The sequence below is a fragment of the Zobellia galactanivorans genome (assembly GCF_000973105.1).
GTDB lineage: Bacteria > Bacteroidota > Bacteroidia > Flavobacteriales > Flavobacteriaceae > Zobellia > Zobellia galactanivorans.
This window is the reverse complement of record NC_015844.1, coordinates 1,342,969-1,400,639: the sequence shown is the minus strand read 5'-3', so window position 1 is coordinate 1,400,639 and position 57,671 is coordinate 1,342,969. Positions and strand designations below refer to the sequence as shown.

General features: G+C 44.7%; 46 protein-coding genes and 1 tRNA gene (2 of these 47 only partly in view). 28 read left to right on the top strand and 19 right to left on the bottom strand.

Annotated elements, in window-relative coordinates; genetic code table 11:
- The 5 genes from mreC to ZOBGAL_RS05505 all read right to left on the bottom strand — a co-directional run.
- Positions 1-318, bottom strand: the 5' portion of a protein-coding gene (mreC, locus tag ZOBGAL_RS05525; RefSeq protein ID WP_013992539.1) for a rod shape-determining protein MreC. Its footprint begins 504 nt before the window's first position; only the first 318 of its 822 coding nucleotides appear in the window; its start codon is at positions 316-318; its stop codon lies beyond the left edge, outside the window.
- 86 nt (positions 319-404) lie between these two features.
- Positions 405-1,433 carry a rod shape-determining protein gene (locus ZOBGAL_RS05520; protein ID WP_013992538.1) on the bottom strand — a complete coding sequence of 343 codons (1,029 nt, stop codon included), beginning with the start codon at positions 1,431-1,433 and terminating at the stop codon, positions 405-407.
- Positions 1,434-1,500: 67 nt separating this feature from the next.
- On the bottom strand, positions 1,501-3,030 hold the full coding sequence (gene purH / locus ZOBGAL_RS05515) for a bifunctional phosphoribosylaminoimidazolecarboxamide formyltransferase/IMP cyclohydrolase (RefSeq protein ID WP_013992537.1): 1,530 nt from the start codon (positions 3,028-3,030) through the stop codon (positions 1,501-1,503).
- Positions 3,031-3,203: 173 nt separating this feature from the next.
- A complete protein-coding gene (locus ZOBGAL_RS05510; protein ID WP_013992536.1) occupies positions 3,204-3,662 on the bottom strand; it encodes a GAF domain-containing protein in 459 nt (152 codons plus the stop codon).
- A gap of 101 nt (positions 3,663-3,763) precedes the next feature.
- Positions 3,764-4,840 (bottom strand): hypothetical protein, encoded by a 1,077-nt coding sequence (locus tag ZOBGAL_RS05505; protein ID WP_013992535.1) that lies wholly within the window; start codon positions 4,838-4,840, stop codon positions 3,764-3,766.
- A gap of 237 nt (positions 4,841-5,077) precedes the next feature.
- On the opposite strand from ZOBGAL_RS05505, the gene ZOBGAL_RS05500 reads away from it, so the two are divergent.
- The 5 genes from ZOBGAL_RS05500 (at position 5,078) to ZOBGAL_RS05480 (ending at position 11,360) form a co-directional block, all read left to right on the top strand.
- Positions 5,078-5,491 carry an HYC_CC_PP family protein gene (locus ZOBGAL_RS05500; protein WP_013992534.1) on the top strand — a complete coding sequence of 138 codons (414 nt, stop codon included), beginning with the start codon at positions 5,078-5,080 and terminating at the stop codon, positions 5,489-5,491.
- Positions 5,492-5,588: 97 nt separating this feature from the next.
- Positions 5,589-6,155 (top strand): AraC family transcriptional regulator, encoded by a 567-nt coding sequence (locus ZOBGAL_RS05495; protein WP_046287366.1) that lies wholly within the window; start codon positions 5,589-5,591, stop codon positions 6,153-6,155.
- A gap of 73 nt (positions 6,156-6,228) precedes the next feature.
- Positions 6,229-8,724, top strand: coding sequence for a heavy metal translocating P-type ATPase (locus ZOBGAL_RS05490; protein WP_013992532.1), 2,496 nt, complete (start codon positions 6,229-6,231; stop codon positions 8,722-8,724).
- Between the two features lie 17 nt (positions 8,725-8,741).
- Positions 8,742-10,979, top strand: coding sequence for a TonB-dependent receptor (locus tag ZOBGAL_RS05485; protein ID WP_013992531.1), 2,238 nt, complete (start codon positions 8,742-8,744; stop codon positions 10,977-10,979).
- Positions 10,980-11,003: 24 nt separating this feature from the next.
- Positions 11,004-11,360 carry a heavy-metal-associated domain-containing protein gene (locus ZOBGAL_RS05480; protein WP_013992530.1) on the top strand — a complete coding sequence of 119 codons (357 nt, stop codon included), beginning with the start codon at positions 11,004-11,006 and terminating at the stop codon, positions 11,358-11,360.
- 418 nt (positions 11,361-11,778) lie between these two features.
- On the opposite strand, the gene groL is transcribed toward ZOBGAL_RS05480, so the two are convergent.
- From groL to miaB, 7 genes are all read right to left on the bottom strand, one after another.
- Positions 11,779-13,410, bottom strand: a complete 1,632-nt coding sequence (gene groL, locus ZOBGAL_RS05470; RefSeq protein WP_013992528.1) for a chaperonin GroEL — start codon at positions 13,408-13,410, stop codon at positions 11,779-11,781.
- A gap of 106 nt (positions 13,411-13,516) precedes the next feature.
- Positions 13,517-13,795, bottom strand: coding sequence for a co-chaperone GroES (locus ZOBGAL_RS05465; protein WP_013992527.1), 279 nt, complete (start codon positions 13,793-13,795; stop codon positions 13,517-13,519).
- 145 nt (positions 13,796-13,940) lie between these two features.
- On the bottom strand, positions 13,941-14,303 hold the full coding sequence (secG, locus tag ZOBGAL_RS05460) for a preprotein translocase subunit SecG (protein ID WP_013992526.1): 363 nt from the start codon (positions 14,301-14,303) through the stop codon (positions 13,941-13,943).
- 7 nt (positions 14,304-14,310) lie between these two features.
- The gene (locus ZOBGAL_RS05455) at positions 14,311-15,231 is read right to left on the bottom strand and encodes a hypothetical protein (RefSeq protein WP_013992525.1); all 921 of its coding nucleotides are present in this window, start codon (positions 15,229-15,231) and stop codon (positions 14,311-14,313) included.
- 55 nt (positions 15,232-15,286) lie between these two features.
- Positions 15,287-15,805, bottom strand: a complete 519-nt coding sequence (locus tag ZOBGAL_RS05450) for an LptE family protein (protein WP_013992524.1) — start codon at positions 15,803-15,805, stop codon at positions 15,287-15,289.
- Between the two features lie 46 nt (positions 15,806-15,851).
- A complete protein-coding gene (locus ZOBGAL_RS05445) occupies positions 15,852-17,120 on the bottom strand; it encodes a sigma 54-interacting transcriptional regulator (RefSeq protein ID WP_013992523.1) in 1,269 nt (422 codons plus the stop codon).
- 29 nt (positions 17,121-17,149) lie between these two features.
- Positions 17,150-18,595 carry a tRNA (N6-isopentenyl adenosine(37)-C2)-methylthiotransferase MiaB gene (gene miaB / locus ZOBGAL_RS05440; protein ID WP_013992522.1) on the bottom strand — a complete coding sequence of 482 codons (1,446 nt, stop codon included), beginning with the start codon at positions 18,593-18,595 and terminating at the stop codon, positions 17,150-17,152.
- A gap of 142 nt (positions 18,596-18,737) precedes the next feature.
- Here miaB and ZOBGAL_RS05435 point away from each other — a divergent pair, with 142 nt between their 5' ends.
- From ZOBGAL_RS05435 to ZOBGAL_RS05395, 9 genes are all read left to right on the top strand, one after another.
- Positions 18,738-19,469: a hypothetical protein gene (locus ZOBGAL_RS05435; RefSeq protein WP_013992521.1), complete on the top strand. Its 732-nt coding sequence runs from the start codon at positions 18,738-18,740 to the stop codon at positions 19,467-19,469.
- Positions 19,470-19,582: 113 nt separating this feature from the next.
- Positions 19,583-20,857 (top strand): LVIVD repeat-containing protein, encoded by a 1,275-nt coding sequence (locus tag ZOBGAL_RS05430; protein WP_013992520.1) that lies wholly within the window; start codon positions 19,583-19,585, stop codon positions 20,855-20,857.
- A 121-nt stretch (positions 20,858-20,978) separates the two neighbouring features.
- A complete protein-coding gene (gene topA, locus ZOBGAL_RS05425; RefSeq protein WP_013992519.1) occupies positions 20,979-23,471 on the top strand; it encodes a type I DNA topoisomerase in 2,493 nt (830 codons plus the stop codon).
- A 112-nt stretch (positions 23,472-23,583) separates the two neighbouring features.
- Entirely contained in the window at positions 23,584-24,741 is a 1,158-nt protein-coding gene (locus tag ZOBGAL_RS05420; protein ID WP_013992518.1) for a formimidoylglutamase, read from the top strand.
- 123 nt (positions 24,742-24,864) lie between these two features.
- Positions 24,865-26,220: a T9SS ring complex lipoprotein PorK/GldK gene (porK, locus tag ZOBGAL_RS05415; RefSeq protein WP_013992517.1), complete on the top strand. Its 1,356-nt coding sequence runs from the start codon at positions 24,865-24,867 to the stop codon at positions 26,218-26,220.
- A gap of 139 nt (positions 26,221-26,359) precedes the next feature.
- Positions 26,360-27,016, top strand: a complete 657-nt coding sequence (gene porL / locus ZOBGAL_RS05410; protein WP_013992516.1) for a type IX secretion system motor protein PorL/GldL — start codon at positions 26,360-26,362, stop codon at positions 27,014-27,016.
- Between the two features lie 56 nt (positions 27,017-27,072).
- Entirely contained in the window at positions 27,073-28,632 is a 1,560-nt protein-coding gene (gene porM, locus ZOBGAL_RS05405) for a type IX secretion system motor protein PorM/GldM (RefSeq protein ID WP_013992515.1), read from the top strand.
- Positions 28,633-28,691: 59 nt separating this feature from the next.
- Entirely contained in the window at positions 28,692-29,594 is a 903-nt protein-coding gene (gene porN, locus ZOBGAL_RS05400) for a type IX secretion system ring subunit PorN/GldN (RefSeq protein WP_013992514.1), read from the top strand.
- A gap of 91 nt (positions 29,595-29,685) precedes the next feature.
- Positions 29,686-30,738, top strand: coding sequence for an NAD(P)/FAD-dependent oxidoreductase (locus ZOBGAL_RS05395; protein ID WP_013992513.1), 1,053 nt, complete (start codon positions 29,686-29,688; stop codon positions 30,736-30,738).
- Here the strand turns inward: ZOBGAL_RS05395 and ZOBGAL_RS05390 are convergent.
- The gene (locus ZOBGAL_RS05390; protein WP_013992512.1) at positions 30,716-31,132 is read right to left on the bottom strand and encodes a DUF983 domain-containing protein; all 417 of its coding nucleotides are present in this window, start codon (positions 31,130-31,132) and stop codon (positions 30,716-30,718) included. The genes ZOBGAL_RS05395 and ZOBGAL_RS05390 overlap by 23 nt on opposite strands.
- Before the next feature lie 137 nt (positions 31,133-31,269).
- Between ZOBGAL_RS05390 and ZOBGAL_RS05385 the strand changes: the two genes are divergently transcribed.
- From ZOBGAL_RS05385 to ZOBGAL_RS05355, 7 genes are all read left to right on the top strand, one after another.
- Positions 31,270-33,180, top strand: coding sequence for an ABC-F family ATP-binding cassette domain-containing protein (locus ZOBGAL_RS05385; protein WP_013992511.1), 1,911 nt, complete (start codon positions 31,270-31,272; stop codon positions 33,178-33,180).
- Positions 33,181-33,354: 174 nt separating this feature from the next.
- Positions 33,355-34,227 carry a leucine-rich repeat domain-containing protein gene (locus ZOBGAL_RS05380; protein ID WP_013992510.1) on the top strand — a complete coding sequence of 291 codons (873 nt, stop codon included), beginning with the start codon at positions 33,355-33,357 and terminating at the stop codon, positions 34,225-34,227.
- 174 nt (positions 34,228-34,401) lie between these two features.
- Complete coding sequence (locus ZOBGAL_RS05375) at positions 34,402-35,538, top strand: efflux RND transporter periplasmic adaptor subunit (protein ID WP_013992509.1); 1,137 nt, start codon at positions 34,402-34,404, stop codon at positions 35,536-35,538.
- The gene (locus ZOBGAL_RS05370; protein ID WP_013992508.1) at positions 35,538-38,849 is read left to right on the top strand and encodes an efflux RND transporter permease subunit; all 3,312 of its coding nucleotides are present in this window, start codon (positions 35,538-35,540) and stop codon (positions 38,847-38,849) included. Before ZOBGAL_RS05375 ends, ZOBGAL_RS05370 begins: the two co-directional genes overlap by 1 nt.
- On the top strand, positions 38,846-40,210 hold the full coding sequence (locus tag ZOBGAL_RS05365; protein WP_013992507.1) for a TolC family protein: 1,365 nt from the start codon (positions 38,846-38,848) through the stop codon (positions 40,208-40,210). Before ZOBGAL_RS05370 ends, ZOBGAL_RS05365 begins: the two co-directional genes overlap by 4 nt.
- Before the next feature lie 69 nt (positions 40,211-40,279).
- Complete coding sequence (locus tag ZOBGAL_RS05360; protein WP_013992506.1) at positions 40,280-41,299, top strand: Gfo/Idh/MocA family protein; 1,020 nt, start codon at positions 40,280-40,282, stop codon at positions 41,297-41,299.
- 10 nt (positions 41,300-41,309) lie between these two features.
- The gene (locus ZOBGAL_RS05355; protein ID WP_046287365.1) at positions 41,310-41,492 is read left to right on the top strand and encodes a CPXCG motif-containing cysteine-rich protein; all 183 of its coding nucleotides are present in this window, start codon (positions 41,310-41,312) and stop codon (positions 41,490-41,492) included.
- 2 nt (positions 41,493-41,494) lie between these two features.
- Here the strand turns inward: ZOBGAL_RS05355 and ZOBGAL_RS05350 are convergent, their stop codons facing one another.
- Positions 41,495-42,175 (bottom strand): head GIN domain-containing protein, encoded by a 681-nt coding sequence (locus ZOBGAL_RS05350; protein WP_046287364.1) that lies wholly within the window; start codon positions 42,173-42,175, stop codon positions 41,495-41,497.
- Between the two features lie 218 nt (positions 42,176-42,393).
- On the opposite strand from ZOBGAL_RS05350, the gene ZOBGAL_RS05345 reads away from it, so the two are divergent.
- From ZOBGAL_RS05345 to ZOBGAL_RS05320, 6 genes are all read left to right on the top strand, one after another.
- On the top strand, positions 42,394-43,440 hold the full coding sequence (locus ZOBGAL_RS05345) for a formylglycine-generating enzyme family protein (protein WP_013992503.1): 1,047 nt from the start codon (positions 42,394-42,396) through the stop codon (positions 43,438-43,440).
- 70 nt (positions 43,441-43,510) lie between these two features.
- Positions 43,511-44,044: a YceI family protein gene (locus tag ZOBGAL_RS05340; RefSeq protein WP_046287363.1), complete on the top strand. Its 534-nt coding sequence runs from the start codon at positions 43,511-43,513 to the stop codon at positions 44,042-44,044.
- A gap of 36 nt (positions 44,045-44,080) precedes the next feature.
- Positions 44,081-45,268 (top strand): M20 metallopeptidase family protein, encoded by a 1,188-nt coding sequence (locus ZOBGAL_RS05335; protein ID WP_013992501.1) that lies wholly within the window; start codon positions 44,081-44,083, stop codon positions 45,266-45,268.
- A 197-nt stretch (positions 45,269-45,465) separates the two neighbouring features.
- Positions 45,466-47,799 (top strand): PSD1 and planctomycete cytochrome C domain-containing protein, encoded by a 2,334-nt coding sequence (locus ZOBGAL_RS05330; protein WP_013992499.1) that lies wholly within the window; start codon positions 45,466-45,468, stop codon positions 47,797-47,799.
- A 3-nt stretch (positions 47,800-47,802) separates the two neighbouring features.
- The gene (locus ZOBGAL_RS05325; protein ID WP_013992498.1) at positions 47,803-49,263 is read left to right on the top strand and encodes a DUF1501 domain-containing protein; all 1,461 of its coding nucleotides are present in this window, start codon (positions 47,803-47,805) and stop codon (positions 49,261-49,263) included.
- 3 nt (positions 49,264-49,266) lie between these two features.
- Positions 49,267-50,700, top strand: a complete 1,434-nt coding sequence (locus ZOBGAL_RS05320; RefSeq protein ID WP_013992497.1) for a c-type cytochrome domain-containing protein — start codon at positions 49,267-49,269, stop codon at positions 50,698-50,700.
- A 492-nt stretch (positions 50,701-51,192) separates the two neighbouring features.
- Here the strand turns inward: ZOBGAL_RS05320 and ZOBGAL_RS05310 are convergent.
- The 5 genes from ZOBGAL_RS05310 to ZOBGAL_RS05290 all read right to left on the bottom strand — a co-directional run bounded on the left by ZOBGAL_RS05310 (position 51,193) and on the right by ZOBGAL_RS05290 (position 57,146).
- A tRNA-Arg gene (locus ZOBGAL_RS05310) sits at positions 51,193-51,266 on the bottom strand.
- A gap of 162 nt (positions 51,267-51,428) precedes the next feature.
- On the bottom strand, positions 51,429-51,824 hold the full coding sequence (locus tag ZOBGAL_RS05305) for a response regulator (protein ID WP_013992495.1): 396 nt from the start codon (positions 51,822-51,824) through the stop codon (positions 51,429-51,431).
- 4 nt (positions 51,825-51,828) lie between these two features.
- On the bottom strand, positions 51,829-53,394 hold the full coding sequence (locus ZOBGAL_RS22615; RefSeq protein ID WP_013992494.1) for a sensor histidine kinase: 1,566 nt from the start codon (positions 53,392-53,394) through the stop codon (positions 51,829-51,831).
- 263 nt (positions 53,395-53,657) lie between these two features.
- Positions 53,658-55,748: a methylmalonyl-CoA mutase gene (gene scpA / locus ZOBGAL_RS05295; RefSeq protein WP_013992493.1), complete on the bottom strand. Its 2,091-nt coding sequence runs from the start codon at positions 55,746-55,748 to the stop codon at positions 53,658-53,660.
- A gap of 12 nt (positions 55,749-55,760) precedes the next feature.
- Entirely contained in the window at positions 55,761-57,146 is a 1,386-nt protein-coding gene (locus ZOBGAL_RS05290) for a methylmalonyl-CoA mutase subunit beta (RefSeq protein ID WP_013992492.1), read from the bottom strand.
- 217 nt (positions 57,147-57,363) lie between these two features.
- Between ZOBGAL_RS05290 and ZOBGAL_RS05285 the strand changes: the two genes are divergently transcribed.
- On the top strand, positions 57,364-57,671 hold the 5' portion of the coding sequence (locus ZOBGAL_RS05285) for a T9SS type A sorting domain-containing protein (protein WP_013992491.1). 196 nt of this gene lie beyond the right edge of the window; 308 of the gene's 504 nt are visible here — the first part of the coding sequence; its start codon is at positions 57,364-57,366; the stop codon falls past the right edge of the window.

Below are 57,671 nucleotides of genomic sequence, written 5' to 3'. Positions count from 1 at the left end.
GACCTTGGCGGTAGTAATGGTATAGGTTTGTTGAACCGAATCAAGCACGGTCGTATCGATTTGCGTTCTGTTGAACAGCAATTTTCGGAGATAGGTGTTCTCCTCCATGAGTTTTTGGTTCTCTTGGTCAAGGCCGAAATACGTAGAAACGTTATTCGATGTTCTTAATATGTTTCCGGTAATCCAGTTTGATGAATTAAAGAACCGCGATTGGTGGTACGAATGTGATTGAATAGTGAAACCCAGGGAAACAATCATCAAAAAGACATAAAGAAGGAAATTCTTATATCGAATGATAAAATTGATGATCTGCTGCATTCACTTGTTGTTTGGTGAAAACTGCGAAGCAATTCCGAACGGAAATAAAATTAAAACCCTTGAAATCGCCCCGAAATCTTTAGGTTTTATTTGATAAGGATACTTTTGTAACGCTCTAGGTTCTTGAGTGCAATACCTGTGCCCCTAACTACGGCCCTTAGGGGGTCTTCTGCAATGTATACGGGTAAATCCGTTTTTTGCGATAACCTTCTGTCAAGTCCGCGTAACATAGAACCACCACCGGCGAGATAGATACCGGTATTGTAAATATCGGCAGCTAATTCTGGAGGGGTTTGCGAAAGCGTTTCCATTACCGCATCTTCTACACGAAGAATCGATTTGTCCAAAGCCTTGGCGATCTCACGGTATGAAATCTGAACTTGTTTGGGCTTACCGGTCAACAGATCTCGACCTTGTACGGATTTTTCGTCCGGAGGGGTCTGAAGGTCTTCGGTAGCCGAACCTATTTCGATTTTTATATTTTCTGCGGTAGCCTCGCCCACATAAAGGTTGTGTTGGGTACGCATGTAGTATATGATATCATTGGTGAAAACATCACCTGCAATCTTTACTGATTTGTCGCAAACAATACCACCTAAGGCAATTACGGCAATCTCGGTAGTACCACCCCCTATATCGACGATCATATTTCCTTTGGGCTGCATAATGTCAAGACCGATACCGATGGCGGCTGCCATGGGTTCGTGTATCAAATAGACTTCCTTGCCGTTCACACGTTCGGCCGATTCCTTTACCGCACGCATTTCTACCTCTGTAATGCCCGAAGGAATACAGATGACCATGCGCAATGCAGGTGGAAACCACTTTTTCTTTAGGGCAGGTATGTTTTTGATAAACATATTGATCATCTTTTCAGATGCATCAAAATCTGCGATAACCCCATCTTTTAGCGGACGGATCGTCTTAATGTTTTCGTGGGTCTTGCCCTGCATCATATTCGCCTCTTTCCCTACGGCAATAATTTTGCCTGATATTCGGTCGCGGGCGACAATGGACGGACTGTCAACAACTACTTTGTCCATGTGAATGATTAGGGTGTTCGCCGTACCTAAATCGATGGCGATTTCCTCTGTCAAGAAATCAAAAAATCCCATTTGTAATCTTCTTTGGTTATGTTACTAGCTTGATAAGGGGTGTATTTCATCGGTAAAAGTAGTGAAATTAATGCTTGAAATGACGTGTTCCCGTCATTACCATAGATACATTGTTTTCATTACAATAATCGATACTTAATTGGTCTTTTATAGACCCGCCCGGCTGTATAACGCTAGAAATACCACTTTTATTGGCTATTTCTACACAATCTGGGAAAGGAAAGAACGCATCGCTCGCCATTACGGCCCCTTCAAGGTCGAAATTAAATGTTTTTGCCTTGTGAATCGCTTGGTTTAAGGCATCTACGCGAGAGGTCTGTCCAGTTCCGCTAGCACATAATTGTTTGTTTTTTGCAAGCACTATGGTGTTCGATTTGGTGTGCTTGCACAACTTTGAAGCAAAAAGAAGGTCTTCCAATTCGCGTTCCGATGGTTTTGAGTCGGTTACGTACTGTAATTCGTCAAGGGTGTCGGTCCTGTAATCTTTGTCTTGAACCAAATATCCGTTAAGGCATGTCCTGACCAAAGTCTCTGGCAAGGCCACGTCGTTTTGGATCAGAATGATCCTGTTCTTTTTACCTTTTAATATTTCAAGGGCTTCGGCAGAATAGCTCGGTGCGATGACCACTTCACAGAATAGGCCGTGGATTTCTTCGGCCGTAGCTTTGTCGATCTCTACATTGCTGATCAAGATGCCGCCAAAAGCCGATACCGGATCACCGGCCAAGGCATCTACATAGGCTTGGTGAATGGTTTCGCGTTGGGCAAGGCCACAAGCGTTGTTGTGTTTTAAAATGGCAAAGGTAGGGGCGTCGTTCTTGAATTCGCTCATGAGGTTGACGGCTGCATCAACATCTAAGAGGTTGTTGTACGAAAGTTCCTTTCCGTGCAATTTGTCGAACATAGAGTCGAAATCGCCAAAGAAAAACCCTTTTTGGTGGGGGTTTTCCCCATAACGCAATACCTGGCCTTTAGATTCGCTTATTTTAAGCGTAGCTTCTTGCTGCTCGCCGTTAAAGTAATTGTAAATGGCGGTATCGTAGTGGGAGGAAACATTGAACGACTTGGCTGCAAATCGTTTGCGGTCTTCAAGACTGGTACTTCCGTTGCCGTTCGAGATGACCTCTAGGAAGTCTGAATAGTCTTCCATGGAAGAAACGCAGAGTACGTCTTTGAAGTTTTTGGCGGCTGCGCGGATAAGCGAAATGCCACCTATGTCGATTTTTTCAATAATATCTTGTTCCGAAGCACCACTGGCAACGGTTTTTTCAAAAGGATAGAGGTCTACGATAACGATATCTATCTGGGGTATTTCAAACTCTTCCAACTGGGCAACATCACTTTCGTTGTCTTGTCGGTTCAAGATTCCCCCAAAAACTTTGGGGTGTAATGTTTTTACCCTACCCCCTAAAATGGAAGGGTAACTGGTTACATCTTCAACGGGTATTACATCAACGCCAAGCTCTTTTATGAATTTTTCCGTTCCCCCGGTGGAGTATATCGTAATACCGAGTTCTTGAAATTTTTTGATGATCGGTTCCAATCCATCTTTATGGAATACGGAAATAAGTGCGGAAGAAGCTTTTTTGATGCTCATTTTGATAGGATGTTGTTACTTGGTTAAAAGACACGCAAAAGTAATTTTTTTGAAAGAAAAAACAGGCGAGGTTATCAACAAAACTTCTAAAGTTTTGAACCGATAAGGCCGAAATTACGGGGTCTTTAGGCCTAATTGGGGCAATTTACCAAAAATGAGCTGGTTCAACAGGCCTATAAAGTGTAGATTTTGGCTACTTCGGCATTGATGAATTCCAGAAAGCGCTCGTCTTCTTCCGTAAATGGGTCAGGGGTGTTCGAGTCGATGTCGATCTGTCCCACATTCGCTCCGTCAATGAACAAGGGGACAACAATTTCGGCCTTGACCGTAATGCTGCAGGCAATATAATTGTCTTGGGCCTGTACGTCCGGAACCACGAAGTTCTGGTTTGAAACGGCAACTTGGCCACAAATTCCCTTGCCGAAAGGTATGATGGTGTGATCCGTAGGTGCGCCGGCATAGGGGCCGAGTTTTAGCTCTTCCTTGTCGCCGTTCTTAAAATAGAAGCCTACCCAATCATAGTGGGGTACGGTTTCCTTTAATAGCTCGCAAAGCTCTTGAAGGCGTTGGTCTACGGTTAGATCGGTAGTGTTGAGGATGGCGCTGGCCTTGGTGCGTAATTCGTTGAACATGCTATTTTTTGTGCAAAAATAAGCTTTTGGAAACAAAACTATGGGCAACAAAAAAAGGGATGTCGAATCAACGACATCCCTTTTCGATTGCTTTTAAAAGATTAAGGTTGGATCTTTACGTCAAAGACAATGTAGTCTTTAGTGCCGTATCCGGCTTTGATCTCTGTAATTTTAATCAGGCCTTTTTTGCCGTATTCATCAACAAATTCGATAACATCTCCAACGTTAAGGTTGGTTGTCTTTTCAAAATTAGGTTTGGCAATGTTGTTTAAGTCTCCTGAAGAGGTAATGGCGTCAAAATCGGCCGCAGTTTTGCTGGAGAGTTCCAAGTAAAAATTATTCAACGTTTCCGTTGCAGCGTTTTCTTCCGTTGCATCGGCCTCAAGTCCTTCAACGTCAAATGGGAATACATCGTTATACGTGGCGGTAGAGGCAAATGAGGCTTTGTCGTCAGCCGAATCCCCTGAGGCGCCATAGTAGTATCCGAAATCCCAAAAAGCTCTATATTCAGGTCCTTTGTCTATTCGGTATGCGGAACCGTTTAGAAGGGAGAAGAATGTTTCGGTAGAACCATCTTCAGCTGGGGCATATAGCTTGATATCTGTAAATTCACGTACGTTAGCGGTAGGGTTGGTTCCGTTACCAACTTTAACGGTAATCGTTCCTACGCCTAGGGCTTTTCTTTTGGTAGGATCCCTAAAATCTCCTTTTCCCGTTGTGGTCCAGAATTGGTAAACGATTTCCCCGTTGTCAATATCGGGCACAGGAAGTTCAAAAGTAAAGTCAATGGCTTTTTGGGTATCTCCATCCAAATCTACCGAACCATCGCCTTTAAGGGCTTTTTTAAGGTCTTTACCTTCAATGTTGAAGTTGTTGAAAGGCATTTCTCCGCTACCGGAGATGTTTTGCGTGATGTATAATCTCTTCTGGTTCTTTGTAGATGTGTAAATGATACGCCCAGGTACGGTCGTACCTACCTCGCCGGATGCTTCGGCGACCAAAATATCATTGGAACCATCGTTTTCGTTAATTACTAGGGTGGCTATTGAGGATTCATCCCCTGTATCTATTGGGGAGTCGAAAACAGAGCCTTCATCCGTGCTACAGCTTGTTGCTAGAAAGGCTAATGCAAATACTGCAAATCCTGATTTTACGACTGATCTTAATTTTTTTTTCATTTGTATTGCTTTACTTTTTTAATACTAATTGTTCGGGGAGTGAGTTTAATCCGTCATGCCATAACTCAAAAAACGGACTATAAGTATGTCAAGTGGTAAAAAAAATACGATGAGAGGCTATTTTGCGGCAATAATTAAATGTTTATGTCTTAGGATAGAGGTCGTGAAACCTCTAAATTTTAGTTAAAGCGAGCTATTTGGGCCGGGCTAGGTCGTTTATTTCATAAATTTGCGTTAATGAAAGAAAAACTACATCGTTGTCTTTCTTGCCTTATGGCAATTGTACTCTTGCTTTCTACCACTTCGTTCAAGGTAGAGAAGCACTATTGTATGGGGCATTTGGTAGATGTTGCTTTTTTTGTCGATGCCCAGGATTGTGGTATGGATATGCCATTGGGTGATGACATGCCCGCATCTGTTGAAAAATCGTCATGCTGTGCCAGCGAAGTAATCGCCATGGAAGGGCAGAACGATGTAAAACCTTCTTTTAACGACTTCCAGCTAGATCAAAAAGTGTTTTTGGTCGCTTATACATATTCTTATATTGGCTTGTTTGAACCTTTGACAAAAAGGAACCAGACCTATGCACAATATCATCCTCCTAAGATTGTCGAGAACATCCAGTTGCTCGACCAGGTTTTTCTGATCTGATTTATTTTTAGTTTCCTTTCCAATCTATTCTCGAAGTAAGTATGGCCAAGCTGCCTATGTGCTTCAAATTGTTTTGAATTTGCTAAAAATAGTTCTGATGAAAACAGTTTTTCATATTAAAAATATGGTCTGTGATCGGTGCAAAATGATTGTTTCGCAGTCGTTTGAGGCCTTGGGCGCGACACTTGTTGATGTTGAGCTGGGCGCGGTTACCGTTGCTTCCGACAAGGCCTTCGACCACGGGCGACTTCGCCAGGTCTTGGAAAATAAGGGCTTTGAATTGATGGCCGATAAAACCGATATTGTAATCGAACAGATCAAGGCCGCACTTATCGATTTTGTCGATTCCGAAAAGTCGGGCGACGAGATCAATGTTTCCGTTTTCCTATCGGGAAAGCTCAACCGCGAATACTCTTATTTAAGCAAGCTTTTTAGTAGAAGGGAAGGTATTTCCATAGAAAAGTATGTCATTCACCTGAAAACGGAAAAGGCCAAGGAATTGATCCAGATGAACGAATTGAGCTTTTCTGAAATTGCCTATGCCCTGGGCTATAAAAGTAGCAGCCATTTGGCCCGGCAGTTTAAGTCGGTTACGGGGTATTCAATGACGGAATACAAGAACATGGGGAATTGGGAGCGCAAATCCCTTGACCAAATTGTATAAGCCTTAACCATAACTAGTCAAAAGTACTCCGTATTTACGGTGTAATTTTGTGGTGTATTTAAAGATTGTAATAATGAAAGAGACCTATCATATACACGGAATGAGCTGTAATGGCTGTAGGGCCCACGTCGAGCAGACCTTGTCGAACGTCGAGGGGGTGGCCAAGGTGTCGGTCGATTTGAAAAAGGCCGAAGCGGTCGTGGAAATGGACGATCAATTGTCCTTGGCCGATTTACAAGTGGCTATGGAGAAGGATGGCGGACACTATTCCATTCACGAGCTAGGGGCGCACCACCATGAAGTTGAAAAAGCAAGGAAGGTGGAAAATGGCAATGGGGTTTTCTATTGCCCCATGCACTGTGAAGGCGATAAAACCTATACCGAACCCGGTGATTGTCCGGTTTGCGGAATGGATTTGGTGGAAGAGGTAAGTGCGGTGCCTAGCGGTGCCCAAGAATACACCTGCCCCATGCATCCTGAAATTGTACGTGACGCCCCGGGCGATTGCCCGATTTGTGGGATGGACTTGGTGCCTAAACAGGCCGATATATCCGCAGAGGAAAAGAGCTATAATAAATTGTTGCACAAGTTTAAGGTCGCCGTGGCCTTTACCTTGCCCATTTTTATCATTGCCATGTCCGATATGATACCGGGCAATCCGTTACAAGATGTCTTGGGACGGAAATATTGGAATTGGATCCAGTTCGGTCTTTCGCTTCCAGTGGTTTTTTATGCTACATGGATGTTTTTTGAACGGGCCTACCGATCGGTAAAAACATGGAACCTTAATATGTTCACCTTAATCGGTATCGGCGCAGGTGTGGCATGGTTGTTCAGTGTTTTTGCCATTTTGGTGCCCGATTTTTTTCCGCCCCAGTTCAAAACCGATCAAGGTACGGTACATGTGTATTTTGAGGCGGCCACGGTTATCTTGACCCTAGTTCTTTTTGGTCAGCTTTTAGAGGCCCGTGCCCATAGCAAAACCAACAGTGCGGTAAAAGAGTTGCTCAAATTGGCGCCCAATAAAGCTGTTCGTGTTGTTGATGGAAAAGAAGAGACCATTACCATCGATCAGATCGTAAAGGGCGATTTGCTTCGCGTAAAACCAGGGGATAAAATTCCTGTGGACGGAATTATTACGGAAGGTGAAAGTGTGGTGGACGAATCCATGATTACGGGTGAACCGGTACCTGTTCAAAAAGAGGAGGGCGCTACGGTGCATTCGGGAACCATAAACGGCAAGGGGTCTTTTATAATGAAGGCCGAAAAAGTGGGTGCGGAGACCTTGCTTTCACAGATTATCGATATGGTCAATAAGGCCAGTCGTAGTCAGGCCCCCATTCAGAAACTGGCCGATAAGATCTCGGGTTATTTTGTGCCTACGGTAGTCTTTGTTTCGGTGGTTACCTTTATTGTTTGGGTCATCTTTGGTCCCGAACCCGTCTATGTTTACGCCTTGGTAAATGCCATTGCCGTATTGATCATTGCCTGCCCTTGTGCTTTGGGTCTGGCTACGCCGATGTCGGTAATGGTAGGGGTTGGCAAAGGGGCGCAATCGGGCGTCTTGATAAAAAATGCCGAGGCCCTCGAGCGTATGGCCAAGATAGATACCCTGGTCATAGATAAGACAGGGACCATTACCGAGGGAAAACCTTCGGTGGAAGGGCTGTATGCAGTTGCCGACTTTGACAGCAACAAGGTGTTGCAATATATCGTTTCCTTGAACCAATACAGTGAGCACCCGCTGGCCGATGCTACCGTGCAATACGGTAAGGCCCAGGGCGTAGCTGTCTTAAAGGTGCTTGATTTTGATTCCGTTACCGGAAAAGGGGTGCGGGGGAAAATTGGTGATGAATCCGTGGTTTTGGGCAATGAGCAAATGATGGTCGGGTCTGAAGTCCCTATTTCCGAGGCCTTGAAATCCGAGGTCGAGGTATATCAAAAACAAGGTAAAACGGTGTCGTATCTGGCAGTAAACGATAAGGCGGCAGGATATGTGGTAATTGGCGACAAGATCAAGGAGACCAGTAAAAAGGCCATTCAAAAGCTGCAGGATTCGGGTATTGCCGTGGTTATGTTGACAGGTGATAACTGGAATACGGCGAAGGCTGTTGCCGATGCGTTGAACCTGGCCGATTTTAAGGCGGGTATGCTTCCGCAAGACAAACTTGCCGAGGTAGAGCGCTTACAGGCCCAAGGAAAAAAAGTGGCCGTGGCCGGAGATGGTATCAATGATGCTCCTGCATTGGCCAAGAGCGATGTGGGCATCGCCATGGGCACGGGTACCGATGTGGCTATCGAAAGTGCGGCGATTACCTTGGTAAAGGGCGATTTGCACGGTATTGTAAAAGCTTATGGGTTGAGCCGTGCGGTTATGGAAAATATCAAGCAGAATCTCTTTTTCGCCTTGATCTACAATACGGTGGGCATACCCATAGCCGCTGGGGTATTGTACCCGGTATTTGGCTTGTTGTTATCACCCATGATTGCGGCCTTGGCCATGAGCTTTAGCTCGGTTTCGGTCATAGCGAACGCCTTGCGTTTGCGGACCAAAAAAATAGATGAATAGTATTGAATAAAATATAAATGAATAAATATATAGTAGTATGGGTAGCGGCGCTGTTGCCGTGGTTGGCTTTTTCACAGGAAAAAGTTGAAGGAACAGTCATCGATTCGGGGGCGTCAAATGAACAGGGGCTTCCGGGTGCCAACGTGTATTGGATGAATTCCCAAATCGGGGTGGTAACCGATATTGACGGAAAATTTTCCATTCCTTATAAAAAAGAGTACAATAAGTTGATCGTGAGTTATGTCGGATATGAGTCCGATACCTTAGCGGTCAACGCCCCCAAGACGCTTCGGTTGCGGTTAAAGGCTTCCAATACCTTGGATGAGGTGGTAGTGCAGCAAAAACGGGACGATATTCAGAAAGCCTATTTTAGTCCGCAGAACGTGGTTACGGTAAACAGTGCCGAATTGTTGAAGGCGGCCTGTTGTAATTTGGCCGAAAGTTTTGAGACCAACCCCGCCATAGATGTGAACCTATCCGATGGTTTAACGGGTACCAAGCAAATTCAGATGTTGGGGTTGACGAGTCCGTATTTGTTGATTACCCAAGAAAATATTCCCATGGTCCGCGGGGCTTCGCAGGCCTATGGCCTCACCTTTACGCCCGGAACCTGGATCGAAAGTATTCAGATTACCAAGGGGGCGGGAAGTGTGGTGAACGGATATGAGAGTATTTCGGGCCAGATCAATACCGAGTTGGTAAAACCCCTTACCGATAATGCCATTTTTGTGAATGGGTATGGGAATGAAAACGGACGCTATGAGCTGAATACGCATTTCAATAAAAAGCTTAACGAAAAGTGGAGTACGGGACTGTATATTCACGGAAACAAAAGAACCCAAAAGGAAGATGATAACGGAGACGGCTTTCTCGATGCTCCCCTGGCCGACCAGATCAATGTAATGAACCGATGGCAGTACCAAGATCCCGAAAAGGGATGGGTGAGCTTCTTTAACGTGCGCTTTTTGAATGATGGGAAGCAGGTCGGGCAGGTAGATTTTAATCCCGATACCGATAAGTTTACGACCCATGCATGGGGTAGCGAAATCAATACCCGAAGGTTCGATACTTCCTTGAAACTGGGCTACGTTTTTCCGGAATTGCCTTTTCAGAGTTTCGGCTTTCAAACGGCCTATAGCCTCCATAAGCAGGATTCGTACTTTGGATTTAGGACCTATGATATCAACCATGAGAGCATATACACCAATTTGCTTTTTAATTCGATTATCGGCGATACCCGAAATAAGTTTAAAACAGGACTCTCCTTTGCCTATGATGGATATGATGAGTTGGTGAATACAACGGATTATTCCCGGGAAGATAAGTCCGTCGGCGCTTTTATGGAGTACAGCTATGAGAACCTGGAAAAGGTAAGCTTGACGGCGGGCCTTCGTGTAGACAACCATAATAGGTTGGGCACTTTTGTAACCCCGAGGTTTCATATACGTTATACGCCATGGGGTCAAGGAAGCCTAAGGGGCTCTTTCGGAAGGGGCAAGCGTGCGGCCAATATCTTTGCCGAAAACCAACAATTGTTCGCATCGTCGCGGCAAATCAATATCTTGAACGAAGGAGGGGAGGTTTACGGGCTGGAGCCCGAAGATGCCTGGAACTACGGAGTGAGTTTTTTGCAAGGGTTTAATTTTCTGAATAAGAAAGGTAATATTGCCCTTGATTATTATATTACCGACTTTAAGAACCAGGTGGTTGTCGATTGGGAAAACCCACAAGAGGTGTCCTTCTACAATTTGGATGGCGGCAGCAAGGCGAAAAGTTTTCAGGTAGAGGTGAATTACGAACTCTTGACGGGACTTGATTTACGTACGGCTTATAAGTATTACGATGTATCCACGGATTACAAGAGCGGTAATTTGCAAAAGCCTTTACAGGCCCAGCATCGGCTTTTTGCCAATTTAGGGTATAAGACCAAGGTAAAGGAAAACGGTTCGCAGTGGAAATTTGACTATACCCTGCACAGTATGGGGGAAAAGAGATTGCCCAACACGGCCTCAAACCCTGTGGCCTATCAACTGGCGGCATATTCATCGCCGTACAACCATATGAATGCCCAGATAACAAAAGTGTTCTCCAATACGTTTGAAATATATGTAGGGGGTGAAAACCTGTCGAATGTACAGCAAGATAATCCGGTGTTGGGTGCCGATAATCCTTTTGGCCCTAATTTTGATACCACTATCATATACGCGCCTATAATGGGCCGAATGTTCTATGGCGGATTCAGGGTTAAAATTTAATGACTATAAATAAACACAAGTAAAATGAAGACAACGATCGTAACAATGGTAATGACCCTTATGGTCATGGTGACATTTGCACAAGACAAGAACAAGAAAATGACCTTTGATGTCAACGGAAAATGTGCCATGTGCAAGGCGCGTATAGAAAAGGCGGCCCTTAATGTAAAAGGGGTCAAGTACGCTTCATGGGATATAGCTTCACATCAATTGTCCCTTATCATGGATGAACGAAAAACAGACCCCATGAAAATTAAATCGGCTATCGTGGCGGTTGGACACGATACCAAGGAGCTTAAGGCTACGGAAGAGGCTTACGAGAGTGTGCATCCTTGTTGTAGATATAGGGAAGACAATACCGATGATAGTGGGCATCACTAAAGTTATGGTGTTGTAAATTAGTTTCTTATGTCGGGTGTTGGGCAAGGTTGACCTATGCGAATTATTTTTGGTTAATTTTTTCCCAAAGCGGATATCACGAGTCAAAAAGTAATCTACCTTAGATTTGCTTATTTAATTATAGAAACTATGGCACAAGCAAAAAATGCAGGTAAACCATCTGCTAAGCCTTCACCGGCAAAGTCCGGTAAAAAGGCTGCTCCGAAAGCTGCTCCTAGAAAGAAGTAGTCGGTCGACCCGGTAGGGTCTAGATGTCGGACAGGAAAACCATCCCTTAAAAAAGGATGGTTTTTTTGTTTGTATAGGTGCATAAAAAAACCGCTCTTGAATGTACAAGAGCGGTTTAATATTATAATATTGAAGCACAGGCCAATTAGGAATCGGCTGTGGTGCCTCGCTACTACATCATACCTGGCATTCCGCCTCCACCCATTGGTGGTGCAGCAGGAGCATCTTCTTTAATGTCTGTCAAGGCGCATTCGGTAGTTAAGATCATACCGGCAACAGATGCGGCATTCTCCAATGCAACACGGGTTACCTTCTTAGGATCGATAATACCTGCTTTGAACATCTCAACGTATTTTTCAGATTTGGCATCGTAACCGTAATCAGCCTTGCCGTCCAATATTTTGGCAACTACTACCGAACCTTCGCCTCCAGCATTGGAAACAATGGTGCGAAGTGGAGCTTCAATGGCACGGGCAACAATCTGTAGACCAGTTTCTTCGTCTGCGTTTTCAACGCTTACTTTTGAAAGAACGGTTTTGGCACGAACCAAGGCTACACCACCACCGGCAACGATACCTTCTTCAACGGCAGCTCTAGTGGCATGCAAAGCATCGTCAACACGATCTTTCTTCTCTTTCATTTCAACTTCAGAAGCGGCACCAACATAAAGTACGGCAACACCACCGGCCAATTTGGCCAAACGTTCTTGAAGTTTTTCTTTGTCGTAATCAGAAGTTGTAGTCTCGATTTGAGATTTGATTTGGTTTACTCGGGTCTTGATGTCTTTTTGAACACCACCTCCATTAACAACGGTTGTGTTGTCTTTGTCGATAGAAACTTTTTCACAAGTACCCAGCATATCGATAGTGGTATTGTCTAAAGAGAAACCTCTTTCTTCAGAGATTACCGTACCACCGGTCAGGATAGCGATGTCTTCCAACATAGCCTTTCTTCTGTCACCGAAGCCTGGAGCTTTAACAGCGGCAATTTTTAGGGATCCGCGAAGTTTGTTTACTACCAAGGTAGCCAATGCTTCACCGTCAACGTCTTCGGCAATGATCAATAAAGGTTTACCTGATTGGGCAACGGGCTCCAATACGGGAAGCAAATCTTTCATTGAAGAGATTTTCTTGTCGAACAACAAGATGTATGGGTTCTCTAGGTCCGCAGTCATTTTCTCGGAATCGGTCACAAAATATGGGGAAAGGTAACCTCTGTCAAACTGCATACCTTCAACAACGTCAACGTAAGTATCGGTTCCTTTGGCTTCTTCAACGGTGATTACACCTTCTTTACCAACCTTACCGAAAGCCTCGGCGATCAATTCGCCAATGGTCTCGTCGTTGTTGGCGGAAATAGAAGCAACTTGCTTGATTTTTTCTGAAGAATCGCCAACTTTTTTAGATTGTTTGGCCAGGTCTTCAACAATAGCATCAACAGCTTTGTCTATACCTCTTTTCAAATCCATTGGATTTGCACCTGCAGCTACGTTCTTCAAGCCTTCTTTTACGATAGCTTGGGCAAGGACAGTGGCGGTAGTGGTACCGTCACCTGCAAGGTCGTTGGTTTTGGAAGCAACTTCCTTAACCATTTGCGCACCCATGTTCTCAAGGGCGTCGGCCAATTCAATTTCCTTTGCAACTGTAACACCATCCTTGGTTACCTGTGGGCCACCGAAAGATTTACTGATGATTACGTTTCTACCTTTTGGTCCTAAAGTTACTTTAACTGCATTTGCCAATGCATCGACACCTCTTCTAAGGCCGTCGCGTGCATCGATATCAAACTTTATATCTTTTGCCATAATATATATTACTATTAGTTTTTTCCACCGGGGTGGATATTTTTTAAATTGATCTTATTGTTTCATAAAAAATTCCTGTGGTTAACAACAGGAATGACAAAAAAAATTAGATAATGGCCAAAACGTCACTTTCGCGCATCATAAGATAATCAACGCCTTCAAGCTTAAGCTCTGTACCAGCATATTTACCATACAATACAGTATCGCCAACTTTTACTGTCACCTTTTCGTCTTTGGTGCCAGGCCCTACGGCAACAATTTTGCCTTGTTGAGGTTTTTCTTTAGCCGTATCTGGAATGTAGATACCCGATGCTGTCTTGGTTTCAGCAGCCATAGGTTCGATAAGAACCCTATCTGCCAATGGTTTAATGTTTACTTTTGCCATATTTTTAGTTTTTAGTTTGAAAAATTATATTCTCGAATTCCTATTGGGCAGAAATTATGCCATTAGCTGAAAACTGACACATTGTTAAACCAAAAATGCCAGCTTGTCACTAAGCTGGCATTTTCGTATATGATTATGTGTGTTTTTATAAGCTGTCGGCAGGACTACTTGTCGGTGCAGGTGCCTCTTGTGGCACAGTTTCCGGTAGAGCTTCTGGAACAACGGTCTCAATGCCGTCTCCGTTTAAGAGTTTAGAGTCCATGTCGCTATAGTTGCCTTTAAGGGCAACGTTAGAGGCTAGAATTAAAACAACGAGTAGTATGGCTAACGTCCATGTACTTTTGTCGAGGAAATCCCCTGTCTTTTTTACACCGCCTACGATTTGACTGCCGCCACCACCAAAAGAAGATGATAGTCCGCCACCTTTAGGGTTTTGAACCATGATGACCAATATCAGCAAAAAGCAAACTATAATGATAAGTATTAAAAAAATGGTAAACGTACTCATAGCTACCTTACTTGTTTTCTTGTTGTAATTTTTCCACCGCTTTTATTCGGTCTGCAAAGAAACCACTTTTTTCCGGATATTTCAAACTTAAAATTTTGTAAGATTGAATTGCTTTTTTATATTTTTTTTGTTCCAAATAAACCTTGGCCAAGGTTTCGGTCATCAGTTCCTTTTTGTCAAGGGTTAGCGAAGTTTCAATGGCTATCTTTTGAACGTCTTTTTTGGGTTTGATTTTTGGGTTCTCGGCGATGAACTTGTCGATCAGCTCGAACTTCTTTCTTTTTAAGATTTCTTCCTCCAAAGGGAATTCTATGGCCTTGGGCTCTTCCTTGGCAGAGGTTGGTGTATTTTCTTCCGCTTCGGTTTCGTCGGTGTTGCGGTTTACCGATTTAAAGGTGGTAAGCTGTAACCATTCGGCGAAGGAGTATTTTTCCCTTTTGGTAAAGGGTAGGGGTTCGCCCAGTTCCAGGTTTTCGGAGGCATTTCTTTTTGCTTCCGCAATTTCCTCATCGATTTTAGGGTCTTTCGATTGAAAGAGCTGAGGGTCTAAGAGTTTTTCGGCATCGGCCGATGTTAGTGGGATAGGGGTTTCGCTTTTTTCGACCGGAACCACTTCTTCCGAAATGGTCTCGGTGTCGGCTAGGCCCATCGTCTTGCCCGAAATTTTATCGGCAATGGTATTTTGTAAAAATTCTTCCGAAGTAATAAAATCAAAAAGAACATCGCGATCTGTGGTATAGGCCGCCGTTACTTTTAGGGCATTGTTGTATTTAAAACTGTTGAGGTTTTTTAGGCCCTTTAGGTGCAGCGCCCGTGCTGCCTGAAAGTACGGATACTCTTTAAGCACATCTTCCAGCTGTTTGGTCTGAAGCGGAGAGACCACCTTGTCTGGGTGCTGTAAAAGGTATGTAAAATCTTGTACGTTCATTTTAAAGGGTACTATATATAAGGTACTGTTGATTCTTTGTGCCTGGCGAAAAAAATTACCAATCGGCCAATGAGGCGTTGAATATATCTTGGGTGATTCTTTCGAAAATTACTTCCAAGGCCTCCGTCTTTACCGCAGAGAGTTGTGAGTTGGCCGGGTAGTCATAGAAAAACGAAAAACGTTGTTCGAAATCGGCATCTTCTTTTGTCTTATTATAGAAACGGACGTTTACTGCCATCGATAAGCGGTTTTGGGCCGCGGTCTGTTGGGCCGTGGCACTCATGGGCGAAATGCGGAACTCTACAATTTCCCCTTCGTAAAGCAGGTCGCCATTGGAAGATGTAAGGTCAAGACTGGTCTGGTTCAAGATACGGTCTTGAAGTGCCAATGTAAAGTCTCTTTCGAGTCCGGGCTCGAACGTAGAGCCGGGGTTCTGTGTGGCGTAGTTCTGAAAGGTGGGTATCGTAAAAGTAGTGGCGGTACCCACGTTGCCCCCTGTAAAATTATAGACGCCACAGCCGCTTAGGCTTAAGCATAGAACTAAACAGAGTATGGTGTATGTGTTTTTTTTCAAGGTCTCGTTTAAATATTAAGGTTGTAACTGTATCGCTTTAGGGGTGCTACAGGTCGTATTGTTTTATTTTACGGTATAGGGTGCGTTCCGAAATGCCGAGTTCGGCGGCGGCCGCCTTGCGTTTTCCGCGATTGCGTTCCAGTGATTTTTTTATAAGTTCAACTTCCTTTTCCTGTAAAGATAAGGTTTCTTCTTCTTGAATTTCTTCGGCAAAATGATACTTGTCTTCCATCACGGGCTTGGGAGTGTGCTTTTCCATTCGTGATTCGGGCAAGTGTAGTACTTCTAAAGGGGTGCGTTCGTCTTCCTCGACTTCTTCGCCATTGTCGCCATAGATTTTTTTGATAAGGCCTTCGTTTTCCTCTTGTACCTTTTCACCATCGCTGTTCTTCATCAGCTCCAAGGTGAGTTTCTTCAGGTCGTTAAGGTCACTTTTCATGTCGAACAAGACCTTGTAGAGAATTTCCCTTTCGTTGCTAAAGTCGCTTTCCGATTTTTTTTGGCCTATGACCGCGGGTAGGTTTGAGCTACTGGCATTGGGTAAGTAACCGTTGAGGGTTTCCCACGATACATTTCTGCTTTCTTCGAGTACCGAAATCTGTTCGGCTATGTTTCTTAGTTGGCGGATGTTTCCGGGCCAGCGGTATTTTAACAAAAGATCTACGGCATCGTCGTCTAGGCGTATGGTGGGCATTTTGTACTTCTGTCCGAAATCGGAGGCGAATTTTCTAAAAAGCAAATGAATGTCGCCCTGTCGCTCGCGCAAAGGAGGAATATTGATTTCAACCGTGCTCAACCTGTAATATAGGTCTTCCCTGAATTTTTCCTTTTTTATGGCATCGAGCATATTCACGTTCGTGGCCGCTACAATACGCACATTGGTCTTTTGAACCTGGGAAGAACCCACTTTTAGGAATTCGCCGTTTTCTAAAACGCGAAGTAACCTTACTTGGGTGGTTAGCGGCAATTCGCCCACCTCGTCCAAAAAGATCGTTCCCCCGTCGGCAACTTCAAAATAACCGCTTCGGGTTTGGGTGGCACCGGTAAAGGCCCCTTTTTCGTGTCCAAAGAGTTCACTGTCGATCGTGCCCTCGGGTATGGCCCCACAGTTTACCGCAATGTACTTTGCGTGCTTTCTATGGGAAAGGGAATGGATTATTTTCGGAATGGCCTCTTTACCCACACCACTTTCGCCCGTTACCAAAACGGAAATATCGGTCGGGGCCACTTGAATGGCCTTCTCTATGGCACGGTTGAGCTTGGGGTCGTTGCCAATAAGCTCAAATCGTTGTTTTATGGCTTGTATGTTCTCCATCTTAGTCTGCAATTCGTGGGCTGTTGGATTTAGTTGTTTTCTGAATATCCCACGGCCTCTCCAATGAGGGTGGCCGAGGTACAATCGTCCATTCGTACCATGACAAAATCACCTACTTTATAATTTTCTTTAGGGAAAACTGCAACGGTGTTCTGTGAGTTTCGGCCCATGAAATGCTCGTCCGATTTCTTGGAAGTGCCTTCGATCAACACCTCTTGAACCTTACCAAGATGCTGTTCGGTGCGCTCTTGGCAATGTTGTCTTTGAAGGGCGATGATTTCGGAAAGCCTTCTTTTTTTGATTTCCTCGGGAACGTCATCTTCCATTTTGCGTTCGGCCAATGTTCCCGGTCTTTCGGAATAGGCAAACATGAAGCCGTAATCGTATTTTACATACTCCATCAATGAGAGGGTGTCTTTGTGATCTTCTTCCGTTTCCGTAGGGAAGCCGGTGATCATATCCTGTGAAATGGCGCAATCGGGAATGATCTTGCGAATGTTGTCTATAAGCTCAAAATATTCCTCACGGGTATGCAGCCTGTTCATGGCCTTTAAGATGCGGTTGCTTCCGCTCTGTACCGGAAGGTGGATGTAGTTGCAGATATTGTCGTACTTGGCCATGGTATGTATGACGTCAAGGGTCATGTCCTGGGGGTTTGAAGTTGAAAAACGAATACGCATTTTGGGCTGGGCCAAGGCTACCCTTTCCAGCAATTGTGAAAAGTCTACCGCGGTGGCCTTTTGCATGTCCGATGCTTTTTCGAAATCTTTTTTCAAACCGCCCCCGTACCATAGGTAGCTGTCTACGTTTTGTCCGAGTAAGGTAATTTCCTTAAAACCTTTGCTCCAAAGGTCGTTGACCTCGTCTATGATAGACTGCGGGTCACGACTGCGTTCACGGCCACGGGTAAAGGGAACCACGCAAAACGTACACATATTGTCGCAGCCTCTTGTGATCGATACAAATGCGGTTACTCCGTTGGTGTTGAGCCGCACCGGGGCAACATCGCCATAGGTTTCGTCTTTAGAGAGAATAACGTTTACGGCACTACGGCCTTCGTCGATTTCTTGGATCAGATTGGGCAGGTCTTTATAGGCATCGGGGCCTACGACCATGTCCACTATTTTTTCTTCCTCTAAAAATTGGTGTTTAAGGCGTTCGGCCATACAGCCCAGTACACCTACTTTCATATGTGGCCTGTCTTTCTTGATGGCATTGAATTTTTCCAATCGCTTGCGAACGGTAAGTTCGGCCTTTTCGCGTATCGAACAGGTGTTTACCAATACCAGGTCGGCCTCCTTTAGGTTTTGTGTGGTATTGAAACCTTCGTTGGCCAATATCGATGCGACGATTTCACTATCTGAAAAATTCATCTGACACCCATAGCTTTCAATATAGAGTTTTTTGCTATTGGCGTTTTTATCTTCAATGGTCAGGGTAGTTCCCTGAAGCGATTCGTCTATAATTTTCTCCATATCTAAGCTTACCTTTCTAATATAACGGGCAGCAAATATAGGGCTTAATACAAGTTTGTGACAAATTGACAGTGAATTTTAATATTATTTTACAACTGTACTCGTGTCAAGATCTTTTTATCTTAGGCGAAAACTAAAAATTATGACCTTGAACCAGCTTACCGAAAAAATAGAACAGAACCCTATCCTCGATTTTGGCACCGTCTTTAGTAGCGCTATTGAGCTTTTTAAAAAAGTATGGTTGCAAGGGTTTATAACGATCTTGTTGACTTTGGTGCTAATGATTCCCCTTTACCTGATTTTTTATGTTCCCTTTATTGTGCTGGGAGTCAGTAATCCCGCTACGTTCGAAAGTGATGTGATGGCACCTGTAATGGGTTTGGCCATGTTTCTTCTGATGCCTGTGTTGATCTTGGGGGTTATGACCATATCGGTGGCCCTAAATGCGGCCTTTATGAGAATTTGTAGGATGAAAGACCTAGGGATTTCAGAACCCGAGGATTATTTTTATTACTTGAAAAATGGCAGATGGAAGAAAAGTTTGGGGCTGGGGCTTTTAATGTTGTTGGTGGCCATAGCGGGAATGTTGCTTTGTGGTGTCGGATTAATATATGCCATGGTACCCCTGTCCCTGTTACCGGCATTTTTTGCGTTTAACGAAGAATTATCTTCGATAGATATACTAAAGGCTTGCTTTAAATTGGGCAACAAGAATTGGTTCATTATTTTCGGATTGATCATTCTTTCGGGTATAATGGCCGAGCTTGGTATTGTACTTTGTGGGGTGGGAATATTCTTTACCGCCATGTTCTCTAAGATTCCTACCTATTATATGTATAAAAATGGTGTCGGTTTCAAAGAGGATGGGGTCTAGCTTGTCGATATAACTTTTTAGGAAGCTACGCAACGTTACATTGCTTGGCGCATCTGATTGGTAGATAGGTCGATAGGGTATCGACCGTTTTTCAACCAATCAAACCAAAAACTATGAAAAAGACCCTAGGTTTAGTATGGGTAATTGCTGTGCTGGCCTTTATCGGCTGTGCCGATGATAAAGACGATGCCCAAGGGGGCGAGTATCTTGTGGCAACACCCATTACTGCCGATTTAAAACAGTTTAAAGAGGAGGCCGTTGCCGTTACCGAGCCTGTGCCCATCAAAGAATCGGGTAAAATCTACGCCTATAAAGATTATGTTTTCGTTAACGATGTAAACCGGGGCTTTCATGTAATCGATAACAGTAATCCCGTAAACCCGCATGCCATTTCGTTTATCAAGTTGGAGGGGAATTATGATATCTCCATCAAAAATGACCACCTATATGCCGATAGTTATGGCGATTTGGTCATTATGGATATTTCGGATATCAATGCAGTTAAGATGGTGAAGCGAATGGAAGGGGCCATCTACCAGCAATTTTGGTGTACCGTAGGTTTTGATGTCGATTGGCCACAGGCCGATTTTTATGATTATGAGGGTTTCGATGCCAGTAAGGAAGCTATTGTTGGATGGGAGGTAAAGTCGCAACGCCTTTCGGAAGAAGAGCTTCAGGATAAATACGGGGTCGGCGGTCCCAATGGCGACGTCGCCTTTAGTAACACTAGTTCCGAGACGGGGCAGGGTGGATCATTGGCGCGGTTTAAGATCGTAGACGATTATCTGTACGCGGTAGAGTGGTCCAGTATCAGTGTCTTTGATATTTCCGATTTGAGTGAACCCAAGACCTTAGAGGATGTTTATGTAAACGGGGCGATCGAGACCATATATAATCAAGGGGATATATTGTTTATAGGAGGTACCCAAGGTATGTATATCTACGATATCTCATCGCCTGAAAAACCGAAGTACGTTTCAGAATTTGTCCATGGCACGGCTTGTGATCCTGTAGTGGTCGATGGCGATTATGCCTTCGTTACCCTAAGGGGCGAAAACTCCTGTGGGAACACCGAGAGCGGACTCTATATCGTTGATGTTTCAAATTTGGCGAGTCCTGAACTGGAGAAATTTTATCCGTTGGAAGGTCCTTATGGTATAGGTTTTAAAGATAGTTGGCTTTTTGTTTGTGATGGGGATGATGGCCTAAAGGTGTATGACAAGACCGATGTAAATGATTTAAAATTGGTAAGCCACTTTAAGGACATTGTGACCTATGATGTGATTCCCCTAGAGGAATCCCTGTTGATGATAGGTGATAAAGTGCTGTATCAATATGTGTATTTGAACGATAGCATTCGATTGCTGAGTACCTTCGATTTGAAGTAAATTTATGGTAAACGAATTTGAAACGCCCCTATTTACGGGGTGTTTTTTTTATGTCTAATATATAAGGTATGGCAGCTAATTAAAAAAATCAATTACTTTTGTTTTATCAAACAAACCATGAATGGCTAAGAATTTAGTAATAGTAGAGTCACCTGCAAAGGCAAAAACGATAGAAAAGTTTTTAGGAAAGGATTATAAGGTAGAGTCCAGTTTCGGGCATATTGCCGATTTACCTTCCAAAGAACTAGGGGTAGATGTCGAGAATGATTTTAAGCCCAAATATATTGTCGATAAAGACAAGAAAGCCTTGGTGAAAAAACTTGGGGATTTGGCCAAGAAAGCGGAAACAATATGGCTCGCAAGTGATGAAGACCGCGAAGGAGAAGCCATTTCCTGGCATTTAGCGGAAACCTTGGGCCTAGATAAAAATAAGACCAAGCGTATTGTCTTTAACTCCATTACCAAGTCTGCCATACAGAAAGCGATAGAAAATCCGCGAGAGATCAATTATAACTTGGTCAATGCCCAACAGGCCAGAAGGGTGTTAGACCGCTTGGTGGGGTACGAGCTTTCTCCCGTGTTATGGAAAAAGATCAAACCGGGACTTTCGGCCGGTAGGGTACAATCCGTTGCCGTTCGTCTTATAGTGGAACGGGAAAGGGATATTGAGGCCTTTACAGCAGAAGCGTCCTTTAGGGTGTCGGCAGAGTTCAAGACCCTTGAGGGTAGTGTGTTTACGGCAAAATTGAACAAAACCTTCCCTACAAAAGAAGAGGCACAGGCCTTTTTGAACGAAAACATAGGGGCTGATTTTTCAGTTGGGAACCTAGATAAAAAACCCGCAAAAAAGTCGCCATCGGCACCTTTTACCACCTCTACCTTACAGCAGGAAGCTTCAAGAAAGCTTTATTTTTCGGTTGGTAGAACAATGCAAGTGGCACAGCGTCTATACGAGGCGGGGCTTATCACCTATATGAGAACCGATAGTGTGAACCTTTCGGGGGAAGCCATAGCGGCGGCCAAAGATGCCATTATAGACAACTACGGTGAAAAGTACAGTACCGTCCGTAACTTTAAAGGGAAGTCGAAAGGGGCACAAGAGGCTCACGAGGCCATTCGACCCACGGATATAACCAATCAATCGCCATCACTTGAGCGCGACCAGTCTAAATTATACGAATTGATTTGGAAGCGTACCATAGCCTCGCAGATGAGCGATGCCCAATTGGAACGTACGAACGTAAAAATTAAGGCAAGTACCCATTCAGAGCTATTTACGGCCAATGGGGAGGTCATTAAGTTCGATGGTTTCCTTAAGGTGTATATGGAAGGCCTTGATGAAGAAGATGTGGCCGAAGAGCAAGAAGGAATGCTTCCTGCCATGAAAGTGGGCGAAGCTTTAAAAAACAATTATATTACCGCGACCGAACGTTTTTCAAGGCCGCCATACCGCTTTACCGAAGCATCTTTGGTGAAAAAGCTCGAAGAACTAGGTATTGGTCGACCGTCTACATATGCGCCGACCATTTCCACTATTCAGAATAGGGGCTATGTAGAAAAAGGAACGGTTGAGGGTACGGAACGAAATTATGTGCAGTTGCTTTTGGAAGCTGGTGCCGTAAAAGAGAAAAAACTCTCTGAAATGGTCGGTTCCGACAAAGGTAAGCTGGTGCCTACCGATATCGGTATGATCGTAAACGACTTTTTGGTAAGTCATTTTGCCACGATCCTTGATTATAATTTTACCGCCAAGGTAGAGGAAGATTTTGATGAGATCGCCGAGGGAGAAGAAGATTGGCAGAAGGTGATGAGGGATTTTTACAAAGATTTCCACCCGAATGTACTCGATGTGCAAGAAAATGCCGATCGAGCCAGTGGCGAACGTATTTTAGGCGAGGACCCTAAAACGGGCCGTCAAGTGTCCGTTCGTTTGGGGCGTTTTGGGCCTATGGTTCAAATGGGTACCGTTGATGATGAGGAAAAACCCAAGTTTGCAAGCCTTTTGCCCGAACAGTCCTTGACCACTATTACTTACGATGAGGCAATGGAGTTGTTCAAGCTTCCGCGAAAGCTAGGGGTTTATGAAGGAGAGGAAATCGAGGCGAATGTAGGTAGGTTTGGACCTTATGTGCGTTTTGGGAAGAAATTCGTGTCCCTGGAAGCGGGAGAGAGCGCCTTCGACGTAAACTTCGACCGTGCGGTCGAGTTGATAAAGCAAAAGCAAAAAGCCGATGCCCCCATCTATACCTATGAAGGTAAGGAGGTAACGAAAGGAACCGGAAGGTTCGGGCCTTTTATCAAATGGGACGGTATGTTTATTAACGTTAATAAGAAATATGATTTCGATAACCTTTCGAATGATGACCTTATTGAGTTGATTGAAGCTAAAAAACAAAAAGAAATCGATAAGGTAGTGCAAAACTGGCCTGAAGAAGGTATACGTATCGAAAAGGCACGTTGGGGCAGGCACAACATTATAAAAGGTAAGGTAAAGGTAGAGCTGGCCAAGACCGTTGATGCGGCCAAGATGTCTTTGGACGAGGCCAAAAAAATGATCGAACAGAAAACGCCGAAGAAAAAAGCAAAGGCTAAGCCCAAGGCCAAAAAGAAATAGCTTGTGCCGATAGCTTCGTCCTTTAGGGCGGGTTTTATAAACGAAAATGAAAAAAACGGAGGCGCATTATATGCGTCTCTATGGTTTAAACACAAATAATCTTTCAAGATAAATGGCATTTGATTTTTTGGTTCCAGTAGAAGATAAAGTAATTGCCCACTGTGAACTATTTGCGGCCCAGTCTTTGGGCAAGCATACAAGGTTGCACACCACAAGGGACGGTATTCCCGACCTAGAGGGGGTGTCTATTGCCATTCTAGGTGTGAAAGAATCGAGAAACGCTTTTGAAAAGAAGACCGAAAAGCTCGATGTCTCGGCTATACGGATTCAATTGTACAAGTTGTTGTTGGGCAACTGGGATTCAAAATTGGCCGATATGGGCGATATTGAGGAAGGAGCAACGGTAGAGGATACGTATTTTGTAGTAAAGAATACCTTGGCGGCCCTTCTCGAGAAGAAAATCATACCTATAGTAATAGGGGCGACCCAAGACATTACCTACCCGGCTTACCGGTCGTTCGACGGTATTATCGACTTGGTCAATCTCGTGGCGGTAGACAGTAGGTTCGATTTTGGAATGGACGACGAGCTGATTTCATCGCATTCGTACATGAGCAAGATCATTACCGATAAGCCCAATAACCTGTTCAACTTTTCCAATATCGGCTATCAGAGCTATTTTAACGCACAAGAGGAAATCGATCTGATGGAGCGTCTGTTTTTTGATGCCTATCGTTTGGGTGAACTGGGTTCCGATATTAGCTTGGCCGAGCCGGTGCTGCGCAACGCCCATATGATCAGTATGGATGCCCGTGCCGTAAGGGCAAGTGAAATAGGATTGTCTGATAACTTTTCGCCCAACGGTTTTACCGGGCGCGAGATATGTGCCATTGCCAGATATGCGGGAATAAGTGATAAAGTAAACATATTTGGACTCTATGAAATGGAGAATACCAATCAATCGTGTCAGCTGATGGCCCAGATAATTTGGTATTTCATCGAAGGTTATAATTTTCGAAGAAACGAATCGCCATTTGAGAGTAGTGAAAACTTTACCAAGTATATTGTTCCAACAGACACCGAGGAGCTTACCTTTCACAAGAGTCACCTGACCGATAGGTGGTGGGTAGAGGTCCCTTCTATTTTGACGCCGCATACTAAATCAAATTCGGTGGCGTTATTACCATGCACCAAAAAGGACTATCTGGAAGCATGCGACCAAAACATTCCTGAGCGGTGGTTCAAGGCCTATAAAAAAGGTTTTAATTGAGTTGAAAAAAAATATAGTATAATTGCCTTCAATACAATAATTTGATCAAATCACAGTTTTAGAGTGTAGAATTAAATCATAGTATTTGCAGTTAGTAACCAGAATCGAAATTTAACCTAAAGTATGAAAAAGCTATTGTTATCATCTATAGCGTTTGTTTTTTTGCTCAGCAGTTGCGGGTCAAAAACCAAAGGAGAGCTAGTCGGGGTCCAAGGAAAGAAATGGTACCCTGAGAAACCTTATGGTATGGAGCTCATTCCAAGAGGTTCCTTTATCATGGGTAAATCCGAAGAAGACCAGGCTAAAGTTCTGAACGCACCAACAAAGACCGTTACGGTCAGATCGTTCTACATGGATGATACCGAGATTACGAACAGCGAGTATCGTCAGTTCGTAGAATGGGTGCAGGATTCCATTACCAGGACGCGATTGGCCATATTGGCCGACGAACTAGGTTTGGGGCCGGAAGACGGAGGTATTGGCGAGTATGCGTTCAAGGATGCGGACACAACAAAACTTTCAGCTTACGACAAGTACATGTTGGACAATTATGCCGGCATGGGCGAAACTGGTTTTGAAGGTCGCGCTTTGAACAAAGAAGAAGATTTGATCTGGGATATCTCTGAATATCCAGATGAGTATTATACCGAGGTTATGGATTCCTTGTACATTCCCGAAGAGGAATCGTATAACGGTCAGCGTACTATCGATGTAACCAAATTGAAGTACAAGTACAGCTGGATGGATATCGAAGCTGCCGCCCGTTCTAGAACCGGAAGCAGAAAAGATTTTATCCGTCAGGAAGAACTTGAAATCTATCCAGATACAACCGTTTGGATCCGTGATTTTGAATACTCGTACAATGAACCGATGCACAACGATTACTTTTGGCACGATGCGTACAGCGAGTATCCTGTAGTCGGGGTGTCTTGGCAGCAAGCCAGGGCCTTCTGTAACTGGAGGACCAAGTTCAAGAACGATGACCAAAAAAGTAAAGGCAAGCAATTTGTAAACCAGTTCAGGTTACCTACCGAAGCTGAATGGGAATATGCTGCCAGAGGTGGTATCGAAGGAGGAACCTACCCATGGGGCGGACCTTACGTGATAAGCGATACAGGTTGCTTTATGGCAAACTTTAAACCACAACGAGGCGATTATGCGGCCGATGCAGCTTTATACACTGTAGAAGCGAAATCATATGAGCCTAACGACTTCAACCTTTACAACATGGCCGGTAACGTGTCTGAATGGACCAACTCCAGCTATGATCCATCATCTTACGAATTCGTTTCTACAATGAACCCCAACGGTGGCGACGGGGCAAATGCTAGAAAAGTAATACGAGGTGGTTCTTGGAAAGATGTTGCTTACTTCCTACAGGTAAGTACAAGAGATTACGAATATGCCGATTCGGCACGTAGTTACATCGGTTTCAGAACGGTACAGGATTATATGGGAGAAGAAGATTCAACACAATAGAACACCTACGTTTTATAGTTTATTTCAAATACACAAATACACCCTCGGATTTTTCAAGCCATTGGAAATGACGAAAACAAATCAAACAGTAAACCAAATCTTTATTATTAACATTAAATTTCAAATTAAATCTTAAATTATGGCACAGTCAAAATCAACAAAAAAGTTATTCAACATGGCCTACGGTCTTGGAGCGTCGGTAGTAATTATTGGTGCGTTATTCAAGATACTTCACTGGGAATTCGGACCTTTAACAGGTGGTCTTCTTTTGGCGATAGGTCTTATCACTGAAGCTCTTATTTTTGCCATTAGTGCATTTGAGCCTGTAGATGACGAGTACGATTGGTCTTTAGTATATCCAGAATTGGCCGGTGGTGCTTCTTCAGGAGTTGCTAGAAGTAACGAAGCCCAGGAAATCAAGGAAGCTGAGGCTTCATTGTCCGCTAAATTGGACAACTTGCTAAAAGAAGCCGGTGTTGATGCCAGCTTAATGGAGAGCCTTGGTTCTAGTATCCGCAACTTTGAAGGTGCTGCCAAAGGTATTGCCCCAACGGTTGACGCTATGGAGTCTACAAGAAAATATTCTGAGGAAATGGTTCAGGCCGCAGCCCAGATGGAATCTTTGAACAGCTTGTACAAAGTACAGTTGGAAAGCGCTAGCAAACAAGCTTCGGTAAACGAAGAAGTTGTACAGAACGCATCTGCCCTAAAAGATCAAATGGAGTCATTGGCTACCAACCTTTCTTCTTTGAACGGAGTCTACGGAGGTATGTTGACTGCAATGAACAGAAACTAATTAGAGATTAGTTAACCCCAAATCGAACAATTAATCAAATCTAATTAGAAAAAAACATGGCAGGAGGAAAAGCAACACCACGTCAGAAGATGATCAATCTTATGTATTTGATCTTCATCGCTATGCTGGCGTTAAACATGAGTAAAGAAGTACTTGCAGCTTTCGGTATTATGAACGAAAAGATGGAGGCTTCTAACGCAAAGACCACAGAAAGTAACCTAGCTTTCTTAGATGGTCTAGAAACTAAAGCTTCCGAAGATTCGGAGAAATACGGAAAGCTTTATCAAGACGCCCAAAAAATCAAGCAATTGTCGCAAGATTATTACGACTATCTTGAGGGTCTTAAACAAGGAATGACAGAAGGTCTGGAAGATGCAAAAGATTATGCACGAATGGACAATTCCGATTTCTTAGATCAAAAATTCTTTCAAGGCGATAATCTTTCCGAAGGTGGAAAGGAGTTTATGAAAAGAATCAATGATTACCGTACACAAGTTGCGGCTATCGTACCAAAGGATTTGAAAGAATCTGTAAATGTCCGCTTCAAGACCGGTGATGAAAACGGTCAGGAAGTAAAAAGGGACGGTACAAAACAAGATTGGATCAATTACCACTACGAAGGATATCCCTTAGTAGCTTCTTTAGCCAAGATTACTGCGCTTCAAGCAGACGTTAAGGCCACTGAGGAAGACGCTCTGAAAAGAATGTTGGAAGGTGAGTTGACCAGCCAAGTATCACTTAAGAATTTTGCAACATCGCTACAGGCTAGTAAGTCTGCCTTTTATGCCGGTGAGAAGTACGACGGTAAGATTATCATTAGTAAAACCGATAATTCTTCTACACCAGTAAAAGCTGAGTTGACCCTTGATGGAAGAAAACTTTCTGAAGGTACCGACTATAAATTAGAGGCCGGTGGTGTTAAAATGTTGATCGGTGCAGGTGCTGCAGGTGATCACGTTGTAGAGGGTACATTGTACTTTAAGCAAGATGGCGAAGAGATTCCCGTACCGGTTAAGAATAGTTTTGCTACTATTAGCAAGCCTAATGCTGCTTTGATCGCTGCCGATAAGATGAACGTTGTTTATCGTGGTGTAGCTAACCCAATGAGTATTTCTATACCTGGTATACCTAATAACAAAGTTAACGCTTCTGCACCTGGTTTGAAATCAGTAGGAGGTAGCAAGTATGTTATGAACCCTGGTACAGGTAGAACGGTTACGATTACCGCATCTGGTAAATTACCCGATGGTCAGACCATATCTTCTAAATCTGAGTTCAGGATTAAGGATATTCCAAGACCTGCCGGTTCTGTAAGTAAGCAGACAGGTAGTGCTAAAATGCCTAGGGCCAACATGGAAATCGCTACTATCGGTGCAATGTTAGAGGACTTTGATTTTGACTTGAACCTTGCCGTTAGCGGATTTAAGTTCAAGGTTCCTGGTCAGCCTACCGTAAGCGTAAACGGAAACAGATTGAACGCTAATGCCAAGTCGGCCCTTAAAAGAGCCAAAAGAGGTGATGCTGTTCAGATATTTGATATCCAAGCTTACATTACAAATAACAAGAGTTATAAATTGAAGAAAGTATCTCCGGTTGTAGTGGAGATAACAAACTAATAACAACTAGTAAAACCGAGCGGTCTTCTGATCGCTCGGTAATTTAAAATTTTACAAACATGAATTGGAAAAATGCTTTAGTAATTGGTGCAGTAACTTTGTTACCGGTTTCCATGATGGCGCAGGCGAACATCTTGAACGCCAAAAAGCCCGAGGAAATAGGTGTCAAGACCGAAGCTCAGAAAGCTTTGGACAATGATGCTCCCCTTGAGTATGGTTATGTTGATGATCGTGATATCCTTTGGTCTAAGACCGTTTGGGAAGTTATTGATCTTGACGAAAGGGTGAACTTCCCCTTATACTACCCTACTGACACTATCGATATAGGCAACGACAGAAGATCATTGTACGATGTGCTTATTAAGAACATCAAAAATGGTAGACTGAAAGATGTGTATGCGGATTCTTATTTTACCGATAAACGAAAGTTTAGTGATCTTGAGAGTACACTGCAAAAGGTAGATACTACCGATTACGGTTACGAACAGATCAATGCTGGGGAGGAATTGTCTCCTGAGTATGTAATGAAGAGAACCCTTACCGCAGCCGATATTGAGGAATACCGAATTAAAGGTATGTGGTATTTTGATAAACGTCAGGGAGAGCTAAAGTACCGCTTGTTAGGTATAGCCCCGGTTGCCCCGGATGTTAACTTTATTGATGATGACTCTATGGATCCCAGTGATGCCAAGGTTGAGCTTTTTTGGGTATGGTACCCAGATGCCCGACAGATATTGCATGAGGCCAAAGTCTTCAACCAAAGAAACTCTGCACAGCCTATCTCTTTTGATATGTTGCTTAACGCAAGACGTTTCAACGGTGTAATCTATAGGGAAGACAACGTTCATGGCGATCGAAAGGTAAACGATTATATCACCGACAACGCCTTGTTCCAATTGCTTGAAGCCACTAGGATTCAAGAGGTCATTAGAGACCGTGAACAAGATATGTGGGCTTACTAGACCCTAGAACATTCCAATTCAAATAGTATTTAGCGCCCCGACATTTTTTGTCGGGGCGCTTTTTTGATTGTCAATTTTCTACCTTTGGGACATGGTAGATTATATAATTGTAGGCCTGGGTTTGGCCGGTATTTCATTTTGTGAACAGTTAGAGGGGCACAATAAGACTTTTAAGGTCATCAACGATAATTCACAAACCTCTTCCAAGGTTGCGGGAGGGCTTTATAACCCTGTTATCTTAAAGCGGTTTACTTTGGCCTGGCAGGCCGATGAACAGTTGAAGGAGGCAAAGAGCTTTTATGCCGATTTGGAGGCCAAACTAAAGGTGAGGCTTGACTACGGGCTTCCGGTGTATCGACGCTTTCACTCTGCGGAAGAGCAAAACCAATGGTTTGAAGCTTCCGATAAAAAAGGCTTGGGCAAGTTTTTGAGTACGGACCTCATACCCAATACCAATGCCGGAATAGACGCCCCTTTCGGATTTGGCGAGGTAAAACATACCGGAAGAATAGATACCGAAGCGCTCTTGTCTTCCTATAAAAAATACCTTCTTGAAAAAGCATTGCTGCTAGAGGAGACTTTTGATTTTGACAACTTACGGCATACCGAAGAAGGTGTGGCCTATGGCACCCTGAGGGCCAAACGTATTGTTTTTGCCGAGGGCTATGGTTTAAAGAGCAATCCTTTTTTCAACTACTTGCCGTTGCAAGGTTCCAAAGGCGAATATTTAATGGTCAAGGCACCCGACCTAAAAGAGGATAAGGCCATTAAGTCGGCCATATTCATTATTCCCCAAGGGGGCGATGTATATCGGGTAGGGGCCAATTATGAGCGGAACGACAAGACGAATACGCCTACCGAAGCCGCTAAGAACGGTCTATTGGATAAATTACGGGCCGTGTTGAAATGCGATTTTGAACTTATCGACCAAGTTGCGGGTATACGCCCTACGGTCGAGGATAGGAAGCCTTTGGTGGGCAGACATCCCAAAATGGAGCATATGTATGTGCTTAACGGCTTTGGTTCCCGAGGAGTGCTAATAGGGCCATCGGCATCGAAGCAATTGTACGGTTTTGTCGAAAACAGGGAGGCCTTAGACCCACAGCTCGATATAGCCCGTTTTACGCAGAAGTATTTTCGGTAGCTTTTTTATGGTATTCGGCCACGGCATTGGGGTCGTAGCCAATAAAGAAATTGATCCAGATGTTTCTTGAAAGTCGAATGATCAGGGGCATAAACACGATCATCGTGCAGACGATGGCAATAAAGGTGTTGACCAAGTTGGTCCCTACGAATAAAAAGCTGATGACGAATGCGGCTACGGCAAAGGCGATACCCACGGCATAGCTAACGTACATGGCCCCGTAAAAGAAAGAGGGCTCTATCTTATATTTGGTGCCGCAATGGGAGCAACGTTCGTGCATGTCGAAAATTTTACCCAAATGATAGGGGTTTTTGTCTTCGTACATACTCTCTTCATGGCATTTGGGACAACTTCCTGTTAAAATGCTGTATAGTTTGTTTCCTTTTTTTAACATTTGCAAAACTTTGGACAAAAGTACAATTTTGACTTTTCATTCAACGTAACGATTATTACAAATAATAGTTTTTTTCTTAGTAACAGAGTAAACCACCTTTTAGGCACGAAGCCTATCTTAATCTAGAATTTTATAGTATGTTGAACGTTCATAATCTTTCCGTATCCTTTGGCGGAGAATATCTTTTCGAAGAAATTTCATTTCGTTTGAACGGGGGCGACCGGGTAGGTCTCATCGGCAAGAACGGGGCGGGTAAATCAACACTCTTAAAATTGCTGTCAAAAGATATGCCTATTGATTCGGGTACGATCGCTACGGAGAAGAACATCAAGATCGGTTTTCTTCGTCAGGATATTGATTTTGTCGTGGGACGTACCGTTTTGGAAGAGTCGTATCAAGCGTTTGAGGAAATAAAGGCATTGGAGCTCAAGCTCGATGATATCAACCATCAATTGGCCGAACGAACCGATTATGAAAGTGAGATCTACCATCAGTTAATGGTCGATTTGAGCGATATTACACATCGGTATGAAATTTTAGGGGGGTATAATTACCAGGGCGAGACCGAAAAGATCTTGCTCGGCCTTGGTTTCAAGCGTGAGGATTTCGATAAAAAGACCGATACCTTTTCAGGGGGGTGGCGTATGCGAATAGAATTGGCCAAGTTATTGCTACAGAGCAACGATGTACTGCTTTTAGATGAGCCTACCAACCACTTGGATATTGAGTCGATCATTTGGTTAGAGCAGTTCTTGAACGGTTATACGGGGGCTGTTGTCATTGTTTCGCATGATAAGATGTTCTTGGATAACGTGACCAACCGAACCATAGAAATTTCGTTGGGCCGGATCTACGATTACAATAAGCCGTATTCACAATTTCTAAAACTTAGGGGCGAGATCAAAGAGCAACAGCTCAATGCCCAAAAGAACCAAGAAAAGGAAATTCAACAGGCCGAACGGCTTATCGAAAAGTTTAGGGCCAAAAGTACCAAGGCTTCCATGGCGCAATCGCTTATCAAGAAACTGGATAAGATGGAGCGCATTGAGGTGGATCAAGATGACAACGCCGTCATGAACCTGCGTTTTCCGGTTTCGGTAACGCCCGGTAAGGTGATAGCTGAGCTAGAAGGCCTTTGTAAAAGCTACGGAAGCAAAGAGGTTTTAAAAGATATCAACCTGCTGTTGGAACGTGATAGTAAAACCGCTTTCGTGGGACAAAACGGCCAAGGAAAATCCACATTGGCCAAGATAATGGTCGGGGATCTTGATTACGAAGGTAAAATGAAGTTGGGGCACAATGTGCAAATTGGGTATTTTGCCCAGAACCAGGCCGAGTACCTTGATGGGAACAAAACCATATTGGATACCATGATCGACGCCGCCAACGAAAAGAACCGAAGTAAGGTAAGGGATATATTGGGATCCTTCCTGTTTCGGGGAGATGAGGTCGAAAAATATGTAAAGGTGCTTTCCGGAGGGGAAAGAAACCGTTTGGCTCTGGCCAAAATGTTGTTGCAACCCTTTAATGTGTTGGTTATGGATGAACCTACCAACCACTTGGATATACAATCGAAGAATGTGCTGAAACAGGCATTGCAGAATTTTGACGGTACCCTGGTGCTGGTTTCGCATGATAGGGACTTCCTTCAAGGGCTGACCAATAAGGTGTATGAGTTTAAGGATAAAGGGATTAAGGAATATCTAGGCGATATCGATTTTTACCTTGAGCAACGTAAGGTCGAAGATTTTAGGGCCATTGAAAAAAAACAGGACCAACAAAAAAAGGCCGTAACGCCTAAATCCAGTGGCAACGATTTTAAGGATCAAAAGAGATTAAAATCACTTAAGAATAAATTGAGCAATGTAGAAAGTGATATTTCTAGACTTGAAAAGGAGATTGCCGAAATAGACCATCAGTTGATGATGGATTACGACGCTACCATTGCCAAGCCTAATTTTTTCGATGGCTATCAGAAGAAGAAAAAGCAATTGGAGCAGCTGATGGCCAAATGGGAAGATATTACCTTGGAACTTGAAAATTTCTAGAAAAAGGTCCAATCTAGGGCCCGTGTTTGTTCTTACAACAGATTATCGGGTTTTCACAACATATTCAAGCACTTAATCGATATTTTTTGTTTTTCGACCATGTTTAGTCTTACTTTGTAGGGTAATTCTCAGTGACTTACGCCCAAGCTTACTGTCAATCGAAAAAAACATGATATGAAAAATCTATTTAGTTGTCTGATACTTCTCTGCATTACCGTGCATACGGTATGGGCCGAAGTACCGAACAAAGAGAAAGAATTTCTTGTAGATCTTTACAATGCTACAGATGGGGATTCGTGGGAAAGGAAGTGGGATTTGACCGCTGATATAGAGACATGGCAAGGTATTACCGTGCGAAACAATCGTGTGGTAGAAATCAATTTGTTTAAAAATAACCTACAAGGAACGATCCCGGCCAGTATTGCCAATCTTGAAAAGCTTGAGAAGTTGAATTTGGCCTTTAACGGGATTACCGGCGAACTTCCGAAAGAAATTGCCCAGTTGTCGAGACTTCAAGTGCTAAAATTGGAAATGAACCGAATTAAGGGCGAACTGCCCGAAGAATTGGGTGGAATGCGAAGCCTTAGGGAATTTACCGCATTCAATAATTTCTTGACAGGAAGCATTCCCGAGAGTATTGGGGAAATCAAGAACTTAAAGGTGTTGAACCTTTCCAGTAATAGTTTAAAGGGAAATATTCCTAAATCGGTCGGTGGTTTGGCGCAATTGGAGAGCCTCGGTCTTTTTGAAAATACCTTGGAAGGAAGCATTCCTTCCGAAATTGGAGGTCTGACCAAATTGAAGGAGCTTGTGTTGGCCAATAACCAATTAGGCGGAGATGTACCCGAAGAATTCGGTCAGCTTGCCAGCCTAGAGGTATTACAGATACAAAACAATAAGTTTGATTCGTTCAAGAACTTGAAATCGTTGGAAGAGAAAGAATTCTTGGTATTCGATTACGATAGGGAAGACGATAAAATCGATTTCAAAAATGTAAAGTATGGCAAAACAAGAATGGCCGATACAAAATTTGAAGACGAAGAATAGAAAAATAGATTTCCATAATTTATTAGTTAGTTTGGTTAAAGGGATACTGTAGAGTATCCCTTTTTTTGTGCATAGTGCAAAAAACAATGTTTTAAGATACATTTAACTTAACGGGCTTAAACTATTAAATAGTTTTGTAGTCCAAGCATTTTTGGCCAAATAGCCCAACCACTTATGAATACAAGAAAGATCATCTTATCCATTATTGGTGTTTTACTGATTATTGTTTCTATCTACGGAGCCATAACCATTGTAAACAATAAGAAAAGACCAAGGCCTCAACCTGAAAAAATTGTCAAAACGGTTTTTGTAGATACGGTTAAAAACGGAACGGTTTCCATAGTCATTCCGGCTAACGGTAATCTTAGGGCAAAACAAAGGGTAGAGCTCTATTCCGAGGTTCAAGGTGTCTTTAAAAGAGGACATAAGCTATTCAAGGCCGGGCAAGTGTATCGGTCGGGCGAGACCATTATCGGTATCGATGCTTCCGAATATGCCGCAAGTGTACAATCGGCCAAAAGCAGTTTGTACAATTTGATTACTTCCATAATGCCCGATTTAAGACTCGATTATCCTGAGGTCTTTCCGAAGTGGCAAAAATATCTCAGTGATTTCGATATGGATAAAAGTACGCCGGCTTTGCCCGAAATGACTTCTGAGAAAGAAAAGTACTTTATTTCCGGACGCGGTGTATTGACCAGTTTTTACAATGTTAAGAATTTAGAGCAACGCTTATACAAATACAGAATATCCGCCCCTTTCAACGGGGTGCTCACCGAAGCCTTGGTTACCGAAGGTAGCTTGGTAAGGTCGGGCCAAAAACTGGGCGAGTTTATCAATACCGATGTTTACGAATTGGAAGTGGCCATAGGTAAGGTCTATGGAGACTTGCTGATGGTAGGTGAGAGCGTAGAATTGGTCAACTTGAACCGAACGAAGACTTATACGGGTAAGGTAACCCGAATCAATGGAAAGGTAGATCAGGCTTCACAGACCATCAAGGCTTTTATTGAGGTAAAAGATCCCAACCTAAAGGAGGGAATGTATCTTGAGGCCAGCCTCGATGCCAAGGAAGAAAAAGATGCCATAGAGATCGACAGGGGGCTCTTGCTCGAGAACGATAGGATTTTTGTGGTTAGGGACACCATTTTGGATGTCATTGATGTTAAGCCCGTTTATTTCTCCGAAAAAAAGGTAATACTAAAAAATGTCCCTGACGGATTGACCATTGTTTCCAAACCTGTGGTCGGTGCGTATGCCGGTATGCTGGTCAAGGTCTTTGATGAGACTAATGTAAAAACAGCGGAATAATGAGGAACATCATCTCTTATTTTATAAAGTACCATGTTGCGGTAGATGTCTTTGTCTTGGCCTTTATGATATTTGGTGTAGTCGGGGCGCTTTCATTGAAATCGAGTTATTTTCCGCTTACCGACTCAAAGAACATTACCATCAATATAACTTATCCGGGAGCTTCGCCTCAAGAGGTGGAAGAGGGTATCGTACTTAAGATCGAAGATAACCTCAAGGGCTTGGAGGGCGTGGATCGTGTTACCTCTACGGCGCGGGAAAATAGTGGTGTGATCAATGTTGAGATCGAGAAGGGTCGCGATATCGATTTTATGCTTCTCGAGGTAAAGAATGCGGTAGATAGGGTGCCTTCGTTTCCTACGGGGATGGAGCCTTTGATCGTCTCAAAACTTGAGGCCGTAAGGGAGACCATAACCTTCGCCATAAGCGGCGACCATATACCATTGGCTACATTAAAGGAAGTCGGTAGACAGGTCGAGAACGAATTGCGGACGATTGATGGCATTTCCCAGATAGAAATGAGCGGTTATCCCTTGGAGGAAATAGAGATTGCCGTTAACGAAAATAGCTTACTGGCCTATAATATGTCCTTTAGCGAAGTTTCGCAAGCGGTGGCCAATGCCAATATTTTGGTAACGGGGGGAAATATCAAGACCGATGCCGAGGAGTATTTGATACGGGCCAATAACAGGGCCTATTATGGCGATGAGCTTTCCAATCTGATTATTCGGGCCGATGCTTCGGGTAGTACAGTGCGGTTAAAGGATGTGGCCATCATACGCGACCGTTTTGAAGAATCGCCCAATGCTTCTTATTTTGATGGGAACCTTTCCGTTAATGCTTCTATCACCAGTACCAATACCGAAGATCTTTTGGGCTCTGCGGAAAAGGTGAAAGAATACATAGAAGATTTCAACCATAAACATAACAACATAAAATTGAGCGTGGTCAGTGATCGTAGTATCACCTTGAACCAGCGTACCGAGCTGCTTACCGAAAATGCTATAGTAGGTATGATCTTGGTGCTCATCTTCTTATCGTTGTTCTTAAATACGCGCCTGGCGTTTTGGGTGGCCTTTGGCCTGCCTATTTCCTTTTTGGGAATGTTCATTTTCGCCGGTTATTTTGATGTAACGATCAATGTGCTGTCGCTTTTCGGTATGATTATCGTAATCGGTATTCTGGTCGATGACGGTATTGTAATTGCGGAGAACATTTATCAGCATTACGAAAAGGGCAAGTCGCCTATACAGGCTGCCATTGATGGTACCATGGAGGTAATCCCTCCCATAGTTTCGGCCATTATCACCACATTATTGGCTTTTTCCATATTCCTGTTTTTAGATGGAAGGATAGGGGAGTTCTTTGGAGAGGTGTCGGTTATTGTTATACTGACCTTGGCAGTTTCGCTAATTGAGGCCCTGATTATCCTACCGGCGCATTTGGCCCACTCAAAGGCCTTGAAGACCATAGATAAGGAGCCTACGACGGCCGTAGGGAAAGCTTTTGCAAAGTTGCGTGTTATCAACGAAATGGGAGACCGTTTTATGGTCTGGATGCGAGACAAGTTATACAGTCCGGCCTTGCGCTTCGGATTGCGCTACAAGGTGCTGATGTTTGCCTTTTTTGTGATGGCCTTGGTGCTTACTTTGGGGTCCGTAGGTGGTGGGATCATTAGAACCGCCTTTTTTCCAAGGGTGGCCAGTGACCGTGTTTCCGTAGAACTCTTGATGCCCAACGGAACCAATGAAAAGGTGACCGATTCCATTATCTCGTTAATTGAGGAGAAATCGATAATCGTCAATCAAGAGCTTACCGAAAAGTATTTAAAGGGAACGGGTAAGGTCTTGTTTGAGAACACCATTAGAAAAATTGGTCCGGGTAGTGCGGCCGCATCATTGGATATCAACCTTTTGCCGGGTGAAGAAAGACCTGATGAAATTAGTTCGGATATGGTGACCAACCGCCTGCAAGAATTGATGGGGCCGGTAATCGGAGTGGAAAGCCTTATCTATGGTTCGGGAGGAAATTTTGGGGGCAACCCTGTGTCGGTTTCCCTTTTAGGAAACAATATTGCCGAATTGAAGGCGGCCAAAAAGGAACTTAAGGCGGTACTTGAAAATAATGCCTTGTTGAAGGATGTAGCGGACAATGATCCTGCGGGAATCAAGGAAATAAGACTTGAACTAAAGGAAAATGCCTACTTGTTAGGCCTTGACCTCCGTACCGTAATGAACCAGGTCAGGGCTGGGTTTTTTGGTACACAGGCCCAACGTTTTCAGAGAGGGCAAGACGAAATTAAGGTTTGGGTACGGTACGATCGAGAAAACCGCTCATCGATTACCGACCTTGACGAAATGCGGATAGCTACGCCAAGTGGTGACCGCGTACCCTTAAAGGAAATCGCCAGCTATATCATCGAACGGGGCGATGTGGCGATCAACCACCTCGAAGGGCAGCGTGAAATTCAGGTTTCAGCCGATATTAAAGATGCTAAGACCACCAGTGCTACGGATATTATGGATGAAATCCGTACCGAGGTAATGCCCGAGATACAATCAAAATACCCTACCGTTAGCGCTTCTTATGAAGGGCAGAACAGGGAAGCCAATAAGATGACGAGTTCCTTAAGGGTAGTCGGTCTTTCGGTCTTGTTATTGATTTATATTACCATAGCATTTACCTTCAGAAGTTTTAGTCAACCGCTGTTATTGCTTTTATTGGTGCCTTTCAGTTTGACCGCGGTGGCTTGGGGGCATTGGATCCATGATTTTCCCGTAAACATCTTATCCATGTTGGGTATTATCGCCCTTATCGGTATTATGGTGAACGATGGTCTTGTACTCATTAGTAAGTTCAATGGCAATCTGCGCGATGGAATGAAATTTGACGATGCCATTTACGAGGCAGGGCGTTCTCGTTTTAGGGCCATATTTTTGACGTCTATAACCACTATCGCAGGTCTGGCTCCCCTCTTGTTGGAAAAAAGTAGGCAAGCGCAGTTCTTAAAGCCTATGGCCATATCCATTGCTTATGGTATTGCATTTGCCACCGTGCTTACCTTGTTGTTATTGCCTTTGTTCTTGGCCTTTAGCAATAGGTTTAAAGTGACGGCCAAGTGGCTGAAGACGGGTGACGATATTACCAAGGAAGAGGTTGAGCGCGCCATAAAGGAACAAAAGGAAGAAGAACATATGTCTGAACGGCCAGAACATTTGTTGAAGGAGGCGTCAGAAGACAAAACGGGAACGACACAAACTGGGGAGGATATACCTACGACTACCCATCCAAAGAAACCAGAACAAGAATGATACATAAAATTGTAACTAGCCTTATTTTTCTTTGCCTTACGTTTGGGTTGAGTGCCCAAGAAAAACGTTTGTCTAAAGAAGAGGCCGTACGTTTGGCCCTCGAGCACAATTTTGGTATAAAGATGGCCAAAAACCTGACCAAAATTGCCGATAACAACCAAGGGATACTGAATTCGGGATACCTTCCCAGTTTGACCGGTACTGCCGGAGCCAATTACAATGACCTGAACAGTAGCACGGAATACCCCGGGCAGTTCGATACGTCGGGCGGCGCACGTGAAGACCTAGAGATCGATCATGCCGAATCGCAAACCTATAATGCCGGGTTGAACTTGAATTATACCTTGTTTGATGGACTAGGAAGGTTGTATAATTACAAAAGGCTAAAAGAACAATACCAGCTTACCGAGCTTCAGGCCAGGGAAACCGTAGAGAATACCTTGTTGCAATTGTTTAGCATCTATTTTGAGGTGGCGCGACTTACCGAGAACGAAAATGTGCTCAAGCAGGCCCTCGAAATTTCATTGGACCGTATTACACGGGCGGAATATGCTTTTGAATACGGGCAAAATACCAAATTGGATATTTTAAATGCCCAGGTCGATGTTACCAATGACAGTATCAACCTGTTGAACACCAAACAGCAACTGGCCAATACAAAACGCGACTTGAACGTTGTGCTCAATCAAAGTCTGAGCGAGGACTTTCAGGTAGATACCATTGTCAAGTTTATTCCGCGTTTGCAATTGGACGAATTGATCGCCCAGGCACGGGAAAACAATGTATCCATACTTCAGGCGGAACGCAACCTGAACATTAACGAATACGATATCAAGGTCAATCGTTCGGGGTATTTGCCGCAAATCGGTCTGACGGGTTCCTACGGATGGAACCTAAACCAAAGTGCGCCCAATTCGTTTTTGCCGGGCCAAGTTATTCCCGGGAGTAACCGGTCTAGCCTTACCTTCGGTTTGGGGGCGAGTCTGACCTGGAATCTCTTTGATGGGGGAAGGACCACTACCTTGCTCAAGAATTCTAAAATAAGCTATGAAAACCAAGAGTTGCTTCAAGAACAAGTAGAGCTTGAAGTCGACCGTGATATTCTCAATGCCTTGGCGAGCTATGAAAACCGCTTGAACATTTATGAGATCCAAGAGCAGAACGTAATCACCAACCGCAACAATTTTGAGCGCTCCAAAGAACAGTTTCAATTGGGGCGGATTACGTCTATAGAATTTCGTCAGGCGCAGATCAATCTTTTGAATGCCCAGACCAATAAGAATTTGGCCAAGTATGACGCCAAATTGGCGGAATTGCAATTGCTTCAACTTACGGGGCAATTGTTGAATGTTGAACTGTAACCTAATAGCTTGGTTTGTCGCTTACGTAATTTCTTCGTAGTATAGTCGAAACTCCAAAATAGCTTTTACATGTCGCAAATCGGTATCGGAATCGTGGGTACGGGATCCATCGTACGCACCTATCTCAAGTGTATTTCAGAAATGGCAACGGCCAAGGTCGTGGCGCTATGTACTACATCTCCCGATAGGGCTAGGGAAGTTGAGGCCGAATTCGGATATCCGGTCTTTAGTGATTACCAAGAGTTTCTTGCCGAAAGCGATATCGACCTTGTATGTGTGTGCAACGAGAGCGGTAAACATGGGGAGGCGATCGAGGCTGCGGCAATGGCGGGCAAGCATATTTTAAGTGAAAAACCCTTAGAAGTAACCACGGAAAAGATAGATGCCCTTATCACCTTGTGCAAAGAACGCCAGGTTTATTTGGGCTGTGTTCTTCAAAATCGATGTGCGGCGGACTATAAACGTGCCGAGGAGGCCATACGGTCGGGTAAGTTGGGGAAGCTGCTTATGGGAAACGCCAGTATCGATTGGTATCGGTCAGAAGACTATTATGCAAAGAGCGAATGGCGCGGTACCCTGGCTTTGGATGGTGGTGCGGCCTTTATCAATCAGGGCATCCATACCATAGATTTACTTATGAACCTTATGGGCCCCGTTGTTTCGGTCTATGCCCATGTGCAAACGAGGGTCCACAAAATTGAAGGGGAAGATGTGGGCGCTGCCCTAGTGAATTATAGCAATGGGGCCATCGGCACCCTTACGGCAGGAACGGCCCTTTATCCTGGCTATCCCGAGCGCTTGGAGGTGTATGGGGAGAAAGGTAGTATCATTATGGAAGGGGGGCAGATCATTGCTTGGAATGTCGAAGGGGAAGACCCTAAAGGTGTATCGTCGGAAACCTTGGGGAGTGGGGCTTCGGATCCGACCGCAATCGGTCATGAAAACCATAAAACGGTACTCGAAGATATGGTCGAGGCCATCCAGATGAAGCGGCCGCCAATGGTAGATGGAGAGGAAGCCAGAAAATCCGTGGCACTTATAAATGCCATTTACGAGTCGTCAAAGCGGCGTAGTTTGATTCACCTATAACCCGATACGCATGTACGAACACTTTTTTCAATGCCCGTATTGCTGGGAAGAGATATCTATGTTGATGGACCCGTCCGTAAGCAAACAGACCTATGTCGAAGACTGTGAGGTCTGTTGTAATCCGATAGAGGTAAGTCCGCAATTCCAAGATAACGAACTGGTAGCCTTTGAAGCCCGTGATATTGAGCAATAGGCTTAATCCATTTCTTTGATCTTTCCTCCAAAGACTTTGTCCTTTTCAACGCTTTTAGGGTTTCCGTAAATGTAGATGGATCCACCTGCACGTACTTTGGCGCTAACTTTTTCGGAGGCGTTTACGTCGGCCCTTCCCCCGGCATTGACCACTACCGTGGTTTCCTTGGTGTCAAGCTGCTTATTGTAGGTTTTTCCTCCCGTATTCACCATAATCTCTTGCTGGTCGGCCGAACCGCTAAGGGTTACTTCCCCGCCGGAAACGGATTTAGTATAAAGATCCTTGATGTCCACTTTTAGTTCTATCTGTCCTCCCTCTTGGGTCTTGATTTCAACGCGTTCCCCTTTTACCGTTTCGTCGGATTGTATGCTTGCGTTTTCGTTCGCATCGATCAAGGTGAGTTCCTCGGTGTAGTATAGGGTGGCTTTTGCCTCGTTCCCATCTAAGAAATTATCGAACTCCATTTTTATCTTTAGGAGTCCGTTCTTGTTGGAGATGTTTACTTCATCCTTGTCATCGCCGGTAATGACCAATTTGTTCTCGTTGCTTTTTACAAGTTTAACGATAATACGATCGTAGACTTTGAGTTCGTTGAACTTTTCCAGGGTTTTTGTATTTGACTTTTGAGCCAATACACCTGCCGATACGAACAGGGCAAGGACGAGTAGTTTTATTTTTTTCATCGCGCTTATCATTTCTAGTGTAGGCCCAAATATAGGCTATTTTTGGTGAAGCGATTCTGTGGACCGTGCCCCACAATGTTATGCCATCATTGGTTTTGTTGCTTTTTCAAACAAAAGCTGTAAGTCTTGTTATCTCTTTGTCCGTACTGTGTTTTTAAGGCGGGCGGGTTTGTGTTCTATCGATAAAAAAAGCTATTTTTAACAAAAACCAAACATCAATGCAAATTCCGTATACTAAAGTTACCATGGCAGTCTGCCTTCTAGGCGTGATGCTACAGTCTTGTAAAACTTCAAAACCAGCGGCAGAAAGCCCGGCTCCAGTGGCACAGACGGAGGCCCCGTCTACCGCTAAAGCCGTTCCGGAAGCTGTTGAAGGTTATACTGAAATCGTACCCGGCACCGATAAGGGGTTTAAGATGGTTTACATCCCCGCGGGGAAATTTACCATGGGTAGTCCAGAAACTGAAGCGAACAGAAAGGCCGATGAAGGACCTCGGAAGGAAGTGGAACTCGACCCCTTTTATATGGCCCAACATGAATTGACTTGGGATTTGTTCGAACTGTTCTTTAAGCAGAACAAAGAGCTATTTGTTAAATTGGAGAATGATAAGGTGATGAAAATCGATGCGATCACCCGACCAAGCCCACCATATGAGGATCCTTCCTATGGTATGGGCAAGGACGGTTTTCCTGCCGTGAGTATGTCGGCCTATTCGGCCTTGGTCTATTGCAAATGGCTCAGTACCGTGACCGGAAAATTCTATCGATTGCCTACCGAGGCGGAATGGGAATATGCCGCAAAAGCAGGAACACAAACGGCCTACAGTTTTGGGGATGACCTCGCACAACTGGATGACTATGCGGTCTATTATAAAAACTCCGATGGGAAGTATGCCAAAGTAGGAAGTAAAAAACCGAATCCTTGGGGCTTGTACGATATGCACGGAAATGCCGCGGAATGGACCTTGGACGAGTATAAGAGCGATGCCTATGCCACAACCGATGCCAAAAATCCATGGGTGACACCCACGGTAATACACCCGAGGTCGTACAGAGGGGGCTCATGGGACGATGATGCCGATAAACTGCGTTCATCCGCTCGGTCGGCCTCAAGTCTGAAACAACAAAAAAGAGATCCCCAGATCCCAAAGAGTTTTTGGTGGTTTACCGATTCCAATTATGTTGGCTTTCGGTTGGTGAGTCCTAAGAAACAGCCCAGTCCTGAAGAGCAGAAAAAGTTCTGGCAAATTGTTTTGGACGAATAGTAGGGCGTACTAAGTCAGGTTGAAATAGAATTAATAACGCCAATCACTTAATTGGCTCCATATGCTTACAATGAAAAATATATGTTTAGTATGGCTTTTGGTCGCTTTTACCTTTGTGGGAAGGGCACAAGATGAATACGTACTTTCCGATCAGAGTAAATTGACGATCAGTGGCACTTCTACCGTGCACGATTGGACGGTTGCGGCAAATGCCCTTTCGGGCCGATTGGGTTACGACGGTACGGCGCCTACCGAAATCGATTTTGAGGTGGCCGTCGAGAATATTCAGAGTGAACGTGGAGCGGCCATGGATAAAAAAATGCACGCCGCCCTTAAGAAGGAAGAGCACCCGACCATAACGTTCAAACTTAAGGAAGTAAAGGATAAATCGATTTTTGTAGGGGTGCTGAACATCGCAGGTGTAGAGAATTCCGTGGAGATTCCGGTCGATATGGAATCCGATTCCGAAGGATTGAAAATTACAGGGAAAAAGCAATTGACCTTACAAGATTATGGAATGGAATCCCCCACGGCGATGTTCGGGCAGATTATCGTAGGGGACGAGGTTACCGTTAATTTCGATCTGCGCTTCTCAAAAAACTAAGGTGTTTTCGGAGGTAGGCTTTTAAAAACCTTTTCTATGGATGAACGTCAAAAGATTAAAAGGCTTGCCGCCCAATATGCTCCCGAGTTTGTTTCCGTAAGAAGGTATCTGCACCAGCATCCTGAGCTTTCCTTTCAAGAACACCGTACCTGTGCCTACCTTAAAGAACAATTGTTGTCGCTAGGGGTGACCGATATTGTATCGGTTGCCGAAACGGGGCTTTTGGCTACCATCCATGGGGGGCGAGCGGGAAAAACGGTACTCTTACGGGCCGATATCGATGCCTTGCCCATTCAGGAACGCAATGCGGTCGATTATGTTTCCAAAAACGATGGGGTCATGCATGCCTGTGGTCACGACGCCCATAGTGCCTCGCTTTTACTCTGTGCCAAGATTTTAATGGAATTGAAGGAAGATTTTTCAGGAAGCGTAAAGCTGCTTTTTCAACCTGCGGAAGAGTTGAGTCCAGGTGGAGCGAGTGCGGTTATCCGTGAGAAGGCCTATACGGCTTTAGGAAGCCTTCCGCATTTAGGGCAACATGTACGGCCCGATATCCCGGTGGGAAAGGTAGGTTTCCGCTCCGGAAAGTTTATGGCCAGTATGGACGAACTTTTTTTAACGGTCAAAGGGAAAGGGGGGCATGCCGCCATGCCCGAAAAGACCATAGACCCCGTTTTGATCGCTTCCCATATCATAGTGGCCGCCCAGCAATTGGTCAGCCGTAGGGCCGATCCCAAAATACCTTCCGTACTTTCTTTTGGAAAGGTAATCGCCGATGGGGCTATAAATGTCATTCCTGATGAGGTGGTCATAGAAGGTACGTTCCGAACATTGGACGAAGATTGGCGAAAGACCGCTTTGGGACAACTCGACAAATTGGTGACGACACTGGCCGAAGCCATGGGAGGCCGTTGCGAGCTAAAGATTAACCACGGCTACCCGCATTTAAAAAACGAGCCTGTACTGACCGAGCGGCTAAAGGCCTTGGCCGAAGACTATCTCGGCAAGGAAAACGTGTTAGGGTTGGACCAATGGATGGCTGCGGAAGACTTTGCCTATTACAGCCAACAAAATCCCGCCTGCTTCTACATGTTGGGTGTGGGCAATGCGGAAAAGCATATTGGCTCGGGCTTGCATACCCCCACCTTTGATATTGATGAGTCCGCCCTTGAGGTCGGCGGGGGACTCATGGTCTGGTTGGCCTTAAGTACACTCTCGGCCTAACCTCTCTATGTCTGCTTTGGCCTTGATGTATTTTTATCTTTTGATTGATAGTTTTGGTGATTTTATTGAAAATGAGGCTGAATATTCAAAAAATACTAAAGAATAGCGAAAAAGTACAACTCATTGAGTTGCCGACAGAGCCCTAAACGATTACTTTTAAGGAATAACATTAAGTGTATAATGTACTATTCCTAAAAATGAAATATAAGGTAATTATTGCAGTAGCTTTGGCAAGTTTGATCGGTTTTCTTTTCCTATATAAGAAAGGGGTATTCGATAGGGAACAAAATGCCTATTCCGATATGAAGCTTCCTGAAACCGTAGATTACAATTTTCATATCAAACCTATTCTTTCCGACAATTGTTATACCTGTCACGGACCCGATGCCAATAAAAGAAAGGCGGGCTTGCGTCTCGATTTGGAAGAGGCAGCTTTTAAGGAGCTTTCCGAAAACCCCGGACACTATCCCATCGTTTCTGAAAATTTGAAGAAAAGCAGGTTGTACCAGGTCGTCGTTTCCGATGATGACGATGTGTTGATGCCCCCTCCCGATTCAAAATTGGCCTTGAATTCCTATGAGAAGAAATTAATAAAAAAATGGATCCAACAAGGGGCAAAGTTCGAAAAGCACTGGGCTTATATTCCTCCTAAAAAGAAAAGCGCCCCCCAAACGGAAAACACACAGTGGGTGCAGAACGAAATCGATGGTTTCATTTTGGAAAAACTGGAAGAAAAAGGTTTGGTCCCTTCGGAAAGGGCAGCCATAGAAACCTTAATACGACGGATAAGCTTAGATTTAACGGGCTTGCCGCCCCAGCTAGAGCAGGTGGAACAGCTTAGGTCGGAAACCGATGTAGCCAAGATCATTGATACTTTTTTAGCGTTGCCCGCCTATGGTGAACGTATGACGCAGTCTTGGCTAGACGTTGCCCGCTATGCCGATTCGCACGGATATCAAGACGATAGTTACCGTACCATGTGGCCTTGGCGTGATTGGGTTATCCATGCGTTCAATAAAAACTTGCCCTATGACGAGTTTTTAACTTGGCAGCTGGCCGGTGATCTATTGCCCAATGCAACCAAGGAGCAGATACTGGCCACGGCCTTTAACCGCAACCACCCCATAACCCAGGAAGGAGGGGTGATCCAAGAAGAGTATCGTACCAATTACGTTTTGGATCGCACCAATACACTGGGGAAGGGCATTTTGGGGATTACCTTGGAATGCGCCCAATGCCATGACCACAAGTACGACGCCATTTCTCAGGCCGACTATTTTGAGATGTTCGCCTTTTTTAATCAGGTCAATGAAAAGGGCTTGCAGATGGATGCCGTTCAGGCAGGAAGGCGAAAATTCTTTGCCGACCCCCCTTATATCACTATTTCAAAGGAGGAAACGGAAGACGTTTTATCGTTTATCCATATGGATAGCCTGTCGCAGATCAATGTGATGGTGATGAACGATTCGGCTTCGCGAACGACCCATATATTAAACAGGGGGCAATATGATCAACCGGCAGATTCGGTGAGCCCTAAAACGCCCGAGGCCATTTTGGCCTTTTCCGATGACCTTCCAAAGAATAGATTGGGACTTGCGCAGTGGCTGGTCGATAAAGAAAATCCGCTAACGGCAAGGGTATATGTAAACCGTATTTGGGCCATGTTGTTCGGTAAGGGCTTGGTAGAGACCTCCGAAGATTTCGGAGTTCAGGGAAGCCTGCCTACCCACCCCAAACTATTGGATTGGCTGGCGGTAGATTTTGTGGAACACGATTGGGATATCAAGTACCTCCTAAAAAAGATAATGCTATCGGCAACCTATCAGCAAAAATCGGAATTGCGGTCCGATCTCAAAAAGGCCGATCCCGAAAACAAATTGTTGGCACGGGCACCGCGCTTTAGAATGAGCGGTGAGATGATCAGGGATTATATTCTGGCCACAAGCGGCTTGCTCAACCCTGAACTGGGAGGGCCTAGCGTAAAACCTTACCAACCTGCGGGTCTATGGGAAGAGACCAATGCGGGGGGCAACCGCGGGGTACTTACCAAATACGTACCCGATACTGGGGAAGATTTGTACCGTCGTTCGTTGTACACCTTTTGGAAGCGGACTTTACCACCGCCGAACATGACGATTTTTGATGCGCCTACAAGGGATTATTCGGAAGTACGGAGGCAGAAGACCAATACGCCCTTACAAGCCTTGGTGATGCAGAACGATACCCAGGTATTGGAAGCGGCAAGGGTCTTGGCACAACGTTGTATAGAGGCCACCCCCGATGATCCCGATATTGTGGCGACCCTATTTAAGCGCATACTTGTGCGGAGTCCGAGGGAAGAGGAGTTATTGACCTTGAACGGTTATTACCACAGCGCATTGGAGCAATACAAGAACGATAGTGAAAGTGCCGAAAAGCTGATCGCGGTCGGTGAATACGAACAATTACCGGTCGATCCCGGAAAAACGGCAGCCCTGATGCTTACGGCACAGGTGATTTACAATTTAGACGAAACCATTACAAAAGAATAGGCCATGAAAGAAGACGAAAATCAAAAAGAAAATCCGCTAAAGGGAAATCGACGCCATTTTTTTTCACAACTGAGTGTGGGTATCGGTTCCTTGGCCTTAGGGTCATTGTTGATTCCCGATTTGTTCAAGGGAGGCAATGCCCAACCTTTGACCCAGCCCTTGGGGATACCCCATTTTGCCCCCAAGGCGAAAAGGGTAATTTATTTATTCCAGGCCGGGGCACCCTCACAATTCGAGTCGTTCGATTATAAGCCGACCTTGCGCAAACGTATGGGGGAAGACTTGCCCGAATCGATACGGAACGGACAGCGCCTGACCGGAATGACCGCAGGGCAGGACAAATTTCCATTGATGCCGGCGGCTACCAATTTTAAGCAATACGGCGATAGCGGAACGTGGATCAGTGACTACTTTCCCCATATCGCAAAAATAGCCGATGATATCACGGTGGTACGCAGTATGCATACCGAAGCCATTAACCATGACCCCGCCATTACCTTCTTTCAAACCGGAAGCCAGATTTCGGGTCGTCCCAGTATGGGATCATGGATGAGCTACGGTTTGGGAAGCGAAAACAAGAACTTGCCCTCTTTCGTTGTGCTTACCTCACGGGGTAAGGGCAATAGCCAAGGACTGTACTCCAAACTATGGTCAAGTGGTTTTTTAGATTCCAAACATCAGGGGGTACTATTGCGTTCGGGCAAAGATCCGGTATTGTACTTGAACGATCCCGACGGTATTTCAAGATCCGACAAGCGCCATTTGTTGAACGAGGTTTCCCAATTGAACAAGCTACACCATGTGGAGACGGGCGACGATGAGATAGAATCGCGTATTGCCCAGTATGAAATGGCCTACCGTATGCAAATGTCGGTGCCGGATGTCATGGATATTTCAAAAGAACCGGAATCGATTATCAAACTGTACGGTGAAGACTGCCAGGTTCCGGGTACCTATGCCGCAAACGCCTTACAGGCACGAAGATTGGCGGAAAATGGCGTACGCTTTATACAACTCTATCACCAAGGGTGGGACCAACACGGTAATTTGCCTAATGCCATGGCAGGCCAGGCCAAAGATGTGGATCAGGCGTCTGCCGCCCTGGTCATGGACCTGAAGCAGCGGGGCATGTTAGAAGATACCTTAGTGGTTTGGGGCGGTGAATTCGGTAGGACCAATTATTGCCAAGGCAAATTTGATCCGACCGATTTCGGTAGGGACCACCACCCAAGGGCCTTTAGCATTTGGATGGCCGGAGGCGGTATCAAACCCGGACTCAATTACGGGAAGACCGATGAGTTTGGATACAACGTTATTGAGAATCCCGTACACGTAAATGACTTTCATGCGACTTTAATGCATGCCATGGGACTTGATCACGAGCAATTGACCTATAAATATCAAGGTCGGCGATTTCGATTGACCGATGTGGCCGGTAATGTAGTCAAAGACCTTTTAGCATAGCCGATGACCGATATTTTAAAAAAACGTTGGGTAGATTATACCGTTTTGGGCCTATCCGTATTCCTGGTATTTTGTTTGGTTTTTGATGCGTATATCGTACTGCCCAATCTGGTGGCGTGGTTGGGACGCTGGCACCCTTTGGTGCTTCACTTTCCGATCGTACTCTTGCTTATAGCCGCTTTTTTAGGATTGACGGGAAGGCCAATTCCACATCGCTTGTTGGTCATAGCCGTATTATCGGCCCTGCTTACCGCTATATCCGGTTTTTTTCTCGGAAAGGAAGCGGCCGTAAAGGGCGATTTGCTCTTTTGGCACCAGTGGATGGGCGGCGCCGTGGCCCTTATGGCATCGGTATGGTACCTTCTGAGCGATAGGGGGCTGGACCGAACGGTTTACGTGAAAGGACTTCAAGTTGTCTTACTCGTTTTGGTAGGGTTTACGGGACACTATGGTGGAATGGTGACCCATGGGGAAGAGTTTTTGGCCCTTCCGACATCAAAAAAACAAAAAGAGCTACCCGAAAACCCAATAGTGTATACCGACGTGGTGGCGCGTATCTTGGATGACAAATGCGTGTCTTGCCATAATGCCAATAAAAAGAAGGGGGAATTGCTGATGACCAATATGGCGGAACTGCTGGAAGGTGGTAAAAGCGGGCATACGATTGTTGCAGGGGAGCCCCTTAAGAGCGAATTGATAGGCAGGTTACACTTGCCCTTGGAAAACGAAGAACATATGCCTCCCGAAGGGAAAACGCCCCTAACGGATGCGGAAATCAAAATCTTGGAAAGATGGGTGGCCTTAGGGGCTTCCGATACCTTGCGTTTTGATCAATTGCCCAAAAGCGAACCCTTGGTCGCACTGATCAAAGGGCTTATGGAGCCCGACCCCATGTCAAAATGGGCGGACTTGCCCTTCGTGGCCGATAGCACCCTACAAAACTTGGGATCGGATTATCTGACGATTGAGCGGGTGGCAAGCAATTCCAATGCCTTGAGCGTTGATGTGTATTTGCCGCCCGAGTACGATCCAGCGGCTATTGTGGCCATAGAGCGTATTGCTGGCCATATTGTGGAACTCGACCTGAGTGGTCTGCCCATAGGGGGCACGGAAATGGATTTTGTTGCAAAATGCCAAAATCTGGAATGGTTGGAAATCGACAAAACCCCAATAGGTGACAGCGAACTTAAAAAATTGGCGAGCTTGAAAAACCTGAAGTTCTTAAAGACCTATGCCACTTCCATTACCGATAAGAGTATACCGGTCTTTGAAAATATGAAGGGACTAAAAAACCTCTATGTGTATCAAACCGGCATTTCTAAGGAAGCTCTTGAAAAACTTCAGACCAAGAGCCCAACGCTGTCCGTCAACTATGGCGTCGACCCGGAAATTGAAGCGTTTTTCGTGGCTGGCGATTCCGTGGTCGTAGCGAAATAGTTTAATATCTTGTTTTTACAGGAAAAGCACTGGCCCTATAGGGCTTTTGCCGTTTCTGAAGTCCCTGTTGTTGAAGGGGTTTTCAAACCAATGGTTAGCCTGGTGAAAAGGCATAAAAAAAGGCTTCCGATAATTCGGAAGCCTTTTTACTAAGAGTGATCCCACCAAGATTACCTTTGGTGTTCCTTTTTTATCAATGGTGCAAATAGAAAACCACGGGCTGTCGCTCCGGTCCATTGTTTTTTTCCAAAACCTAAAACTTTGTTTTGGTTTTTCCATAAAACAAAGAACCATGCTCATAAGAGCATGGTTTTCTGAGTGTCGTGATCGCGCCAGGATTACCTTCGGTGTTCCTTTTTTATCAATGGTGCAAATAGAAAACCATGGGCTGTCGCCCCGGTCCATTGTTTTTTTCCAAAACCTAAAACTTTGTTTTGGTTTTTCCATAAAACAAAGAACCACGCTCATAAGAGCATGGTTTTCTGAGTGTCGTGATCGCGCCAGGATTCGAACCTGGGACCGTCTGCTTAGAAGGCAGATGCTCTATCCAGCTGAGCTACGCGACCATTTCAAAAGCGGTGCAAAGATAGTTTATTTTCGTAAAAAAAAGGACAGGTGGCGGCAAAAATAAGATTTTGTTGAAAAATAGGGGGTTTTTCAACGGATCTGCAGGGACTTGGAAGTGGGTTTTGCCCCTAGGAGTGGGGTTCGGCGCGTAGTCAGTGTGGTTATTTTGAGCTTTCAAATTTTGATTCGTACAGCTTTTGGCGTATGATTTCAAATTCCGAAGTCAATTCGTATTCGTCTATGGGTTTTTTGAGAATGTGGATCGGGCCGGTCTTTCGGGCGCTTTCCAAGGTGCCTAAATCGGAGCTTCCCGTAATATATACAAAAGGAATTTTGTATTTCTCCTTAATGAATGTAGCCGTTTCAATGCCATTGAGCGTTCCCGATAGTCCTATGTCGAGCAGCACTACGTCGGGCATGTACGACTCTATGATGTAGAGCGCATCTTCACCATTGTCGGCCGTCTTTACATGCGTGCTGCCCACATTGGTAATGATGTGCTCAATGAACATTTGTATAATCAGGTTGTCTTCTACTATTAGAACTTTTGTAGTCATACTGTTAAGATATCTGTTCAATTTCTTGAAACGTTATTATATAATGAGTGCCCTCTTCGCTATTGTCTTTTTCTATGTTGCCTTTTAATTGTAGGGTGAGCATATGAATGAGTTTTAGGCCCAATGATTTGGTATTCCTAAAGTTCACCGTTTCTGAAAAACCGCTTCCGTTATCCCCAATGTGTAAAAGGTAGTTGGGGTATTGTGCTTTTTCGAATTTGATGGTAATGAGACCCTTGTCTTTGTTTTTAAAACCGTACTTCAATGAGTTGGTAATGATTTCGTTGATCATTAGGCCTAGTGGTACCGAGGTATCAAGGTTCAAATGAAGTTCTTCGGCTTCAAGTTTTAAATCGATTTCCTTTTTTCGGCCCTTCATGGAAGCGATCAAGGTCGTAGCCAGTTGGTTGACGTAGCGGCCATAATCGATTCTATTCAGGTCATTCGATTTGTAGAGCATTTCATGTATAATGGCCATGGAATTGATACGGTATTGGCTGTACCTGAACAAGGCCTTTATCTTTTCGTCATTTATAAAACTCGATTGTAGGCTTAAGAGACTGGTAATGACCTGTAAATTGTTCTTTACGCGGTGGTGTATTTCTTTTAAGAGGGTATTGCGTTCGTTGAGTTGCTGGGTGACGATCCTGTTAAGGGTGTTGACTTGCCTATTCTTCTTATAGAGCATATAGACGATGCCCAATAATAAGAGAAGGCCAAGGGTTAGAATGGCCGAGGTGATATAGGTCGATTTTTTGTATTCCGACAATTGGCTCTGTATGGATGCAAGGTCGGGTTTGGTATAGAGGGTCCATATATGCTTCCCTTCATGGCTTATATTACGAACATGGTAATAGGGATAGCCGGAGGGGTCTTTTTGATTAAGGTCGATTTTAGTGGTTTCGTATGATTTCTCGTTATCACTACTATAGAAAACCTCGTTTTTTGAATTTAGAAAACTGATGTGTTGTCCCTTAAAGTTATCCAGCCATTTTGTGGCGTTGAGGTTCAGCCCTACGACACCTTTGACTTCATGTTGTAAAAAGATCGGGGTAAAAAACCGGATGGTCGGTCTATGTGGAACTTCCACTTCATGGTTTTCTATGTTGAGGTCGATATTCGAAATGTATACCTCTCCCTTTGGCAAGGTCAGTGCCTTTTTAAAATAGTCTCGGTCACCTTTGTATTGATTATTGGTGTTGGCCGTATCGTTTTTGTTCTCGATCCGGATGATTTCCATGCCATTACGGTCGATTAGGCGGACTTGAAAATAATTGTTGTCGATATTGAGAAAACGGGCCAGTTTCTGTTGGGTGATTTCTATAGGAATATTCGTTTTAAGGTCCAGTTCGATAAGATCCCTTAGAAAAATGACATTCTTTTTACTGATGTTGTAGAGTTCAAAAAGTCGCGATTCCGCATCTTTAAGTTTGTTCTTGGTCGTAATCTCCTCTACGAGGGAGATATTTTTTTTATACAGATTGATGCGTTGAACGGAAAGGTTCCACACAATACTACACGTAATCAAGAATAGTAGGGTCGATGCGATTATTAGTTTTTTTCCCAGCATTGATTCTATTCTTAGGGTTGTAGATTTATATGAGTTTAAGCCTTGTCAATATGATTTTTTCATCATGTAGAGCAGTTGTATCTTTAAATTTACTTCAAAATTTTAGCCGACGGAGTTAAAATGTGTTAAATTTGTAGTACAAATAGTACAAATTTGTTGTATTTTACTATTTGTTCAACAATATAAAACGTAGGGAGGCTTCACTTCTTCAGCAGGAAAAAGTGTAGCTGTGAAAATGCCTGATTTTCAGTTCAGATTTGAACTCAGGGGCCTTCGTCAAGTAAGATCTCGAGAATAAGAAGGGCGGCTTCGGTAATTTTGGTCCCCGGTCCGAATACGGCTATGGCCCCGCTTTCGAGTAGAAAGGGATAATCTTGTTTCGGTATGACACCGCCCACTACGACCATAATATCGTCGCGTCCATAAGATTTTAGTTCGGCGATCACTTCGGGTACCAAGGTCTTATGGCCTCCGGCCAAAGAGGAAACCCCCAAAATATGAACATCGTTTTCAACGGCCTGCTTGGCCACTTCGGCAGGGGTTTGAAAGAGCGGACCTATATCTACGTCGAAGCCTAGGTCGGCATAGCCCGTAGCTATGACCTTGGCGCCGCGGTCGTGCCCGTCTTGGCCCATTTTGGCAATCAAGATGCGGGGGCGCCTACCGTCTTGTTCGGCAAAGCGGTCTGAAAGTTCGCGCGCCCGTTTAAAGCTTTTGTCTTCCCTTATTTCTTTTGAATACACGCCGGTTATCGATTGAATGTTAGCCTTGTATCTGCCGAATACCTTTTCTAGGGCCGTGCTGATCTCGCCCAAGGTGGCCCTATGTCTTGCGGCATCTACCGCTAAAGCTAATAAATTTTCGCGGGTGTTTTGCCCTTGTGATGTATTCGCAATTTGTCGTGCCGCCTCGGTGAGTCGGTCTAGGGCCTGTTCTACCTGTTGTTTATCGCGATTCTGCTTTACCGATTGTAGGCGTTCGAGTTGCTTTTTCCGTACAGCGTGGTTGTCGACTTCCAGAATCTGCAGCATATCGTCATCTTCGGTCAGGTATTTGTTGACCCCGACGATGATATCGCGGCTACTGTCGATGCGGGCCTGTTTTATAGCGGCCGTCTCTTCGATACGTAATTTGGGGATGCCCGTTTCTATGGCCTTGGTCATACCTCCCATACCTTCTATTTCCTGGATCAGTTCCCAGGCCTTGTGGGTGAGCTCTTCCGTGAGTTGTTCCACGTAATGGCTGCCGGCCCATGGGTCTACGGTTTTGGTGATTTTGGTTTCTTCCCGTAGGAACAATTGGGTGTTTCGGGCAATGCGGGCCGAAAAATCGGTAGGAAGGGCAATGGCCTCGTCCAAGGCGTTGGTGTGCAGGCTTTGGGTGCCGCCCAATACGGCCGACAGGGCCTCTATGGTGGTCCGTGCCACATTGTTGAAGGGGTCTTGTGCGGTAAGGCTCCATCCACTGGTTTGGCAGTGGGTGCGGAGCGACATCGATTTCTCGTTTTTCGGATGGAACTGTTTTACCAGTTTCGCCCAAAGGATACGGCCTGCCCTTAACTTGGCGATTTCGGCAAAATGGTTCATGCCGATACCCCAGAAGAAGGAAAGTCTTGGCGCAAAACTATCGATGTCGAGTCCTGCTTTAAGGCCTGTTCGGATATACTCCAGGCCATCGGCCAAGGTATAGGCCAGTTCAAGTTCGGCGGTGGCGCCCGCTTCGTGCATGTGGTAGCCCGATATACTGATGCTGTTGAACTTGGGCATATGTGCACTGGTATAGCGAAAGATATCGGCAATAATTTCCATGGAGGGCGAAGGTGGATAAATATAGGTATTGCGCACCATAAACTCCTTCAAAATATCGTTTTGTATGGTGCCCGTAAGTTCCTGTAAAGACACACCTTGTTCTTCGGCGGCAACGATATAGAAGGCCATAATGGGCAATACGGCCCCGTTCATGGTCATGGAGACCGACATTTCGTTCAGGGGAATACCCTCGAAGAGAATTTTCATGTCCTCTACCGTATCGATGGCCACGCCTGCTTTCCCCACATCGCCGACCACTCGCTCGTGGTCACTGTCATACCCCCTGTGTGTCGCCAGATCAAAGGCAATGGAGAGTCCTTTTTGGCCTGCCTTCAGGTTCCTTCGGTAAAAGGCGTTGCTTTCTTCCGCCGATGAAAAACCGGCATATTGCCGGATCGTCCAAGGGCGTTGTACGTACATGGTACTGTAGGGGCCGCGTAAATAAGGAGGGATGCCCGCCGCAAAGTTTAGGTGCTCCCTGTCGCTTCCGGTCGGGGCCTCGGCCGGCCTTTTTTCAAATGCTATGTGCTGTATGTCTTTTCTCATCTGAATCACGTTCTACTGATTTGAGCGTTCTTGCCATCCTTCCTGCTGTAGGCGTTCCCGTTCCAATTTTTCGCTTAGGCGTTTCGGAATGATCGGTTCGATCAAGGTTTTTTGCGCACGTCGGGTCATAAAGGGATTCCGGTCGAGTTGGGACTTCATTTGGTCCTCGCGATTGGAGTAGGCATTGCTACCGACCAATACTTCTTGTGTATTGTCGAAGCGGAGCTGCTCCTTTTGGGCGCTTTCCTTGATTTTCTTTTGAAGGGTGTGCTGTTTCAGTTGTTTTAAAAAACCGCCTCCCGCCTCTATGTTTTTAAAGAGCAACAAGGCTTTTTCCGCCAGTTGGTCGGTAAGGCTTTCAATATAGTAGCTGCCGTCCGCTACCTTTTCAAGCGAGTTGAAATAGCTCTCGGTCTTTAAGATAAGCAATTGGTTGCGAGCCATACGCTCGGCAAATTCGTTGTTGTGGTGATATATAAAGTCGTAGTTCAGGCTACTGACGGCATCGGCCCCGCCCAATACGGCCGACATGCCTTCGGTGGTGGTCCGTATCATGTTCATATTGTAATCGTAGAGGGTTTTGTTCCGTTGCGACGGAAAGGCTTCGATGTGGCAATGCAGGTTACTGTTGTATTCCGGGGCGAGCAAATTGAAAAGCTTTCGCAAGGCCCGTATTTTCGCAATCTCGAAAAAATAATTCCCGCCTACCGCCACTTTAAGGTTTAAGGAGGTCAGCTTTGGGTAGCGGTTCAGGTATTCATTGGCATGGGCCAGGGCATAGGCCAGTTGTTGCACCATGGTCGCCCCCGCATTTTGGTAAAGTGAGGCATCTACGCTGATCGTGTTTTTTTGGGGAAGGGCTTTGGGCGGGAGCAGTAGCGTATCGAGCAGCTCAAAATCGTCTTTCATACTACGGTACCAGTTACCGCTGCGGGCCAGTTTGCCTATAGGGTCTAGATTCAGGGCCAAAGGATCGTTTTGTAGGGTGCCCAAGTATTGTACGGCATCTGGAGGAAGGTCTTGAAAATCAAGGGTAACCTCGGTATGTTCAAGCGCGATGTTTTGATACAGGGCCTTAAGGTCGGCTGGGGCCGAAGTAATGCTAAAGCGAATGCTGTCGGCTCCGTTTTTCAAGGCGTGCAAGGCCCTTGCATTGGCCGTGGCAGCTGTTTCTACGCTAATATGTCCAACAATGTTCCATGATTTCGGGGCAGTCGGGGCGGGCAAAAGTTCGGTGGTCCGGTCATCGGCATGGTAAAAGGGTTTGACCTTGATGCCTTCGGGGGATTCCCAAACCAATTTTTCGTTATAATCGGCCCCTTTAAGATCATACTGGATCTTTTGTTTCCACGCTTTCGCGGAAACTTCCTGAAAATCGGTGAACAGTTCTTCTTTCATAAAAATCGTTACATAGAAACCTAGTTGAAAAGTACGATTTTAGGGGCGATCCAAAAAATATGTAGGCGAAGTTTCTGTTTCCTCCCCTTTCGTTAAGAGGGTGCCGATATAGAAGGGAAACATCGATAAACGGTAAGTGATGGTGCAGTTGGTCGAAAACCATCATAAATGCTGCTTTGGCTTGTAATACAAGTGGCTATTGGTCGTTTCTCCCAGCATGAAACAAGTGTTTAGTTCCCTTATCGTATTGGCCTTCTGTGTTGTAGGCAAGGCGCAAAATGTGGCAAAGCCCGAAAATTCTTCCGCGGCCATGGCTTCCTTGAACGTGTCGGGGGGCGAGGCCAGCAGTAGTAAAGGTTCTGTGGTATATTCCGTGGGGGCTCTCTTCTATACCAATATAGAAACACAGCACAATACGGTGTCTCAATGTATACAACAGGCCAAGCTAGAAAAGGGCGATGACTTAAAAGATATTTCGGCGCTAAAGGTAATGGCCTATCCGAATCCTACTACCGATTATGTGCT

Coding starts and splice junctions, on each gene's coding strand:
- scpA (WP_013992493.1), bottom strand. CDS start 55,748: ATGAGAAAAGACATACAGCACATAGCATTTGAAAAAAGGCCGGCCGAG.
- ZOBGAL_RS05385 (WP_013992511.1), top strand. CDS start 31,270: ATGTTGAACGTTCATAATCTTTCCGTATCCTTTGGCGGAGAATATCTT.
- ZOBGAL_RS05455 (WP_013992525.1), bottom strand. CDS start 15,231: ATGAACGTACAAGATTTTACATACCTTTTACAGCACCCAGACAAGGTG.
- ZOBGAL_RS05510 (WP_013992536.1), bottom strand. CDS start 3,662: ATGTTCAACGAATTACGCACCAAGGCCAGCGCCATCCTCAACACTACC.
- ZOBGAL_RS05290 (WP_013992492.1), bottom strand. CDS start 57,146: ATGAAAGAAGAACTGTTCACCGATTTTCAGGAAGTTTCCGCGAAAGCG.
- secG (WP_013992526.1), bottom strand. CDS start 14,303: ATGAGTACGTTTACCATTTTTTTAATACTTATCATTATAGTTTGCTTT.
- ZOBGAL_RS05485 (WP_013992531.1), top strand. CDS start 8,742: ATGAATAAATATATAGTAGTATGGGTAGCGGCGCTGTTGCCGTGGTTG.
- groL (WP_013992528.1), bottom strand. CDS start 13,410: ATGGCAAAAGATATAAAGTTTGATATCGATGCACGCGACGGCCTTAGA.
- ZOBGAL_RS05305 (WP_013992495.1), bottom strand. CDS start 51,824: ATGACTACAAAAGTTCTAATAGTAGAAGACAACCTGATTATACAAATG.
- ZOBGAL_RS05360 (WP_013992506.1), top strand. CDS start 40,280: ATGTCGCAAATCGGTATCGGAATCGTGGGTACGGGATCCATCGTACGC.
- ZOBGAL_RS05435 (WP_013992521.1), top strand. CDS start 18,738: ATGACCTTGAACCAGCTTACCGAAAAAATAGAACAGAACCCTATCCTC.
- ZOBGAL_RS05445 (WP_013992523.1), bottom strand. CDS start 17,120: ATGGAGAACATACAAGCCATAAAACAACGATTTGAGCTTATTGGCAAC.
- porN (WP_013992514.1), top strand. CDS start 28,692: ATGAATTGGAAAAATGCTTTAGTAATTGGTGCAGTAACTTTGTTACCG.
- ZOBGAL_RS05480 (WP_013992530.1), top strand. CDS start 11,004: ATGAAGACAACGATCGTAACAATGGTAATGACCCTTATGGTCATGGTG.
- ZOBGAL_RS05495 (WP_046287366.1), top strand. CDS start 5,589: ATGAAAACAGTTTTTCATATTAAAAATATGGTCTGTGATCGGTGCAAA.
- ZOBGAL_RS05355 (WP_046287365.1), top strand. CDS start 41,310: ATGTACGAACACTTTTTTCAATGCCCGTATTGCTGGGAAGAGATATCT.
- ZOBGAL_RS05395 (WP_013992513.1), top strand. CDS start 29,686: ATGGTAGATTATATAATTGTAGGCCTGGGTTTGGCCGGTATTTCATTT.
- ZOBGAL_RS05375 (WP_013992509.1), top strand. CDS start 34,402: ATGAATACAAGAAAGATCATCTTATCCATTATTGGTGTTTTACTGATT.
- ZOBGAL_RS05500 (WP_013992534.1), top strand. CDS start 5,078: ATGAAAGAAAAACTACATCGTTGTCTTTCTTGCCTTATGGCAATTGTA.
- ZOBGAL_RS05365 (WP_013992507.1), top strand. CDS start 38,846: ATGATACATAAAATTGTAACTAGCCTTATTTTTCTTTGCCTTACGTTT.
- porM (WP_013992515.1), top strand. CDS start 27,073: ATGGCAGGAGGAAAAGCAACACCACGTCAGAAGATGATCAATCTTATG.
- ZOBGAL_RS05340 (WP_046287363.1), top strand. CDS start 43,511: ATGAAAAATATATGTTTAGTATGGCTTTTGGTCGCTTTTACCTTTGTG.
- topA (WP_013992519.1), top strand. CDS start 20,979: ATGGCTAAGAATTTAGTAATAGTAGAGTCACCTGCAAAGGCAAAAACG.
- ZOBGAL_RS05330 (WP_013992499.1), top strand. CDS start 45,466: ATGAAATATAAGGTAATTATTGCAGTAGCTTTGGCAAGTTTGATCGGT.
- ZOBGAL_RS05420 (WP_013992518.1), top strand. CDS start 23,584: ATGGCATTTGATTTTTTGGTTCCAGTAGAAGATAAAGTAATTGCCCAC.
- purH (WP_013992537.1), bottom strand. CDS start 3,030: ATGAGCATCAAAAAAGCTTCTTCCGCACTTATTTCCGTATTCCATAAA.
- ZOBGAL_RS05505 (WP_013992535.1), bottom strand. CDS start 4,840: ATGAAAAAAAAATTAAGATCAGTCGTAAAATCAGGATTTGCAGTATTT.
- ZOBGAL_RS05335 (WP_013992501.1), top strand. CDS start 44,081: ATGGATGAACGTCAAAAGATTAAAAGGCTTGCCGCCCAATATGCTCCC.
- ZOBGAL_RS05345 (WP_013992503.1), top strand. CDS start 42,394: ATGCAAATTCCGTATACTAAAGTTACCATGGCAGTCTGCCTTCTAGGC.
- porL (WP_013992516.1), top strand. CDS start 26,360: ATGGCACAGTCAAAATCAACAAAAAAGTTATTCAACATGGCCTACGGT.
- ZOBGAL_RS22615 (WP_013992494.1), bottom strand. CDS start 53,394: ATGCTGGGAAAAAAACTAATAATCGCATCGACCCTACTATTCTTGATT.
- porK (WP_013992517.1), top strand. CDS start 24,865: ATGAAAAAGCTATTGTTATCATCTATAGCGTTTGTTTTTTTGCTCAGC.
- ZOBGAL_RS05490 (WP_013992532.1), top strand. CDS start 6,229: ATGAAAGAGACCTATCATATACACGGAATGAGCTGTAATGGCTGTAGG.
- ZOBGAL_RS05325 (WP_013992498.1), top strand. CDS start 47,803: ATGAAAGAAGACGAAAATCAAAAAGAAAATCCGCTAAAGGGAAATCGA.
- ZOBGAL_RS05350 (WP_046287364.1), bottom strand. CDS start 42,175: ATGAAAAAAATAAAACTACTCGTCCTTGCCCTGTTCGTATCGGCAGGT.
- ZOBGAL_RS05520 (WP_013992538.1), bottom strand. CDS start 1,433: ATGGGATTTTTTGATTTCTTGACAGAGGAAATCGCCATCGATTTAGGT.
- ZOBGAL_RS05380 (WP_013992510.1), top strand. CDS start 33,355: ATGAAAAATCTATTTAGTTGTCTGATACTTCTCTGCATTACCGTGCAT.
- ZOBGAL_RS05465 (WP_013992527.1), bottom strand. CDS start 13,795: ATGGCAAAAGTAAACATTAAACCATTGGCAGATAGGGTTCTTATCGAA.
- ZOBGAL_RS05390 (WP_013992512.1), bottom strand. CDS start 31,132: ATGTTAAAAAAAGGAAACAAACTATACAGCATTTTAACAGGAAGTTGT.
- ZOBGAL_RS05370 (WP_013992508.1), top strand. CDS start 35,538: ATGAGGAACATCATCTCTTATTTTATAAAGTACCATGTTGCGGTAGAT.
- miaB (WP_013992522.1), bottom strand. CDS start 18,595: ATGGAGAAAATTATAGACGAATCGCTTCAGGGAACTACCCTGACCATT.
- ZOBGAL_RS05430 (WP_013992520.1), top strand. CDS start 19,583: ATGAAAAAGACCCTAGGTTTAGTATGGGTAATTGCTGTGCTGGCCTTT.
- ZOBGAL_RS05320 (WP_013992497.1), top strand. CDS start 49,267: ATGACCGATATTTTAAAAAAACGTTGGGTAGATTATACCGTTTTGGGC.